Origin of the sequence: Polynucleobacter paneuropaeus (assembly GCF_003261235.1) — a bacterium.
In the GTDB taxonomy this organism is placed as follows: Bacteria; Pseudomonadota; Gammaproteobacteria; order Burkholderiales; family Burkholderiaceae; genus Polynucleobacter; species Polynucleobacter paneuropaeus.
Genome location: NZ_CP030085.1, coordinates 512,432 through 570,102, shown reverse-complemented (window position 1 = coordinate 570,102; position 57,671 = coordinate 512,432). Strand labels below are relative to the sequence as shown.

Here is a 57,671-nt window from a genome sequence, read left to right as displayed (position 1 = left end):
CCAATTGAAAACTCAGAAATGGTGTTTCCGTTATACCCTGAACCCGCATAAAGATAAGTGCCCGCCGGGTTAACTGTTATTGATGCAGAACCAGGAATATCAACGCTATTGGCAAGGCTAAGCGTTCCGTTAGCTCCAACTTTATACGACTTCACACCTTGCGAGGATCCCAATATATTGATATATAAGTAAGTATCTGACTGAGATTGTGAGGTCAAAATTAATGGCTTTAACAAATTTGATCCATTAACGGTAGCACTGTTAGCAATGTTGCTAACTTGCGTCTTTAAAGACTGAAATGTTGTATTTAAGGAGGTTAAGTCATCCACACTTAACCCAGCACTACTTGCTTGTGTTGCCAAACCTCGCATTTGTTGAATAATCGATGCAATGCTAGTTAGTCCAGTCTGAGCAACACCGACAATATTTTGTCCAAAAGCAATATTGTTTTGAACTGTGTTGTATCCCGCCACTTGAGCACTCAATCGTGTCACAACACCACGCTCTCCAGGATTTAAAGTGCGCAAGCCACTAGCCAGTTCAGTTTGTACTGAACTGATTTCAGACTGGAGATTTTGTACTCGAGTCGATAAGGTGGGAGCTAATGCCGATAAAGTGCTCACGATGTGTTACCCAGATTCCCTTTTCAATGCTTTACATGATGAAAGGCATAAGTCATCAAAATGATTAATGCCAAGCTCTCACCAAAAAATAGTGAGTAAATCAAATAAAAACATCGAAGTAGGTTCGTAGACCTGAGCTATCGAAGCAGTTCGCACGCTAACCCCTTCAAATAGAGGGTAGGCGCTATAAGTCTTTTATCGTCTTAATTTTTATAAACTTTAATTGCTTATGAAAATAATTGTTCAATAAAATCATATAGTTATGAAACTTTATGTATATACAAAACAATTATTAAAGTAATAAATGATAGTTACAACTCTTATAGTGTTTATATCGATGTTTTAATTCGTTCAGTTAAGTCGTCTGGGATGCGTTAATCAATCTATTTTTCAGTGATTGAAATTGCTGAATAAACCGTTCCAATACCGACTTTGCAGGATTTGGATATTTGACGAATACTCATGCCGTTTTTATGCATAACCTGAATCGCCGACCTCATGCCATCATTCATTTTGGTTGGGCGCCCTATATGAACCCCCGCTGCCTTTGCTCTTTGCTGACCTGCTACTACCCTCTCTCGAATTAGATTTCGTTCAAACTCCCCGATTGCTCCAAAAACTGAAAAAATCATCCGACCGCTAGGCGTTGTTGTATCCATACCCTGTTGCATGAAGAACAAATCAATCTTCATTGCCTGTAATTCATTGAGTATCTCGACTAAATGCTGAAGACTTCTACCCAGTCTATCTATTGACCAACACATGACCATCTCAAACTTTCTTTGAGTCGCCAATTTCATCATTTCATCAAGAGCAGGTCTATCTTTTCTTGATTTGGCACCCGAAATGCCGTTATCAATGAACTCTGAGACGATTTCATAACCCATTCGCTCTGCTACTGCTCGAAGTTCTATGAGTTGATTCTCAGACGTTTGATGTGTAGTTGAGACTCGACAATACAGACAGACTTTTTTCATCTCCAAACCCCTTCTAAATGCGTTCTAGAAGTGGTGGAAGGTAAAGGTTCTGGAGGGGATTACTAGCCTATTCGCAATTTTAGATTTATGCCTAATACCCAAAAAAAATTGAAGGGTTTAAGTGCATATTGATTATTTTTAATCTATTGAATACTACCTATTTTAAAAATTACTGTTTATGCCACTGCCGAATGAGTAATGGATGTTGTGGTGGCATTGTAATACCCGATTGCTTGTATATTTCGCAGAGTTAAAGCAACGTTCGAGTTTGATTTGGAGGTTGCCTGAGACAATCCAGTTAACGTCCAATCAGACGCACTACCGGGCAGCCAAACTTGGTTTGTTCCGCTACCTCCATCAATCGTAGCAGCATAATTGCTTGCATAAAAACTATCATTTGCAGAACCACCAATAACTTCAGAGTACTTACTGCCATAACTAAGTGCAAGATTATTCAAACCATCATATATAGGATTAATCGACGTTGCGTTTGGTACTATAGTTTTCATGATGCTAGTTGCAGCTGCCGCTGCATTCGCAGAATTTAAACCACTTTGTTGAAGCTGAGCTTGAATATTCGCCGTTTGAACAGTTTTTGACTTAATAGCTATAGAACTAAAAGATCCCGCACGAAGGTCAAAAACATCAGACGTAGTTGTTGCACTTGCGTCAACTTGGACGCCATTAGGCGCCCAAACTGTTTGAAAATCAGTGTAATTATTCGTTGCAGTAATTGTAGAGGCTGTTGAATTCGTGTTAGCGCCGTACAGAAACTGAAGGGCTGCTATATCAAAGAGCCCATAAGTTGATGGATTAACCGCCTCTGTTGAGTAACCATAAGAATATCTATTGGATGTTTGACTGCCTGATGCAGTTACTGACTTCGACGCCACAGGGTCGTTATAAGACATGCTTGAATAGCGGCGATTATCAGTCGCACTTGGAAGATAGGGGCCCACCGTTCCACCACCTCCAGCATTGTAGTTTCCAGGATGCTTAAGGCCGAGCGTATGACCAATTTCATGAATGATTGTTTCCCATCCATATGTTCCCAAATTAAATCCATTTGAAGAGGAGCCTTGTGGGTTGGTCGCTTGATTCTTAGCAAGGAATAGATAACTAGTAGGATTGGCACCATTCCCATTGGGGTAGTTAGCATACCCAGCACTAGAAGCTTGGGTATTTTGACCAAAACTAATATCTGCAGTAGTGGCGGTATTACTCACATCAGTAAAAGTAACGTTAATAAGGGTTGACAGGTAGTCGAGTGCTGCTCGTACTGCCGTCTTTTCTGGTTCTGTCATTGGCGCATAGCCAACTGCATTAGTTCCAGTTACAAGAGTAGGTTTTGTTACCCCCATAAAACTATAGTTGAGCGTATGTTTTGAACTGGCTGAATCCAGAGAATTTAAGCCTGTCGTAATATTATTTCCGCTAATAACAGCTGCACTTCCACCTTGCCACCAATATTTCGTTCCAATGTTGAGTATGGCATCAACATTCGCATTTCCACTACTGGCAATTACTTTAGTATCACTAAATTGAAGAAATTTAGCCGTTGTAAGTGCTAATGAAGTTGGCTCTACTCCGCTTCCACCCGCAATTGTGACTCCTCCAGAAGAACCAGGAGTTACTCTATACGCACTTAAAGACTTAGCAAATGTAACCGTCTCTACGGCAGACATAAGTTTTGCAAGTATGTCTTTATCGCTCTTAAATTTAGATGCGGCAACAGTCCACTTTGGGGTTCCATTACTAAAACTGATAGATGCAATCTTTCCAGCAGCAGCCAAGGTCTGAAGAGCATCTAGGTTTGTGAAAATATTTTGCGCGGTATCTGAGATAGTAAAAGCTGAAACAGTTTTTTTATTTGAGGCGCGAGCGTAGGTGCTGATTGCAGAAGCAGAATCTACTGTAGATGGTGCAGAAGCAGCGGGAATAGAGGCAATACGAAGACTTGCAGAGCTTGAAAGCTTTACAACCACCCCCGGAGATGCTTTCACTACTTTATTAGAGTCTTGCAAAGAGGGATTTACAGTGGAACTTATTTTGAGGTCTCTAGACGTCTTTGAGATGAGGTTTGACGTATTTTGAGTTGAGAAGATTGTGTTCACCCTACTTACCCTCAAGATAAGCAATAAAAATACTTAGAGATGAAATAAGCAACCTCAGCGGCAACACAACTCCCCAGCAATAGATAAGTCGAGACTTATCTGCTTTAACGGTTATTAAGCAAAAAACTATAGGAAGTTTTGGCTTATAACTTTTACAAGGGAGGGGCTAAAGGCAAAGGGATTAGTAGTTTGTTCTCAGCATGAACAACTACTTGCTAATATTGGTTGAAAATATGGGTTGAAACAATAAAAAAAATCCTCGTAAACCATTGATTTACAAGGATTTTATACTACTGGCGGAAGAGGCGGGATTCGAACCCGCGGTAGGCTATTAACCTACGCACGCTTTCCAGGCGTGTGACTTAAACCGCTCATCCACCCTTCCGGAACCCACGATTATACGGTTCCCGAAAGGGTGTGTCTTAGAAAGACTTATAAGGACTGCTTGAGTTGGTCCAGAATCGCTGGATTCTCAAGGGTGGAAGTGTCTTGAGTGACCTCCTCACCTTTAGCAATGACACGCAAGAGGCGTCGCATAATCTTGCCGGAACGGGTCTTAGGCAAGTTGTCACCAAAGCGAACATCTTTTGGTTTTGCGATTGGCCCAATCTCCTTACCAACCCAGTTACGCAATTCGGTTGCGATCTTCTTGGCTTCATCGCCAGTTGGTCTGCCCCCTTTGAGAACTACGAAAGCACAAATTGCTTCACCAGTCATATCATCAGGACGACCTACTACAGCGGCCTCAGCAACCAATGGATTGGCTACTAAGCAAGATTCGATTTCCATTGTACCCATGCGGTGTCCGGAAACGTTCAAGACATCATCGATACGACCAGTGATGGTGAAGTAGCCCGTATCTTTATTACGAATCGCACCGTCACCAGCGAGATACAGAGTGCCGCCCAGCTCTTCTGGGAAATACGACTTCACGAAACGGTCAGCATCATTCCAAATCGTTCGAATCATGGAGGGCCATGGGCGTTTGACTACCAAGATACCGCCACTGCCATTAGGCACGTCGTGACCTGCTTCATCAACAATCGCAGCCATGATGCCAGGCAATGGTAAGGTGCATGAACCAGGAATCATCGGCGTTGCACCAGGCATTGGAGAAATCATGTGGCCGCCAGTTTCGGTTTGCCAGAAAGTATCAGCAATCGGACAGCGTGATCCACCAACGTGTTCGTAGTACCACATCCATGCTTCAGGATTGATCGGCTCACCCACTGAGCCCAAGAGGCGTAGTGAAGAAAGATCATAATTCTTAGGATGAATAGACTCATCTCCGCTAGCGGCCTTGATTAAAGAACGAATCGCCGTCGGTGCTGTATAGAAAATCGTTGCTTGGTGTTTCGCAATCATGTCCCAGAAACGGCCTGCATTCGGATAAGTTGGTACACCCTCAAACACAATTTCAGTGCAGCCGACCGCTAAGGGGCCATAGGTAATATATGAGTGACCAGTAACCCAGCCAATATCCGCTGTACACCAGAAGATATCGCTTGGCTTGATGTCAAAAGTCCACTTCATGGTCAGAATCGCCCACAATAGGTAACCGCCAGTGGAATGTTGCACGCCTTTTGGTTTGCCGGTGGAGCCTGAGGTGTAGAGCACAAATAAAGGATGTTCTGCACTTACCCACTCTGGTTCACAAGTAGTGGACTCATTTGCGACCACATCGTGCATCCAAGAATCACGACCCGCAGTCATTGGAATATTGCCGCCAGTACGTTTATAAACAATCACGTTTTTGACTTTTTCACACTCGCCCAAGGCCAATGCTTCATCAACGATCACCTTGAGAGGCAGCGCTTTACCACCTCGTAACTGTTCATCAGCAGTGATGACTGCTACTGCGCCAACGTCAACAATTCGCTCTTGCAAGGATTTGGCAGAGAAACCGCCGAAGACAACGGAGTGGGTTGCGCCAATCCGTGCGCAGGCTTGCATAGCAACAATGCCTTCGATTGACATCGACATATAAATAATGACACGATCGCCAGACTTGATACCCATCTTGCGCAAAGCGTTGGCCATTTTGCAAACACGATCGAGTAAATCTTGATAAGTGGCCTCGGTTACAGTGCCATCGTCTGCTTCAAAAATGATCGCTTTTTTAGCGCCATTCCCTTTTTGAATATTGACATCCAAACAGTTATAAGAGGCATTGGTTAGCCCATCTTCAAACCACTTATAAAAAGGTGGTTTGGATTCATCTAAAACTTTGGTAAAGGGTTTTTTCCAATAGATATTCTCTTTAGCTAGGCGCCCCCAAAAACCTTCGTAATCTTTCTCGGCCTCGGCACAAAGCTTGTTATAAGCTTCCATGCCAGGAATGGCGGCACCCTTAACAAAATCCTCGGGTGGGTGAAAAACACGGTTTTCGTGCATTAATGGTTCCATGCTCAATGCCCTCTATGAATTAACTCTAATTAGCCTCTGGGGGGATGTATCCTCTAGACCCTAGAAGATAAGTGAAAAAACGGGGGATTTGCTCTATGGCAAACCCTTAAAATATGGCAAACCTGACAAATTTGAGTGAAAAACTATGACTAAGATCAAACAAAACGACCTCATCCAAAGCATTGCGGATGCCTTTCAGTTCATCTCCTACTACCACCCTAAGGACTTTATTCAGGCCATGGGTCGTGCTTATGAACTCGAGCAAGGGGCCGCCGCTAAAGACGCAATTGCTCAGATTTTGACGAATAGTCGGATGTGTGCTGAAGGTCATCGTCCGATGTGTCAGGACACCGGCATTGCCGTGGTCTTTCTAAAAATTGGCATGAATGTGCAATGGGCAGATGCCAGCATGAGTGTGAGCGATATGGTGAATGAAGGCGTGCGTCGCGCCTATCTCAACCCCGACAATACCTTGCGCGCTTCAGTGTTAGCAGATCCCGCTGGTAAACGTCGTAATACTGGCGACAACACACCTGCAGTCATCCATTATGAAATCGTACCCGGCGATGATGTCGAAGTAATTTGCGCAGCCAAAGGGGGCGGATCTGAGAACAAGGCCAAGATGGTGATGCTCAATCCTTCTGACTCAATCGTCGACTGGGTTTTGAAAACCGTTCCCACCATGGGTGCCGGTTGGTGCCCTCCGGGTATTTTAGGAATTGGTATTGGGGGCACTCCAGAAAAAGCAATGCTGCTTGCCAAAGAATCATTGATGGGACCCGTTGATATTCAAGAGCTGATCGCTAGTGGTCCAAAGAACCGCGTTGACGAACTCCGTCTTGAGCTCTATGAGAAGGTCAATAAACTGGGCATTGGTGCGCAAGGCCTAGGTGGTTTAGCCACCGTACTTGATGTGAAGATCCTGGACTATCCAACGCATGCTGCTTCATTACCCGTTGCCATGATTCCGAACTGTGCAGCGACTCGCCATATTCATTTCCACTTACATGGTGATGGCCCTGCAGTATTTGAGAAGCCATCTTTGTCTGATTGGCCTGCTGTCACCTGGACTCCAGATGCTCAAAAGTCCAAACGCGTTAATCTCGATACCCTTACGCCAGAAGAAGTGGCTAACTGGAAACTCGGTGACACACTGTTATTGAATGGCAAAATTTTGACAGGTCGTGATGCTGCTCACAAGCGCATTCAGGACATGCTCGCTAAAGGTGAAGAACTTCCTGTGAGTTTTAAGAACCGCGTAATCTATTACGTTGGCCCAGTTGATCCTGTCCGAGATGAAGTTGTTGGTCCAGCCGGCCCCACCACTTCGACGCGAATGGATAAATTTACTGAGATGATGCTTGCAAAGACTGGACTTATTGCCATGATTGGTAAAGCCGAACGAGGCCCAGTAGCGATTGAAGCCATTAAAAAACATCACTCCGCGTATCTGATGGCGGTTGGGGGCGCAGCTTATCTCGTCTCTAAAGCAATTCAAAAGTCACGCGTTCTGGCTTTTGCTGATCTAGGCATGGAAGCAATTTATGAGTTCGAAGTAAAAGATATGCCCGTCACAGTCGCAGTAGATTCTCAGGGCCTATCGATGCATATCGAAGGACCTAAAGAGTGGTCGGCAAAGATCGGTAATATCCCGGTCACGATCGCTTAAGCTTGTAATCTCTTTGGATCAATGACTTGGCACTCATCGGCGTATTTGATTCTGGTGTAGGGGGCTTATCCATTTTGGATGAAGCCCTTCATCAATTGCCAGAGCATGACTATATCTACCTAGCGGACTCTGCTAACGCGCCTTATGGTGAAAAATCCAGTGAGTGGATCAGCGCTAGAAGTCTTGCGCTATGTCGTCACTTAGTGCAAGAAGGCTGTGATGCGATTGTGGTGGCTTGCAATACCGCTACTGCGGAAGCGATTGCGAAGATTCGAACGGAATTGAGTGAGATCCCCATCATTGGGGTTGAGCCAGGTATCAAACCTGCGGCGATGCAAACTCAAAATGGAATTGTCGGCGTCTTAGCTACGGAAGCCACTCTCAATAGCGATAAGTTCAATGCCTTACTTGCCACCTTACCTGCTCACTGTCGAATCATTAAACAGGCTGGGGCTGGTTTAGTGCCCTTAATTGAAGCAGGCTCTGCAGATGATTCTAAAACGCTTGAGCTTTTAGCCACCCATTTACTACCGATTCAAGAAGCGGGTGCTGATACTCTGGTTTTAGGTTGTACGCACTACCCTTTTCTGCGGCAATCGATTCGAATGCTCTTGGGAGAGTCGATTACGCTGATAGATACCAGTGAAGCAGTAGTTCGCCAGCTTAAGCGGCAGCTTGAGGCAAAATATCCTCGAAAGCAGGATTGGGCTAATACGGATGCTGGCTCAGTCTGTTTTATAAGCAGTAAGGATGAAACAAAACTATTGAAAATGGCTGAAGAATTGATGTCAACTGATTTACAAGCCCATCGTCTTAGTGCTGCTCTCTTAAGCGATCTAAGGTCTTAATGGGAACTCTACTCAATCGCCTCGATGCACATCTGCCGTTTAACAAAACGGAACGTACGATCATTTTGATTGTGCTCTTGATGCATTGCTTGCCTTTGCTCAGTCTTCTGAAATTTCATTTCACTGCAGATACTCCAGACGAAGAACGTGTCGCAGTGAATCTAGTCTCACCAGCAGCGGCGCCTCCTGCTGCTTCAAAACCTGTAACGCCTCCCCCAAAACCCGCTAAGCCACCAACCCCGCCATCACCTAAGCCGCAGCCCAAAGAGAAAACGACTCAAGATAAATCCAGTCAAACTCCTAAGCCACCGCAAACTCAGCAACAAAGTTCTCCGCCGGCGCCTCAGAGCAGTCAACAGGCTCCAAGCAGCACCCCGCCCAATGCTGCTGTAGCACCTGCGTCTGCGCCAGGAGCAACTGGTACTCCGATTCAAACTGACATTGGTAAACTCGAAGTCGTTTATGAGCCTGATGCAGATGCCTACTACCCTTCCTTCTCTAAACGTTCAGGAGAGCAAGGCGCTGTGGTGGTTCGTCTCATTATTGATCAAGCAGGGAATGTAGAAGATGTCGCCCTACTTCGTTCTAGTAATTTTCCTCGCTTAGATCGTGCTGCAGAAGAGATCGGGCAACGTTATCGTTTCAAGCCGTATTTAGTCAATGGTGTACCTAGCAGAATTTCTACCAACCTTTTAATCAAATTCAATCTGAAAAATTAATCTTATGCATACTCCATTTGGCATCGCTAATCTTTGGATCACAGGTGACTTCGCTACGCGCTTTGTCGGCATCATTTTGTTGACATGCTCGATCGTGACCTGGGTCATTCTTTTTAATCACCTCTGGGATCTACGCAAACTCCGCAAGCTCATGCCTGAAGTAGAACGCTTTTGGCGTGCCACTTCGTATGAGGATGGTCTCCATAGCTTTAGTAATGGCAGCTTTAATCCCTATTACAAGATTGCTAAGGAAGCTTCATCGGCATCGATCCACCATCAAAGTCAATCCACCAATCATCGCGAGTTACTCCAAACTCTGAACTACTCTGAGTGGATGGCCCGCAGCATCAAAAATAGTATCGATGGTGTGGCGGCGCAATTTCAGAAGGGGTTAACTTTTTTGGGATCAACTGGCGCGATTGCTCCATTCGTAGGCTTATTTGGAACGGTATGGGGCATCTATCACGCCTTGATTTCAATCAGTAGCTCAGGTAGTGCGCAGATCGATCAAGTTGCCGGTCCGATCGGTGAAGCTTTGATCATGACTGCACTCGGCTTATCGGTAGCGATCCCAGCAGTTCTGAGCTTTAACGCGATCAATCGTGCCAATAAATTGCAAATTGCCGATCTAAATCGCTTTGGTAACGATCTATTGGCTTATTTCGTGACCGGTGCACGCGTGAAGTCCGGAGAATAAGCATGTCTTTTAACGTTCAGAACGATCAAAACGAAGATAGCATCATGTCGGAGATCAATATGACGCCGATGGTAGACGTCATGTTGGTACTCTTGATCATCTTCATCATTACGCTCCCCGTAATTCAGCAGGCAGTGAAAGTCGATTTGCCCAAAGCCAATAGCGTGCGCAATGAAGTCAAGCCTGAATCAGTTCAAGTATCGATTGATGCTAAGGGTCAAATCTATTGGAATAGCACTCCGGTTACCCTAAAAGCCTATAACGAAAATGCAGACAAAGCATCGCAAGAAGATCCACAACCTGAAATTAACTTGCGGGCTGATAAATCAGTGCAATACGATTATGTCGCTAAGGTATTGGCTGCCTCCAAAAGAGCGGGCCTTACAAAGTTGGGCTTTATTACTGAGCCGGATTAACTACTGGCCCACATTTTTCGGTATAGGTCTTTGTGCCCTCACCCATAGTTTTAGCCAGAATCCCGGCCTTAATCGTTTCAACTCTTTTTAGCTGACCAGTTTCCCGTTGGATCGTGGTGCTTGCCACGACTGTTCCAGGCGGATACTTCACACCATCAAATACTTCAGACTCAAAATAGGTATCTGTTAAAAAAGAGACCGTACTTTTGTTGACCTGGACGTTCTTGACTTCTTGATAGCCCTGCTCGTCACGCTGATCAAGATCGCGCTCATCTAAATAGACTTTGGCTTTTGCTTTGGGATTTTTGGGATCAGGCAGAACGATTTTCAGATCATACGCTTCGGAGTAAGCCCCCTCAGAACGAACGCAAGTAAATGCAATCGTTTCTGCTTTGGCGATTGCATAAGCGCCTGCGAAGCCAATCAGGCTGATTTGTAATGCGAAGTTAATTGTGCGCTTTTGTAAGCTCATATCCAACCGTGGTGCCCGAGGCCGGAATCGAACCGGCACGACTTTTTTGAGTCGGCAGATTTTAAATCTGCTGTGTCTACCGATTTCACCACTCGGGCTCGCACTAGCAGAAACTGCCGCGCTAATAAATCAAGACATGCGAATTTTAGCATGCGGAAGGGGTTTTCCTCTGTAGAGCCCCGTCTAGAGGGCTTCTTACAAGCAAGAGGAGTTTCAAAACCACTAAACTATCAACATGAAACGCTTTTTTGAATTCAAGGGTTTTACCCCCTTCTTGAGAGTCGCCCTGATGATTTTAGGTGCAACTCTTGCAATCGCTGCATTTGCCATCGTGTTTTATCTGCTCTCAGCACAATCTAATATTTCTGGCAAACGCAGCTTCAGAGGCATAGACGATAAAGTCCTCATTACTTTTGATGAGGCGGATATTCCCCATATCAAAGCTAACAATTCAGCTGATGCTTTATTTGCCCTTGGTTATTTACATGCTACTGAACGCTCCTGGCAAATGGAAATGAATCGCCGCATTGCGAGTGGTCGCCTCTCAGAAATTCTTGGGGGCGAAACCGTTCCAGTTGATCACTTTTTACGAACCCTGGGTATTAAACATGCTGCTGAGAGACAGTTCGATCGATACCCGGTTGAAGCTAAACGTTTATTGCAAGCTTATGCTGACGGCGTCAATACCGGCAATGCGCAATTGGGTTGGGCTTTACCCATTGAATACTTTCTAACAGCATCAAAACCAGGCTATTGGACTCCGAGTGATAGTCTAGCCTGGATGCTAATGATGGATTTGGATCTGGGTGGCAATTGGCAACGTGAGGTACAACGCTTTGAACTCTCACAATATCTCAGCACTAAACAGATCTGGGAAGTTATGCCGCCCTATGACTCTGGCGAGCAAGTCACAAAAATGGACTTTGCCAAGTTGTATCAAGACATGGGCATCTATAAGCAAAAACAGCAAGAGCAGCAAAGTAAAGCCCCAATCAGTCCGACCATGAAAATGGCTATGGAATATTTTCCAGGTGGCAAGGAAGGTATCGGCTCGAACAACTGGGCCATTGCCGGTAAACATACCGATACTGGCAAACCCCTCCTAGCAAATGATCCGCACCTTGGCTTATCCGCACCCTCTGTCTGGTACTTTGCTCATCTTGAGGCGCCTGGCCTCAATGTCATTGGTGGCACACTGCCCGGTATTCCAGCAGTGATTTTGGGCAGAACAGACAAGCTAGCGTGGAGCTTCACCAATACCAATCCCGATGTACAAGATCTTTACATCGAACAGATTGATGCAAAAAATCCCGTGATGTATCGTGGCCCAGATAAGCAACTCCCCTTTAAGGTCCGTCAAGAGATTATTGATGTCAAGGATGCTGAGCCAGTGCGCTTCTTGGTTAAAGAGACACGTCACGGTCCGGTGATTTCAGATAGTTTTTCAAAACTCAAGGACCTCATCAACACCGATAAGTTTGCAATTGCTTTGCGCTGGACTGCGCTCGATGATGAAAATCAATCCGTCGCTGGTCTGCTTGAAATGAATCGTGCTACCAGCATTGATGAGTTCAGAAAGGCCTTGCGACAAAACTATGCTCCGATGCAAAATGTGGTGTTAGCCGATCTCGACGGTAATATTGCATACCAGGCTGCGGGTATGGCTCCAAAGAGAATTTTGTATCAAGGTCTTTATGGTGTTGCGCCAGCACCAGGCTGGGACAAGCAATATGACTGGACTGGCTACGTACCGTTCGAGCAACTCCCTGCCAGCACCAATCCTGAGCAAGGTTGGATCGCCACAGCCAACCAAGAAATTATTGCAAGCAATAATCCCAACCCGCTTACTGCTGACTGGGACTTTCCGGCACGTTATGACCGCATCGTTCAGTTGATTAAAGCAAAAGATATTCACAATATGGAAAGTATGAAGACCATGCAGGCAGATACGCTTTCCCTGGGTAATACACCGATGCTTGGTCTATTTAAATCGATTCAATCTAAGCATCCACTGGCAGCGCAAGTACAACTCCTCACCAAAGACTTTGATGGTGATATGAAGAAGGATAGTGTTGGAGCGCTCGTCTTCAGTGCCTGGGCTGATCAACTGACGCGTCAACTCTTTGGGCGTTTGGGGGATTTGTTTACTCAATACTATGGTCCACGTAGCTTTAGACAAGCGCTGTTGTTACAACTCCAAAATCCAGATAGTTCTTGGTGTGACAACTCCAAGACCGATCAAAAGGAAAGCTGCGCAGATGCTGCCAATATTGCATTTGATAAGGCCCTAGATCAGCTCAGCAAACAATTTGGCAATGACCCCAAGAATTGGGTTTGGGGTAAAGCCCATATTGCCGTCTCCGAACACCGCCCCTTTAGCCAAGTCCCTTTCTTGGCTAAAATCTTTGATCTTGAAGCTCCTTTTCCGGGTGATAACTACACCATTAATGTTGGACGCTTAGAGTTGATTAAATCAGCAAATCCCTATGAAACCAAGCAAGCCCCCAGCTTGCGGGCAATATATGATTTATCGAATCTAGAAAAGTCCCTATTTATTTACCAGACCGGTCAATCGGGCTGGGTTCAAAGCCAGCGTTATCGCAATATGCAGGCGCTTTGGGCCAATGGGCAGTACCTGCCTTTGCAGATGAAACCTGAGAAGATCGATCGCCAGCTCGAATTAAACCACCGCTAAAAATGAGCTGAGCGTCATTGAGCCTGTTTAGAATAGGCATATTACTGTTCATCATTAGAAATCGCCATGAAAAAACTATCATTTATCACGATCTGTACCACCCTCTCACTCTTGCCCATGATGAGTGCTCTAGCTGCCTGGCAAGAACTTGGTTACAACGAACTCATGAGTGTCTCAGTAGACGTCGATACATTGCAACGTAGTGGTGACAAAGCCCAAATAATGTCAATGTTGAATTTCAAGAAGCCTGGAGAAAATCAACAAACCAAGGCGCCAGTAAGTTCAATCATTGGCTTAAATGAATTCAACTGCTCAAATGCAACTTATCGCCCAATTGAATTCAAAGAATTTGGTGGCAAAAATGGTGGTGGCACACTGGTTTCTACTAACCCAACGCCAGATAGTCCATATGAGCCAGTACCGCAAAACTCCTGGCAAGCTGGGGTATTTAATGTTGCGTGTCGCAACAAGTAATCCTCGTATCGATCAAACTCTGATCAGCAGAGTTTGCGCCTCTCTACTTTTAATTGCTCTACTGAATGCTTGCGCCGCTCCACTTGCGGCCATTGGCAGCTCTGCAGGAAGCACTGCGACTGCTACAGCAGCTACCTACCCCATAACCACTGCTAGCGTGGCAACTTCGGTAGCCACCGGTAAATCTCCACTGGAGCATGCTGCTTCTGCCGCAACTAAAAAAGAATGTAATTTTTTAAATGTGGTGGATTCAAAACCCATCTGCATCGATAAAGAGTTCCCACCCATCACGGACAAAAGTGAGTTTTACTTTGGCCCGGCGGATATTGCTCCAACTGAAAATCCTGCTAAGCCCAACTAAATTGATCTCTAGGGTCTAAAATCGTTCTATGACATCTGAAAACTACTACCTCACCCTCACCTGCCCCAATAAACCCGGTATTGTTGCTGCAGTCTCGACCTATATATTCCAAGCTGGCGGCGATATTGAAGAAGCTCAGCAATTTGACGATAAGGCTTCTAAACGATTCTTCATGCGGGTAAGCTTTAGCTGCCCAGTGGAAGCTGCCACACTGAGAGCTGGCTTTGTTGAGATTGCAAAACGCTTTGAGTTGATCTGGAACTTGCGGGCAGTTAAAGATCTCAAGCGGGTATTGATCATGGCTTCAAAGCTAGATCATTGTCTAGTTGATCTGCTGTATCGCTGGCGTATTGGTGAACTACCTATGATTATTTGTGGCATTGTTTCCAATCACCCTCGCGAGGTGTACTCGAGCATCGACTTCTTTGATATTCCTTTTTATCACCTGCCTGTCACACCAGAAAACAAGCCCGAACAAGAAGCGAAGTTGCTCGACATCATCGCCAAAGAAAAAGTAGATATGGTCATTTTGGCGCGCTATATGCAAATTCTGTCTGATCATCTTTCTAAAGAATTAACGGGGCGTTGCATTAATGTGCATCACTCATTCTTACCCAGCTTCAAAGGCGCTAAACCCTATCACCAAGCCCATGCGCGGGGCATTAAGCTGATTGGTGCTACTGCACACTTTGTGACTAGCGATTTAGATGAAGGCCCCATCATTGAGCAAGACGTCACTCGAGTCACTCATGGTGATACCCCAGATGATTTAGTACGTAAGGGTCGCGATCTGGAGCGCACAGTGCTCTCCCGCGCACTCCGCTATTACTTGCATGACCGCGTCTTGAATAACGGAGCTACTTCAGTCGTTTTCTCAGACTAAGGGCGAACTGCAGGCGTCTCGAGAGGCATACCTCTCGCGCGCCACATTAAATAGAGCTCTAACTGCGCCATCTCAGTAGAGCCATATTCAAAAGGCTGAGCGCGTACCCCACTCATACAGTTGCGTAGACGACGTTCTAATGAGCCCAAGCTTTGCCATTCAATACGATAGATTGGATACCCAGTAGGATGCGCTTGTGGAATGATGCTGCCTCCTAGCTTCAAACCGGCGCGTTCTTCATGACACTGAGCACACGAGAGATTGAGTTGACCCATACGTTGATAGAACCAGTCATGGCCCTTTTTCAGATCAGATTGATTATTTGCTGTTTTCTGAACATCTATAGGCAAACCTTTTGATTGGTTGGCTACAAAAGCGGTAAGCGCCAAGAGCTGCTTACTCTCATAGGCAAACTGAGGTAGACCTTGATTGAATGCACGACATTGATTGATTTGCCCCTCCAGGGTTTGCAATTTTCCGCTCATCACCTTCGGGTAGTGGGTTGCCACACCCTTCATGGATTGACCAGAATCACCATGACAGGAGGCGCAAGACTTTTGCTTAGGTCCAGCCGAATCTTTCCAAAGTGTTTGACCATCCATTAACCAAAATACAGCAGGATTGGCGCTGGGATCATCTTGTAAGGCTTGGTTTTCTGCAGACATCGATTGATAACCCGACTGTCTTGCAGAAGTTTGTGCCTCAGCAGTGACTAGATAGGTACTAGTTATACCGATACAACAGACAATGATTTGGACGATTCTCACGTAACCGTAATCTGAGCTTGGTTCAGAGCTTCGTAGCCATCATCACCAGTCCACTCAAACTGGAGGGTTCCACTCTCTGTCGCAATAGTGCTGAAGATCACCATGGGATTGGCACCAACCCCTGGATAAAAGTCGGCTTTGAAGACCTCAACACCACCATAAGAACAAGTGAAGCTTCTGATAATGTCGCGCGGTATACGTTTACCGTTTTGGTCATATCGAAAGCCGGTCTCCATATCGTGTTGGGCAATTGCCCGAATCTCGATAATTTCGCCCCGCTTGGCTTTATCTGGCATGGTGATGACAGTGCGAGAGGTTTTACTCATGGCTCCTCCGTACAAGCAGAAGTGGTCACCATGGTTTGAACAGAACTTTGCCAAAAACTACCATCGCTCAACTGGGCAATCGCCCAGACTTTTTGTGACTCTGCCAAGCGTACTCGAGTTGTGATGTTGGCAGTACCCGAACGTGGTGTTAAATAGGCGCTAAAGACATTGGGCAAAGGATTACCTTCTGCAATGATATGAATCGCTTTGACATAATTTTGTTCTGTCATTGGATTATCGACGCCCACTTTGAGAACAACCAGATTACCGTTCTCAATCAATGGGGGAAGAACGAGCTTGACCTTACCCTCATTTAAAGTATTTGAACCAACAATTTTTTGAATAGCCTCTAAAGCCTCAGGCTTTTTAGCCAGAGCCGATAAGGGATGAAGACAGACAGAAACCCCCAGTAGTAATACTCTAGTAAGCCAGGTGCGTCTTTCTGCTTTCTGCTTAGTGATGTACTTCATTTTGTGTTCTGACTTTTCATGGTCTCTAAAAAAGCAATGACATCTTCTATCTCTTGTCCAGATAGTATCGTCTGACCAGCATATTTAGGTGCGACGCGAGTCAGGCCTACTGTTTGATAATACGCAGGCATGATAGTATTAGGATTGAAATAAGCAGGATTCACTAGACGAGCTCTCAGTTGTGCGGCAGTGTAGTGGCTTACGCTTGCGCCTAATTCAGGCGCCAAGTTTCCCTGAAATTGCTCCTCCGGAAAAGGGCCGTTATGGCACAAGATACATAAGCCAGTTTGCCGACTCAATACAATAGCGCGCCCGCGAATGGGGTCACCCACTTGATCTGATAAAGGGTCGTTAATAGCGCCGTTGGTAATCGTGACGGCAGATACCAACTTCGAATGGCCTAAGAAAAAGAGCGTGACTAGTAAACAGATTACTAGTGCACGCCCTGTTCTCATACAAACTTCTAAAAAATGGCTGAGCTGAATTAAACCAACTTAATACCGCTATTTTTCAGAGGCACATCCCGATAGCGTTTGCCAGTAGCACGGTAAATTGCATTTAATACTGCTGGTGCAGCAACTGCAATCGTAGGTTCACCAACACCGCCCCACTCGCTTCCACCGCCCTGAATCAAGATGGTTTCCACCTTAGGCATTTGGCCTAAACGAATCGAGTTAAAGGTATCAAAGTTCTTCTGAACAACAGCACCATTCTCGATCGTGATTTCTTCTTCGAAGAGTGCAGACAGGCCATATACAAATGAACCGGCCACTTGGCGCTCGATCTGAGCAGGATTAACTACATAACTTGGATCAGTTGCTGCAACGATGCGATGAATCTTCACTTCGTTACCATTCTTGACCGAGAGTTCACAGGCTGCGGCAACATAGCTACCGTACGCTTTAATCTGTGCAATTCCCCGATGTACACCAGGAGCTGCAGGCTTAGTCCAACCAATTCCGTCAGCAGCTGCTTTGAGTACCGCCATATTGCGAGGATACTTTTGCATATGCTTGAGGCGGAACTGAACAGCATCCATACCGACTGCTTCTGCTAACTCATCCATAAAGGTTTCGATATAGATAGCGTTTTGGTTGACGTTCACACCACGCCAGAAGCCTGGGGGAACATGGGTATTGCGCATTGCGTGATCCACATTTAAATTATCGAAGCTATAGCCAAAGCCATGCTCACCTTGTGGGTCGTAGCCTTGAAATACTGCTGGGTCTTTTCCTTGGTTAGCCTCCAAAATAAATGGGCGAACTGCAGCCAGAATCGACTGGCCTGAGATACGGATATTGAGCGCAGTGACATTCTTCTTATCGTCGATCGCCGCTGTCAATTTAGCCATCGTCGCTGGGTGATAGCGACCCTGGGTCATATCTTCTTCACGGGTCCAGATCAATTTGATCGGAGTGCCAGGCATCTGCTTAGCAATCGTTACTGCTTGCACCGCATAGTCCTGGAAGGCGCCACGACGACCAAAGCCGCCACCGATATTGACCTTATAAACTTCGCATTTTTCAGCCGGCAAGCCAGATGCTGCAATCACAGCAGCCAATGAAGCTTCACCATCCTGGGTTGGAACCCAAGCCTCACAACGCTCAGGTGTCCACTTAGCAGTGGCATTCATGGGCTCAAGCGTGGCGTGATTCAAGAATGGGTAAGAGTAAGTGGCCTGAATCACTTTACTAGCGCTGGCAATAGCTGCCTTGGTATCACCATTACTGTTATGTTTAAAGGTGTCATCGGCATTCAGGCCCTCCTCAAACATCTTCCGAATCGAGGCGCTAGAGACTTTGGTATTGGAACCACTGTCCCAAACAATATCGACCTTATCCATCGCCGTTTTGGCTTGCCAAAAAGTATCGGCTACGACTGCTACAGCAGAATCTCCAACGGGAACGACTTTACGAACGCCCTTCATACTCATTGCTTTAGCAGCGTCATAGCTTTTCACCTTGCCACCAAATACTGGAGACTGACGAATATTGGCAACCAACATGCCGGGCATTGTTAAATCTATCGCGTAGATCTGGCGACCCGTAACTTTATCAGCCACACCATCGATGCGATTCATTGGCTTACCAATTAAGGTCCAGTCCTTTGGATCTTTTAATGGAATATCAGTAGGTACTGCCAGTTGTGAAGCCGCTACCGAGACCTTACCAAAAGTTGTCTTGCGACCAGATGGGGTGTGGGTAATTACGCTGTTCAAGGCCGCGCATTCAGAAACAGGAACGCCCCACTGATTTGCTGCTGCTTGCGTCAACATCATTCGGGCTGCTGCACCACCCTTACGAACATACTGCTCTGAGGTACGAATACCACGGCTTCCGCCGGTCGAGAAACTACCCCAAGCCTGTTTGCGACGCAGACTCTCGCTTGGTGATGGGTATTCATAGCTGACTTTTTTCCAGTCGCATTGCAATTCTTCTGCAACCATCTGGGCTAAACCGGTAATAGTGCCCTGACCCATTTCCGAGCGAACCACACGAACGACGACATCGTCATTGGGCTTGACTACCACCCAGACTCCAATCTCAGGTGCTGAGAGTGGCGCCATAGAGGTCATGCCAGAGCCCTCAGCAGCATTTGCTGAAGCCATGAAATCTAAGTCGAAACCAATAGCAATGCCGGTTGCAATCGCTGCTGAACCGACAATGAAACTTCTACGGGAAGGGTTTGTTGTATTGATAGTCATTTTTTTCCCTTAAGCCTTAATTACTGCGTGAATGGCATCACGAACTTGTTGGAAGGTACCGCAACGGCAAATATTCGATACCGATGCATTGATTTGTTCGTCGCTTGGGTTAGGATTATTACGCAGCAGTGCTGTAGTCGCCATCACCATACCGGACTGACAATATCCACACTGAGGAACTTGCTTTTCTACCCATGCTTTCTGAATCTTCGAAAGCTGGCCACTCTTCTCCAAGCTCTCAATCGTTTCGATCTTCTTGCCTTCAGCAGCAGAGACCGGTAAAGAGCAGCTGCGCATCGCCTGGCCTTCAAATAAAACTGTACAAGCGCCGCAGGCACCGATACCGCAACCGTATTTAGTACCGGTCAAACCCACTTGTTCACGAATGACCCATAGCAAGGGGGTATCTGGATCGACATCCACCGCATATTTTTTGCCGTTGATATTTAAATTAGCCATTCGTTATCTCCTGTGGATTGACCCTAATTGAATACTCTGTTTTTCTGAAAGTGCTTTTCGCAGAACTATATAGAAGCCCTACTTTAAGTGGTCTTATCTTAAACAATAAATATGATATTGCGGTGCAACAATCATCGACCTGTAAGATCTCATCATGATCTGGGGTCTAGTACAAATTCTGCTATTTCAAGGTATCGGTGAGCTGATTTCACAGTTCGCCTTACCCACTCTGCCTGGGCCGGTGATTGGTCTCGTTTTACTCATCCTTTGGCTGGTCTTGCGCAAGGGAATTAATGCGGATTTAGCAATGGTCGCCGATGGCTTTAGTCAATATTTTGGCATCCTATTTGTGCCAGCCGCAGTTGGAGTAGTCCTATTTTTGCCTCAATTGAAGGCAAATGCATTGGCGATTATTTGCGCTTTGGTGGGTAGCGTGATTCTGACGATTGCCTCTGCGGCTATTGTGGTTCGCTTTCTGAGTTTAGAGAAATCATCCCATGACTGAGAAACACTCCATCGTCGAGATTTGGGTCTACCTCTCGGGTAGTCCCCTCTTTGCTTTATTCATCACCTTGACCGCCTATCAAATTGGCCTATGGATTTATCACCACTTCAAAAATAATCCTTTAGCCAATCCCGTAGCAATTGCCATTCTCTTAGTGTGCTGCGTGATTCAGGCAATCGATATGCCCTACTCAAGTTACTTTGAGGGCGCCCAATTTATTCACTTCTTACTAGGGTCAGCAACCGTGTCTTTAGCAATACCGATTTACCGAGGGCTTCATAGTCTTAAGGGAAGGTCCCTGCCACTGATTGCCTCTTTGGTAACCGGCGGACTGGTCTCCATCATCAGCGGTGTTGGGATTGCAAAGCTACTCGGAGCTGGATCAGAGATCACGGGGGCGATGTACCCTAAGTCGGTCACTGCACCAATTGCAATGGGAATTGCTGAACGGATAGGCGTATCACCAACCTTAACGGCGATCTTCGCAGTTGCTACCGGAATTCTGGGGGCCATCTTGGCACCCTTTGTGCTCAATACCTTGGGCATGAAAGCCTGGTGGCAAAGAGGCTTTGCGATTGGCATTGGCGCCCACGGTATTGGCACCTCGCGCGCCTTTAGCATTCATCCAGAAGCAGGAACTTATGCCAGCCTAGCGATGGGCATGAATGGCGTGATCAGTGCAATAGCTATACCGGTTCTGTATCACCTACTCAATCGGTAAATTCAAATACCAGTATTTCTCTTAGAAATTAATCGTGGCAGAAAGTTGTGGACCCGCATTGGTGTAATTGGTATTACCGTTCGTCGCCTTCAAATGAAAACCCATCGCGCGATAAGCCAAGGTAATGTCGCCCCAAGAGAAGGCATCTCCAACACCAATTAAGGCTTGCCAGGTGCCATTGTTTGAACCGGGACCTTTACCAGCATCAGCGTAGTAAGGAATAAACCAAGAGCTATCCATAATTCTGGCGCGACCTTTGAAGCCAATCACTGGATCAGTTGTCTGATTAGTGTAAGAAGGATAGTTTGTTGCGGTAGCAGTTCTTCCGCCAGCACTATCCACAATGAAGTTTGAAGTTAAGGTCGTTGTGCTGGAAATATATCTGGCACCCAATAATCCATCCAAGTAGACACTAGGCGTACTTAATACTGTATATGTTCCAGCCATCGTAAGCATGGTTTGCGTCTGCTGAGCGTTATAACCACCATACAAACTACCGTCTCCAGGTCTACGAGTGTAATAAGTAGCTCCGCCACTTCCAGAAAATTGCCAATAGACTAAGTCACCCATTAAGCCCCAATTGCCTTTATGCGCTTCTAGGGTAAACATCCCTACCGAACCCGTATTGTTCAGATTTTGGTTCATGGATGTATCAGATGTAGCCGAGTATTTACCGACACTGGTTGTTACCCAAGATGCAGGCACCCATCCAGAAATGGTTCCTGCAAAACGCCAATTGTCATTCACAGTCGGCATCGGATTAACAGTTTGAGCTTGACCTACTGAGATCAAAGCAAGAGCCAAGGATGTAACTAAAAAAGATTGAATGTGAAATTTCATGGTGGAAAGATATGTTTGGGATTATTGCTACTTAGAATTTATCAATAATAAATTGTATCCCGCGGTCACAGCATTTGGGGCTAGAGGCTCTTTAATTTAAACAATTGAGGTAAAAGCGTTTGATTTCTGCATCACAGCTGACATCTTTTGGCTCAATGGGCCTTTGCAGGGTAATACCCTCAATCGATCTGCACCGACTTAGTGCTACATAAACTTGGCCTGAAGCAAAAGTACCTGAAGATAAATCGACTTTGACCTTATCCAGAGTCTTGCCTTGGCTCTTATGAATGGTGACTGCCCAAGCTAGCATGAGCGGAATTTGTTCATAGGTGCCAATGATTTGAGGTGAGATCTTTCCTAACATCATGTCGTGCTCGTAGCGATAAGATTCCCATTGATGGGTCGTGACTTCAACTGTATTGCTGTAGGGACCCTTCTGCACCAGCACCTTCACTTTATCGGGTAACAGCTCGCGTACCACACCAACAGTGCCGTTCACCCAGCGCTTCGGGAAATTGGGATCGGTAGCAGTGAACATCACTCGAGCACCAACCTTGAGTACTAAGTTTGCTGCTGAGGGCAGATTACGCTCATCGATGCTGAACTTGCCAGTTGATTTACTCGAATAGGTTTTGAGTTCTGTTTCTAGCGCTCGTAACCCTGCCCCATTAATTTGATCTGCCCTAGCATTGGTGGTTGTGAGCGTAATCGTTTGATCGTCAATCTCTTTAGCGGAGGTAAAGCACTCGTGATTGAGAATATCCAAGGCTTCATCAATGTTTTGATTAATACGAATGCGATTGAGTAACTCTGCGAAGCGTTCATCTTTTTGCCGAAAGATCTTGGTGAGCTCAATCATAGTGACATCTTTACGATGCAGGGCCATGGCATAGAAAAAATAAGGTCCTTCGTAACCGCGCTGGGCAAGCACTTCCATGTCGCTACTAGAGACTACTGGTGGCAATTGGAATAAGTCGCCTACGAATAGGACTTGAATGCCGCCAAAGGGTTTTCCTTTGTGGGGGCCGTTTTCTCGTAAGAAAAGATCCATCGCATCGACCACATCAGCGCGCACCATGGAGATCTCATCAATGATGAGCAAGCGAATATCTTTATAGAGTCGTTTATCGCGCAGTGGCTTGATGTCTTCTTCAGGAAAGATGAGACGTGGTGGCAACCTGAAGAAAGAATGAATCGTGACACCCTTGACCTGTAAGGCAGCGACACCCGTTGGGGCAACCACGACAACGTTGCCGGGGATATGTTCTCTGAGATAGCCAATCAAGGTAGTCTTGCCAGTTCCCGCCTTACCACTGACAAAGATATAAGGGTCTTGCCGCTCTATGGCGTTAATCACAGCCTGGTAATCAGGGGTGATCTCAATATCGGATGAATCAGGGGTGCTATGTAAGGACATGCCCTATTGTTTCATGCTCGGGCAAGACTAGAAGCTATTTCGAAACAACGCACTGATTTCTGCCTGCTGTTTTAGCCTGATACATGGCTTGATCGCAATCTTGATAAGATCGACTTAAGACATTTGCAGCCAATCCATCATGCCGATCTGAGGGATTAAATACGGCAATACCAATACTAATTGAGCAGAAAATGACATAGGGTCAGGAAAAATAAACTGCCCCAAGAAGCGATGAAGAAAGAAAATGATGCTAATGCGAGAAAGAAGAGGCCAGCAGGCCAATACCAAATCTTCTCAGTTTCTTTGTATTCATCGCGTTGAGAAACAAAGCCCAACATCAAACCCATCAAAATAATGAAGGCGGAATGGAGTAAATGGGGCGAACGACGGGGCTCGAACCCGCGACAACCAGAATCACAATCTGGGACTCTACCAACTGAGCTACGTCCGCCGTTGTAGAAATGAGATTATAGCTTTTTGCTTAAAGCCTGCCAAATACCCCAAATTAGGCGGTTTCGAGCTCAAATGCCGCCCAATCCCCTAGGGTCAAACTGGCGTCCAGGAAGAAATCCGCTATCGCTGCCTTGCTCTGGACTTTAGCTAAGGTATGGTGGTCTGAAAGTCTTTGGCGCCAATAGCGTGAACCTGCCCTGCCGTGGGCTAAACCTAAGATATGTCTTGTAAAAGCGCCGATATAGAAAGGCTTACCTTTAGCTTGGCATTCATCAAACCAGGCTTGTACTTGCTTGACCAAGGCAATCTGAATCCGGTGCCACTCCGTTTCACTAAACAGATAGCCTGCTGCTTCTCCATGCGTATTAATCAAATCATCCCAGCCCAATAGCATCGCCGGAAAATGATATGCCGCCCTACCGACCATGAAACCATCAAAGTCCTCCCAATGGCCAGCGATCTGATCATTGGTCTCAAGACCGCCATTGAGAAGTACTTTTAGTTTCGGAAATTGTTTTTGAGCATCGATGCGCAACTGTTTCGCTACTTCGTAATGTAAAGGCGGCTTGCTACGATTTTCTTTAGGAGATAAACCTTTCAGCACTGCATTACGCGCATGAATCGTCACTTGACTAGCACCTGCATCAGCCACGGCAAGAATAAAGTTGAGAGCAAATTGATAATCTGCTTTGGAACTAGATGCATCCATATGATCTAAGCCTAAGCGATGCTTAACAGAAATCGGAATATTGACCACACTCTTCATCGCCTTGACACAGTCAGCCACAAGCTCGGGCTCAGCCATCAGACAAGCGCCAAATGCACCACGCTGCACACGCTCTGAAGGGCAACCACAATTAAGATCAATCTCATCGTAGCCCCACTGTTGAGCAAGTTCTGCTGACTTAGCCAAATCACTGGGTTCTGATCCACCCAATTGCAATACCACTGGGTGTTGGTCTTGCGAATAATCCAAATGTCTTGGTACATCACCATGAAGTAAAGCGCCGGTGGTGACCATCTCGGTATAGAGTACCGCCTCTTTTGTGAGGGCGCGATGAAACGATCGGCAATGGCGATCGGTCCACTCCATCATAGGCGCGACTGCGAGACGTTTTTTATGAATATCTGTCATTAGTCAAAAGTGAAGCGATGCTTCAATGTACCCGCTGCTCCACCAGGTCTAGTATTGGTGCCGCTGCCACCATTGAGATTAAGAATATTACTATTGGGTGCTTTCTTTTGCTTATCGATATCATCCAGATTCACATCAGTTGTACTGGACTGATTCTGCACTGGTGGAGCGTAAGGACTCTTTTGCACTGGGAAGGCTTGATTAGAATTAGCTGCACTAGTTTGATCAGCATGCGTATTTATGCTGTAGCTAAAAACTATAGCAAAGAGAGCCGCGAGGAAGATCGGTATCAGGCGCATAGGGCTCCATTATAAAGGGGGCTATACAATGCAGCTTGGCATACCCATTCAAGCTAAGGCTGTAATTTCGTGATGCAATATGTTTGATCTTTCCCTATTTAATATTCTATTTTTAGTGCTCGCTGCATTACTGGCTGGTCTCATTGACTCGATTATGGGCGGCGGTGGAATGATTCAAGTGCCTGCCCTATTTGCTGTGTTTCCAGGGCTCACTCCCGCCACCTTATTATCGAGTAACAAGATCGCATCGGTTATTGGTACTACTGGGTCCGCCTTTCAGTACACGCGTGTCAATAAAACCCCTTGGCGTTTAGTCGCCCTCTCTTGTTCAGCAGCTTTTTTAGCTTCAGTTGCTGGCGCTTATTTAGTAACGCAGATACCTAATCAGTGGCTGCGGAGCGCGCTACCTTTTTTCTTAGCTGCACTTTTGATCTTTAATCTCAAGTCAAATGCTGGTCTAGTGCATGCGCCACGTCATCAAGACCATAAACAAAGTGCAATTGCCTCATTAGGCGCCAGCATCATTGGCTTCTATGATGGCTTCTTAGGGCCTGGAGCTGGATCCTTTTATAAATTACTCTATACCCGCATCTTAGGTTTTGATTTCATCAATACTGCGGCACCATCAAAGTTCCTCAATGTTGCCTCTAACCTAGGTGCACTTTGCGTCTTCTTCTATTTGGGATTTTTTGATCTGCGACTCGGTCTATTTATGGCCGTAGCTAACTTTATTGGTGGGCAGATTGGTAGTCGTATTGCGCTCAAGTATGGCAATGGCTTTATTCGTAAGGCCTTCTTTATTTCAGTATCAGCCTTAACGCTCAAAACCTTTTATGACGCTTTTTTAACCTAAACTTTGATCATGATCCAAGCTCACCCCCACCACTCTCCAGACTCACATCAATCCCATATGCCAGGCTGGATGGTCTTTCTCTTTGCCTGCGCATGCGGTCTGATGGTCGCTAATTTGTACTACTCTCAACCGCTGATTGGCTTGATTGCCCCTGAGATTGGTTTAAGTGATTCGGCTGCTAGCTTGATTGTGACATTAACTCAGATCGGTTATTGTGCTGGCCTTATTTTGCTGGTCCCGCTAGGCGATCTGGTTGAGAACCGCAAGCTGGTGATCTTCACAATTTGTGGCGCGATTTTGGCACTCTTTATTGCGATGCTTGCTCAGAATGCGACCTGGTTCTTAATGGGCTCCTTATTAGTCGGCATTGGTACCGTCGCTGTACAGATGCTCATTCCGATTGCTGCCCACATCTCCCCAGAAGAAACACGGGGTCGTACTGTCGGTAACATCATGAGTGGTTTGTTGCTCGGTATTATGTTGTCCCGCCCAATCTCCAGTTTGATTGCGCACTCATTTGGCTGGCGTCCTGTATTTGGAATTTCTGCCTGCTTACTGGTTTTGCTGGCCGTGATCTTGTGGCTACTCTTACCGATTCGTAAACCGAATTCTCATCATCACTATTTTTCTTTAATTGCTTCACTCTGGCCTTTATTGCGCGATACCCCCATCCTGCGTCGTCGCGCTATTTATCAAGCCTGTCTATTTGCTTCCTTCACTTTATTCTGGACCATCTCCCCCGTTCTGCTGGCGAGCCCAATGTATTCCTTAACCCAGCTTGGAATTGCCTTGTTTGCCTTAGCAGGAGCAGCGGGTGCCTTAGCAGCTCCGATTGGTGGTTGGCTGGCAGATCACGGCCAAACTAAGGTCGCAACTGCGGGCTCTCTATTGACTGTAGCGGGTGCATTTTTATTATCCCAATTGGGAGGTATGGGCTCTTTACCAGCCCTCGTACTCGCCAGCATCTTGCTCGACTTAGGCGTGCAATGTAATGTCGTCTTGGGTCAGCGTGCGATCTACTCGCTAGGCGCAGATATACGCAGCCGTTTGAATGCGCTTTATATGGCGATCTTCTTTGCGGGTGGTGCGATTGGCTCGGGTATTGCGAGCCTGGCTTATGTCACTGGCGGCTGGAGTCTCGTGGCTTGGATTGGCTTTGCCTTTCCGATCGGAGCCTTTATTTACTATATGACTGAATAGAAAATAGCAAAAAGATTAGGCCCACGGATCGAAAATTTTTACCCCTGACTGACTAAAATCTGAGACATTTCTAGTAACAATCGTCATGCGATGTTCAATTGCAGTTGCAGCAATCATAGCGTCGCGCTCTGACTTTGGATTGGGTACATGAAGGCTAGCGCAGCGCTGAGCAACAGCCGTATCAATGGGGAGAACTCTTTCAGAAAATGTTCCTAAAACATTTTTGTTTAGCCATTTTCTTAAGACCGAACCCTGCTTCTTGTCGCGTCTTTCAATTTGCAAGATCCCCATCTCTAATTCAAATATCGAGATAACTGAAATAAACATTGAATTTGCAGAAATTCCTTCAGCCCACTGCTCAACTCGCTTGCTAATTCTGCCGGTACCCGCTTTTCTAAATTCTGACACAACGTTTGTATCTAACAAATACATTACAAAGTATCTCCGGTTGGCTTAGACAAGCTGTGCATTTTCTCAGGCTCGAACTCAATATCGCCTGCACTCTTCATACCCACAAGATCTAGAATGCTTTTGCTTTTTCCTGTAACTCTTTCATACTCAGAAAATGTCATCAAGACATGTGCGGGTCTTCCGCGATCGGTGATTAAAACAGGTCCAGTTTTAGCTGCTTTTTTTGCCCTGCTGGTATCTTGATTAAATTCACGACTTGATAAGGTAGTAATCATCAGCGCAACCCCATGCTTTCTCTCTAATGTAGCAATGTTACTACAAAATTAAGACATCGCAAAACCCCTATTAATTAGGGGAAAAGGTTGAAAAAAAGCCACCCGAGGGTGGCTTTTCTGTTGGCGATTACTCGCGTGATGCTTTCTTACGATCATGCTCTTTCAGGTGACGCTTACGAACACGAACACTCTTTGGAGTTACTTCGACCAATTCATCATCGCTGATGAATTCAACTGCGTATTCCAAAGTCAAATCTACAGGGGTAACCAAGCGCACAGCCTCATCGGTACCTGATGAGCGAACGTTGGTTAATTGCTTACCTTTAATCGGGTTTACAACCAAATCGTTATCACGACTATGGATGCCGATGACCATGCCCTCATACACGGGGTCGCCATGCTTCACGAACATACGGCCACGATCTTGTAATTTCCAAATTGCGTAGGCCACTGCTTCACCGTCGTCTTGGCTGATCAACACGCCGTTATGGCGCTCGCCCAATACACCGTCTTTAGCAGGAGCATAAGCATCAAAGGTATGACTCATTAATCCATTACCGCGGGTCATGGTCATGAAGTCGCCCTGGAAACCGATCAAGCCACGTGCAGGGATGCGGTACTCTAAGCGGGTTCGACCTTTACCATCGCTGACCATATCAAGCAACTCACCTTTACGCTTACCTAAGTCTTCCATGACGGCACCTTGGGTAGCGTCTTCAACGTCCACAGTCAGGTTCTCAAATGGCTCCATCTTGACACCATTCTCTTCGTGGAACACCACACGTGGACGGGAAACTGCTAACTCGTAGCCTTCACGACGCATGGTCTCTACCAAAATCGTGAGATGCAATTCACCACGACCAGAAACTTCGAAGACGGTGTCGTCATCAGTCTCTTTAACGCGCAAAGCCATATTAGATTTAAGCTCGCGATCTAAACGCTCACGAATCTGGCGGCTCGTTACAAACTTGCCTTCACGACCAGCTAAGGGGCTCGTGTTGACCATAAAGTTCATGGTTAAAGTAGGTTCATCAATCTTGAGCATTGGCAATGCCTCTGGAGTGTCAGGCGCACAAACCGTAGTACCAATTGCCAGTTCTTCAATACCATTGATCAAAGCAATATCACCCGCAATCGCCTCATCCACTACTTCACGCTCTAGACCCTTAAACTTAAGTACTTGATTGACGCGACCTTTAAAGGGAACGCCATCTGGTCCATTCATGCAAATGACTTCCATGCCAGACTTCACGCGGCCACGGTTAACACGACCAATACCGATTTTTCCAACATAGCTGTTGTAGTCAATCGAAGAAATCTGAAATTGCAATGGGCCATCAGGATTGTCATCGCGAACAGGCACATACTTCAGAACCGCATCAAAGAGTGGGCGCATATCGCCTTCGCGGACATCTTCTGTCATCCCTGCATAGCCATTAAGGCCGGATGCGTAGATGATTGGAAAATCAAGCTGCTCTTCCGAAGCGCCTAATTTGTCAAATAACTCAAAAGTGGCATTGATCACATAATCACAACGGGCACCTGGACGATCCACTTTATTAATCACTACGATCGGTTTTAACCCGAGTGCCAAGGCCTTCTTGGTGACGAAACGGGTCTGAGGCATTGGACCTTCCACCGCATCAACCAAGAGCAATACACCATCAACCATCGAGAGCACGCGCTCTACTTCGCCACCGAAGTCAGCATGTCCTGGGGTATCTACAATATTAATGTGAGTGCCGTCGTATTCCACAGCACAGTTCTTCGAGAGAATGGTAATACCACGCTCTTTTTCAAGATCGTTTGAATCCATGACGCGTTCAGTCATTTTTTCATTGGAACGGAAAGTGCCGGATTGACGCAAGAGCTGGTCAACCAAGGTGGTTTTGCCATGGTCAACGTGGGCGATGATGGCGATATTACGGAGTGCGCGTTTAGTCATGTGAAGCTTCTAAAGTTAAGGTAAAAGTGAAATCAGGTTAATGAATAAATAAGTCAAAATGGTTTAATGGGCCTGAGAAATCAAGCGTTTGGGATGTAATACCCCAGATCGCCAATCCGCAGTTCCAATGAAATTATGGGGGGCCGCAGTAGCCCGATAAATACGCACTAGGGCTTCAATCGAAGGCAGATTCAAGGGCACTCTTTGCCCCATCTCTAAACGTTTTGCCTGCTGCTCATCCACTGTTAAGTGGGGCAAGGTTTGCAATAAGGCATCGACTGGAAGAATATAGGTCGAGCTCTCTTGCAAGCATTTTTGGATTGATTCCAAGGTAAAGGACTGCTCAAGATTGAGGTGCCCCACTTCGGTACGGCGTAGGCCAATTAAGTAAGCGCCACAGTTCAACGCTGTACCAATATCTTCTGCAAGGACGCGAATGTAAGTACCCTTGCTACAACTTACTTCCAAAGTGGCTTGCGGCCACTGTATATCTGTCCAACGAATACGATGAATGATGATCTCTCTAGGCGTACGCTCGAGCTCTACACCAGCGCGGGCATATTCATATAAAGGTTTGCCATCTCGCTTGAGCGCAGAATACATTGGTGGCACTTGTTTAATGGCGCCAGTAAATTGGTGAAGAACTTGGTCTAGCGCCTTCTGAATTGCTGTCTGATCTGCAAAGATTGGAAGATCAAAGGCTTCAACTACTTCACCTTCAGCATCACCAGTATCGGTTCTGCTTCCAAACTGAACCTGCGCAATATAAGTCTTGTCGGCATCGAGTAAGTCTTGCGAATATTTGGTAGCCTCACCCAGGCAAATTGGGAGTAAGCCTGTAGCCATTGGGTCTAGAGTCCCAGTATGACCAGCTTTTTCTGCATTGAAGGCGCGCTTGACAGCGGTGACAGCCCCCTGAGAACTCATTCCAGCAGGTTTATCTAACAACACGACACCATCGATCCGTACTGACATAGGATTACTTAGTTTCATCCCGATGATCACTATCCACTGCTTGATCAATCAGTTTGGACATCTCAATACCGTGCTCAACAGAATTATCGTAATGGAAATGCAAGGTTGGTACGGTATGAATATGCAAACGCTTAAACAATAAAGAATGTAAGTAACCTGCTTTTTCTTGCAAAGCCTGTAAGGCATGATCAGGCTCAGCGCCCAACACGGTAAAGAAAACCTTAGCGTGGGCTAAATCAGGAGAGAGCTCAATGCTTTGCAGTGTAATTAAACCTAAGCTTGGATTGCGCAACTCTCTTGGAATCAGCTCGGCCAGGTCTCGCTGAATTTGATCGGCAAGGCGCTGGTTACGATGGGGGCTAGCTTTATGCATAAGAACTTGGCGATTTGCTTAGAGGCTTCTAGCGACTTCAGTCACTTCGAATACCTCTAACTGATCGCCTTCCTTAATGTCGTTATAGCCTTTTAATGACAAGCCACACTCAACACCGGCACGCACTTCTTTAGCATCATCTTTGAAACGCTTGAGCGAATCCAATTCACCAGACCAAACAACCACGTTGTCACGTAAGAGGCGGACACTGGAAGTGCGTTTTACAACGCCGTCAACAACCAAGCAACCCGCGATCGCGCCGACTTTAGATACCAAGAAGACTTGACGAATCTCAACAAGACCTATGATTTCTTCTTTCTTATCTGGAGTCAACATACCACTCAAGGCTGCTTTGACTTCGTCTACTGCGTCATAAATGATGTTGTGATAACGAATATCTACGCCATTGTTCTCTGCCAGCTTACGAGCAGCAGCATCTGCGCGGGAGTTAAAGCCAATAATGACAGCCTTAGAAGCTACAGCCAAGTTCACGTCAGTTTCAGTGATACCACCTACGCCAGCGTGAACGATTTGAACCTTCACTTCAGGGGTAGAGAGTTTCTGCAAGGACTGTGAGAGTGCTTCTTGTGAACCTTGTACATCAGCCTTGATGATCAATGGCAAGAGCTTCGCTTCAACTGCGCCCTCTTCCATATTTTCCATCATGGTTTCGAGTTTGACTGCTTGCTGTTTAGCCAACTTCACGTCACGGAACTTACCTTGACGGAAGAGCGCAATCTCACGAGCCTTACGCTCATCTGGTACAACTTGCACTGACTCACCAGCTGCTGGAACCTCGGATAAACCTTGAATTTCTACTGGAATTGATGGGCCTGCCTCATTACAAGGTTTTCCATTCTCATCCAACATTGCACGAACGCGACCAAAACTTGAACCTGCCAAGAGCATATCGCCACGTTTGAGGGTGCCCGACTGAACCAAAATGGTTGCGACTGGTCCCTTACCTTTATCTAAGCGAGCTTCAATAACGAGGCCTTGTGCTGGAGCGTCTTTAGGTGCCTTGAGTTCCAGAACTTCTGCTTGGAGAAGAACGTTCTCGAGGAGTTCGTCGATACCAACACCAGTTTTTGCAGAGACTGGAATAAACGGTACATCGCCACCATACTCTTCTGGCACAACCTGCTCAGCGACCAATTCGGTTTTGACGCGCTCTGGATTGGCTTCAGGTTTATCAATCTTGTTAATCGCAACAACAATGGGTACACCTGCAGCAAGCGCATGGTGAATCGCTTCTTTAGTCTGTGGCATGACACCGTCATCAGCAGCCACTACCAGAATCACAATATCAGTCGCTTTTGCACCACGGGCTCGCATCGCCGTAAACGCTTCGTGACCTGGGGTATCTAAGAATGTAATCATGCCGCGTGGGGTTTCCACATGGTAGGCGCCAATGTGTTGAGTAATACCACCCGCTTCACCGGAGGCTACTTTTGCTAAACGAATTTTGTCGAGCAAAGAAGTTTTACCGTGGTCAACGTGACCCATCACCGTAACAACTGGTGGGCGTGGCAATAACTCAGCATCGTGGGGTTCGGCACCGATATCCAAATCAGGATCATCAAGCTTAGCAGCATGGGCTGTATGCCCCATCTCCTCAACGATGATCATTGCAGTATCTTGATCGAGCACTTGATTAATGGTGACCATCTGGCCCATACCCATTAATAGCTTGATTACTTCAGCACTCTTGACAGCCATTGCGTGCGCTAGTTCAGCAACGGTAATGGTTTCAGGAACATGTACATCACGAACCACTGGCTCAGTCGGAACCTGGAAATTGGTATCGACATTAGCCTCAGCAATTTGACGTTGTTTCTTGCGACCACCGCCTGAGCGCCAACCACCAACACCACCCGAAGAATCACCGCGAGTTTTCAGACCGCCAGGACGTTTAGCGCCCTCTTCTTGCCATGTGGATGAAGTCTCGGAGGACTTAATGGTCTTACCGCCAACCTTTACGGCTTTCTTCTTATCCTCAGCACCTTCAACTTTAGCGGGCTTATGGAGTGTTCCTTTTTTAGCCTCTTCCGCAGCAGTTTCGCTTGGCGCCTTCAAGACACGAGCAGGCGCACTCATCATGTCGCGAATCGCTAAGGCTTCTGCCTCAGCAGCAGCGCGACGAACCCGAATTTCAGCAAGTTCTTTTTCTTTAGAAGCGGCCACATCTTTTGCAGCTTTTTCCGTTGCGCGTTTCTTTTCAACTGCAGCTTCATCATCGGTTTTGGTAGCAGATTCAACTGAGGCGACTTCCTTCTGACGCGCCTCTTCAGCTGCATTCATCTCTGCCTCTTGACGAGCTAAGAGTTCGGCTTGGCGAGTTGCTTCAGCGGCGCGTTTTTCTAATTCTTCCTCTGACAGAATTGGCTTGGCGGCTACAGCCGCCTTAACAGGCTTAGCTACTTCTGCTTCGGGGGCAGCAGCAGCCTCACCACCCTTAACAAGAACGCGCTTTTTACGGACCTCAACTTGAACGGTACGAGTCCGCCCTGCAGAATCTGCCTGACGAATCTCAGAGTTCTCGCGCTTGATCAGAGTAATCTTTTTACGACTCCCCGCATCGGCATTACCGTGCTCTTTTTGCAAATGCTCAAGCAGGACTTTTTTATCCTTCTCGGTAATGCTGTCGTCTTCAGAACCCTTATCGATCCCCGCTGCCTTTAATTGCTCCAAAAGGTCAGTCGAGGTCCGTTTAAGTTCCTTAGCGAGTACTTTTACTGTTGTTGCCATTCACTGCTTCCTCTTATGAAGTAAACCAATGTTCACGCGCTTTCATGATGAGCGCTTTCGCAGTTTCTTCGTCAATTTGTGTCGCCTCAACCAGCTCATCAACAGCTAATTCAGCAAGGTCGTCACGGGTATGTACTTGATTATCTGCAAGCTTCGCAATCAACTCAGTAGTCATGCCATCTAAAGAACGCAAGTCTTGGGAAACCTCACCAATACGCTCTTCTTTAGCTAACTCCATAGTCAATAAAGAGTCGCGGGCACGAGTACGTAACTCGTTCACAGTATCTTCATCGAATGAGTCGATTTCCAACATCTCGGAAAGAGGAACATACGCAACCTCTTCCAAAGTATTAAAGCCTTCTTCAATCAAAATATCAGCCACTTCTTGGTCAACGTCTAATTTGTCCATAAACAATTGACGAACTGAAGAAGCTTCTTTTTCTGTTTTCTCAGCAGACTCTTCTGGAGTCATGATATTGATTTGCCAACCCGTCAAATCACTGGCTAAGCGCACGTTCTGTCCGCTACGGCCAATCGCAATTGCCAAGTTTTCTTCATCAACTACTACATCCATAGCGTGACGCTCTTCATCAACCACGATAGAGGAGACTTGAGCTGGTGCCAAGGCGCCAATCACAAACTGTGCTGGATCTTCTGACCACAACACGATATCTACGGCTTCACCAGCAACTTCATTACGTACGGCGGTGACGCGAGTACCACGGACACCAACGCAAGTACCGATAGGATCAATACGCTTGTCATAGGTGACAACGGCAATCTTGGCACGGATACCAGGATCACGAGCAGCGCCCTTAATCTCCAGTAAACCCTGTTCCATCTCAGGAACTTCATTCTCGAACAACTTGATCAAGAAATCAGGGCAAGTACGGGATAACTCGATCTGTGGACCCCGCGCTTCACGATCCACTTTGAGGATATAAGCACGAACCCGGTCGCCAGAGCGAAGGTTCTCTTTAGGAATCATTTGATCACGACGCAGCAATGCCTCTACTCGGCCAGATTCAATGATTAAGCCATTCTTATCTGCCCGCTTGACGGTACCGGTCATGACTTTTTCGCCACGCTCTAAGTAATCGTTCAAAATCTGCTCGCGCTCAGCATCACGAATACGCTGCAAGATTACTTGCTTAGCTGCTTGTGCTCCGATGCGTCCAAATGCCAAAGATTCAATTTGCTCTTCGATGTAATCGCCGACTTCCATGTCAGCCAATTGCTCTTGGGCTTCGAATTGCAGAATCTCTTTATCTGGCTCTTGTAGACCAGCCTCATTAGGGACGACTAACCAACGACGGAAGGTTTCGTATTCACCAGACTCACGGTCGATGGAAACACGAATATCTACATCCTCGTTTGGATAGCGCTTCTTAGTGGCCGATGCCAACGCCATTTCTAGCGCCTCGAACACAATAGCTTGATCAACGTTCTTTTCACGCGCTAGGGCGTCTGCCAACATGAGAACTTCTCGGCTCATGACTTTCTTCCTTTGAAATCAATTACAGGGACCAACCGAGTCTTATCGACCTCGGCTAATGAAAACTCCAATTGCGACTCAGCACCGTCGGTGCCTTCAAACATCAAACCAAATTTGGCATCAGGCGAATGAATATCACCACTCAGCAAACCTTGCAACACACCACGAAAATTCTTACGACTACCTACGGCAATACGCAACTTCAAATCCACTTCCAGACCAGCAAAGCGAACAAAATCTTCAGCCGACTTTACGGGACGATCAAGACCTGGAGAAGAAATCTCCAGACGCTCATAAGGAATGTTTTCAACCGGCAATGCATAGCTCAGCTGATGACTTACCTTTTCGCAATCCTCGACCGTAATCAAACGTTCGTAATCCGGGTTTTCAATCGTGACGCGAAGCAAACCCCCAGCTTCGCGCTCAATATCGACTAGCGCGTAACCTAGGTTTTGCAACTCTGCAGAAATAATCTGCTGATCTCTCACATCACTCCTTCATACCGAATCGGCAAAAAAAATGGGCTTCAAAGCCCATATTCTCGAATTCAGAACAGGCCGGCCTACGTTGATCGCAACATCAGCCGGGAAATACACACTGCTTAGATCCAACTAAAAACAGCGGTAATCCGCTGTCAGACTAAGATTATAGCCGAATTAACAGAAAATCGATAGAAATCAGAAGCTTTCGCTTGGATTACGGGGCTTTCTGGGGCCTTTATTAAAGGGCTTACGACCCTTAGGGGCACTACGTTTCGGTCCATTTCCAGGACTTTGAGGAGTACCAGTCACAAATGCAGACTGCCCGTGATGGACTTTTTTAGCCTTATTGCGATTTTGGCCCTGACCGCCTTGGCCTGGCCTACCGCCCTGCGTTCTGCCACGGAACGGGCCGCGACCTTCGCCACCGCCGCTGGGTTGTCCATTTTTACCTTGATGTGTTAGGCCATGATGGCCACTGGCTAATGTCAGTGCATCGCGCGAACCCCAATATGAGACTGAAGTTTGCATCGGATCTGGCTGGTGATCACCACCCGCTTGAGTATTCCGGTGATGGCCATTGCCATTACCGTTGGGGTTGCGACTTTTATCTTGAGCTTGAGGAACTTTCAACCCAGCGGAACGCATGAGTGAAGCAACACCTTCAGCAGGAACCTCTTCCCATTTGCCGCGTCTTAATCGTGGGGGCAACAAGAACATGCCATAACGGGTTCGCAGCAAACGAGACACAGTGTGACCAACCGCTTCAAACATGCGACGCACTTCACGATTACGGCCTTCGGTTAAAGCAACGTGATACCAACGATTGGCGCCGTCACCACCACCCATAGTTAAGCGCAAGAAGCGGGCTTGACCATCATCTAGTTGAATACCAGTTTTTAGTTGCGTCATCGACTCTTGACCGAGCTCACCCAAAATGCGCACAGCGTACTCACGCTCGATACCGTAGCGTGGATGCATTAAACGATTGGCTAGCTCACCGGAAGTCGTGAAGAGAAGTAAGCCTTCAGTATTAAAGTCTAGGCGACCAACTGCAATCCAGCGGCCTTGGCGTGGCTTTGGTAAACGATCAAATACAGTTGGACGTCCTTCGGGATCGGATTGACTTACGATTTCGCCAGAAGGCTTGTGATACAAAATCACGCGCGGTGGTTTGGTCTGAATCTTGCGATGGACTTGTTTACCATTAATGCGAACTTGATCAGTAGGTCCAATGCGTTGACCGATATGTGCAGGCAAGCCATTTACCGAAACACGACCCTGAATAATCAAGTCCTCCATGTCGCGGCGTGAACCCATACCCACGTCAGCCAAAACTTTGTGTAGCTTAACAGTATCTTCATCGTCAGCTTCGTCATCTAGACCATCTAAATCAGACCAGACCTCGTCACGCAAACTTAAAGGTAATTCATCGACGTTTGCAAACTGCAAACTACTCATTTCTTCATCGGTGGGAGCATCAGCATCTTCATCATGGCGAACACGTTGTGCACGACGCTCAGCACCGGTCTGATGCGAAATCTCGCTCTCATTAAAGCCATCAGGATTTTTTGCTTCGACTACTTCTGGAGCATCTAGAGCAGCATCAAACTCACCTGAAACTACAGAAGCAAACAAGGCTTCGCTCTCAGCGGGATTAGGGGCTAATTTAGCAAGCTGACCGCCGCCTTCACGAGGACCTCTTGAGTCACCACCTTCTCGACGTGGCTTGTCTTTATTGAAGGGACGCTTCTTATTAAAGGGATGTTTACCAGGTCTACGAGGACGACGCTCGCCACCCTCATGTACTTCGGCAGATGCACCTTCCGCTGGGGATGGGGCTGCATCAGTCTGAGGTGGGTGCACTACTGGTGGTGAATCGTTTTCGTTGGAGCTAGTCATTAATAATTATTTTTGCTCGCCAGGATTGTCTGACGGATCGCTTTCTTCGGTTATTTCGATGGTGATCTCTTCCACCATTTCAATCGTGGTTTCTTCTGTAACAATTTCAGTAATAGTTTCAGTGGCACTATCGACATTGAAGTCAATCACCGCTTGACCTACTGCCTCGGCTGCTGGCGCTACATCTTCCAACATCGGCAGACTTTGTAAATTGCTTAAGCTCAGATCATCTAAGAACTGTTTGGTTGTGGCATACAAGCCAGGACGGCCAATAGTTTCTTTATGGCCAATCACTTCAACCCAACCACGGTCTTCTAATTGCTTCATGACGTTACTGCTCACAGCAACGCCACGAATCTCTTCAATCTCGCCACGTGTCACCGGTTGACGATAGGCGATGATGGCTAAAGTTTCCATAACAGCCCGAGAATACTTAGGAGGCTTCTCTGGAGTCAGGCGATCTAAATACTCGCGCATTGACAAGCGACTCTGAAAACGCCAGCCGGTTGCAATATGCACTAATTCCATACCCTTGTCTTGCCATTCGGCTTGAATGATTTCCAAGACTTCTTTAATTTCAGTAGTGGAAACATCCTCTACAAATAGGCGCGTGAGATCAGCAACACTGAGTGGCTCTTGCGCGCACAAGAGAGCAGTTTCAATTACGCGTTTATTGTGATCATCCATAAAGTCGGGCTACCAGGCAAAACCTGAGTAGGCTTAAAAAAGTAATTCAGTAATGGGCTTGAGATGTTCTCTCGGTATAACAGGCAATCAATCTCTGGATTTCTCGTTAGAAGAGACGCCGGGGCTGCTAAAGAGTATTTTAGGTATCTTTTTTAGCAGTCAGGCCATTATAAGGTAGGCTCAATACAATAGCCATATGCAAGAAGCTTCCCCCAAATTACCCCCATCAACTCCCCGCCGCCAGCTTTTAGGCTGGGGGCTGGCGCTGGCTGGCGGTTTGAGCCTTGAAGCCTGCAGCCTTTTCACGCCTCGTAAGCCTGTATTGGGCCTAGTCCTAGGTGCGGGTGCAGCAAGGGGATTTGCCCATATCGGCGTTATTAAGGCTCTAGAAGCCCAAGGCATCCGCCCCAATTTGGTAGTGGGTAGTAGTGCTGGAAGCGTGATTGCTGCCCTACTCGCTTCGGGCGCAACAGGCAATGATCTCAATCGCTTAGCTCTGAATTTAGATGAGGCCACTATCGCAGATTGGGGGTTACCCTTTGCTGGGCGTTTTGGAGGCTTGATTAAAGGTGAAGCTTTGCAAGCAATGGTCAATCGTGAAGTGCGTAACAAAATGATTGAGCAGATGAATCTGCCGCTCGGCATTGTTGCCACTGAATTACAAACTGGCAAAGGTGTGCTCTTTCGTTCGGGTAATACCGGCTTAGCAGTCCGTGCATCATGCAGTGTGCCCGGAGTTTTCCAACCAGCAACAATTAATGGCAAAGAATATGTGGATGGTGGTTTAGTAGCCCCCGTACCGGTGAGTTATGCCAGACAGATGGGCGCCACTGTTGTGATCGCAGTCAATATCTCTTCCGAGCCATTGCATCAGGATGCTAGCGGTACCTTCGGAGTCTTACAACAAACGATTTCGATCATGCAGAACAGCATCAATCAATACGAATTAAAAAGTGCTGACATTGCGATACAGCCCCAACTCAAGCAAATGAGCGGGAGTGATTTCAAGTCCAGAAATGCAGCTATCTTGGCTGGTGAGATCGCCACGCAAGAGCAAATGGCGCTCATCAAAGAAAAACTTAAGCTGTAATTGCTTGGGTTTTAACTATAGACTTTGAGGTTTGCGTTTGATATTGTTCACTTGATTGAGCAGTTCACGACGCTCAGAGTCATCTAAAGAATCAGAACCATCCAGACGACGAGCGCCATCAAAGCGACGATCCCAATACACACTACTTAAATCATCGACACGAACACTCGCACCTTTAGAAGGTGAATGAATAAATTTATTGTCGCCAACATAAATACCGACGTGCGAGAAAGTCAGACGCATCGTGTTAAAGAATACTAAATCGCCAGGCTGAAGATCATCGCGATTAATTGGCTTACCAACCCGACTCATTTGGGTCGACTTGTTCGGAAGCAAAAATCCCAACTTATCTTTAAAGACGTAGGCCACAAAACTACTGCCGTCCAAACCGGACTGAGGCAACTCTGTGTTCCAGCGATAACGCACGCCAATCACTACCATTGCTTGATTAATTAAGGACTCAGATTTTTCCGAGACGGAATCGACCAAACGATCCGATGCCCGAGAGAAGTAGGATTTACCAGCCTGAAACATGCTTTCTTTTGGAGCCTCACCAGCTTCCTCAGCATGCGCAAGTCCAGTGCAGGCAAAAAGCACAGCAATCCCCAAAGACATCAAAATGCCTTGGTGGAGTTGAGGGGCTACTTTTTTTAGGGACATCCGCCGAGTGTAACAAAGAAGCTTGGCGATACCAAGACCAGGACTTATCAATAACTCTATGTTTACAAACAGTTTTTTTGAAATTTATGAAGAAAATGCACCAATTTAGCCCATTAAACTAGAGTGCCTAGGTAATTTCAGCTGCCTCGAATAGCTCTTTCGTATAGGTCTGCTTAGGGTGCTTAATGAGGGTTTCGGTCTCCCCAAACTCGACCATTTTGCCACCTTTGAGCACCATGATTTCATGAGACATCGCTCGAATGACAGCCAAATCATGGCTAATCATCAGGTAAGCCAGATTGTATTTTTTCTGTAGCTCAGTGAGCAAGGCTAATACTTGTTTCTGGATCGAAACATCTAAAGCCGAAGTGGGCTCATCCAGTACGAGGATCTGGGGTCGCAAAATGAGTGCGCGTGCAATTGCGATGCGCTGTCGTTGTCCACCAGAAAATTCGTGGGGATAACGGGTCAAGGCAGAACGGTCGATACCAACCTCTCGCAAAATATCCAACACCCTTTGCTCTCGCTCAGCGCTACTGAGTTTTGGGAAATGGATATCTAATCCTTCAACAATAATTTGCATTACCGTCATGCGTGGCGAAAGAGAACCAAAGGGGTCCTGAAAAATGACCTGCAAGCTTGCGCGTAATTTTCTGCGTTCGGCTGATGTGAGTTTTTGCCAATCATGTCCGAGTACATCGACTGAACCAGTCACTTCTGCAGCAGAATCACTCAAGAGTCCCAGTATTGCCATTCCTAAAGTGGTTTTACCAGAGCCAGACTCACCGATCACCCCAATGGTCTGACCTTGCCTCAAGCCAAAACCAATTTTCTTTAATACCGAATGCCGAGGTGCCTTCTTAAACCATGATTCTGAATCCAGGCTGGGATACGAGACCGATAAATTATCGGTTTGCAGCAAGACTGGGGCAAGCGGCATCACCGGCGCGAGATCCCGCACCGGCTCACTATTCACCAAAGTTTGGGTATACGGATTTTCTGGGTGCTCAAAAACTCGCTTGGTCGCTCCAACCTCAACTAAGTTACCTTGATTTAAGACTGCGACCCGATGCGCAAAGTGCTTCACAAGATTAAGATCATGCGTAATCAACAGAATACCCATGCCGCCATGGTCTTTAGATTCCTCCTGCAGCGCTTTAAGTAAATCTAGAATCTGCAAACGCAAACTCACGTCCAATGCTGTTGTAGGCTCATCCGCAATCAACAGACGAGGCTTGCATGCCAAAGCCATGGCAATCATCGCACGCTGTCTTTGTCCGCCCGATAGCTGATGCGGATAAGAATGAAAACGTTTTTCTGGTTCAGGAATACCAGTCTTACGCAAAAGATCGACAGCTGCTGCAAAGCAATCTGCTTTAGAAATGAGTGGCTCGTAAATCTGGACCGCTTCAACAATTTGATTACCAACAGTGAATAAAGGATTCAGAGCGGTCATCGGCTCTTGAAACACCATAGCAATTTCACGTCCGCGTATCCTACGAATTCTCTCGATCGGCAATGACAATAAATCGACTGGTTGGGTCGCACTCTGTTGCTGTGCATCTTCCTGGCCACTCCACCAAATTCTGCCTGTCATCTTGGCGCCCTCGGGCTCAAGCCTTAAAGGGGCGAGTGCCGTTAAGGTTTTACCAGAACCGGATTCACCAACTAAAGCCACTCGTTCGCCGACCCCAATCTCCAGATCAAGATGGCTAACGGCAAACTTCTCACGACGTCCTGTTCCAAAAGAAATACTCAGATCTTCGTAGCGCAATAAGGCATTCATGATCGTACCCCACCAATCGATCCTGACTGACGTGAGTCAAAAGCATTACGCAATGCCTCCCCCATGAAGGTTAAGAGAAGAAGTGTTGCTACTAAGACTATAAAAGTGGAAAGCGAAATCCACCAGGCATCTAAATTACCTTTACCCTGCGAGAGCAACTCGCCAAGACTGGGTGTCCCTGGTGGCACACCCAAGCCCAAGAAGTCCAAACTCGTAAGAGACAAAATGGCAGCACTCATTCGAAAGGGCAGAAAGGTGATGACTGGTGTCAAACTATTCGGCAGAATATGGCGCAACATGATTTGAAAATTGGTCAGGCCTAAAGCTTTAGCAGCGCGCACATACTCGAGGGCACGATTGCGATAAAACTCGGCCCGCACATAATCAGATAAACCCATCCAACCAAAAGCGGCTAGCAACACAATCAACAGTAAAACGCTCGGATTAAAGATTGAGGCAAAAATAATCAATAGGTATAGCTCTGGCATGGAGCCCCAGATCTCAATGAGACGCTGAGAGATTAAGTCAAATTTGCCGCCAAAGAAACCCATTAGTGAGCCCGTGATGATGCCTACTCCAACTCCCACAATCGTGAGCGCAAGACCAAACAGAATCGATAGCCGAAAACCATAGATCAAGCGTGACAGAACATCGCGCCCACGATCGTCGGTTCCGAACCAATTCTCCGCGGATGGTGGCGCGGGATTGGGAACTCGAGAAAAGTAATTGAGGGTTTCATAGCTGTAAGGAATCAGTGGATAGATTGCCCAATTACCATCGCTCGTAATGTTATGACGAATATCAGGATCTAAAAAATCAGTAGGTGTAGCAAAGTCTCCGCCAAAAACGGTTTCAGGTTGATTGCGCACAATTGGAAAATAAAAGTGTCCGTCATAACGAACAATCAATGGTTTGTCATTGGCAATAAAATCAGCACCCATACTGATGCCGAATAGCAGCATAAAAATCCACAGGCTGATGTAGCCAGTGCGATTGCGCTTGAAGCGTTGCCAGTGGCTCACGAGCCCCCTCCTGCGCCAAACTGAATCCGTGGATCAATATAGACATAGCAAAGATCGGAGATCAACTTAGTGAACAAACCAATCAGCGTGAATAAATACAAAGTACCAAACACCACTGGGTAGTCACGTCTCATCACAGACTCATATGACAGAAGACCAAGCCCATCTAAAGAAAACAAGGTCTCAATTAGCAACGATCCAGTAAAGAAAGCACCGATAAAGGCTGCCGGGAATCCCGTTACTAGGGGTAAGAGTGCATTCCGAAAGACATGCTTCCACAAGACTTGATGCTCACTCAGACCTTTAGCTCTTGCCGTCAACACGTACTGTTTACGAATCTCTTCTAAGAAAGAGTTTTTGGTGAGCATGGTGACTACTGCAAAACTACCCAGCACCATTGCTGTAATCGGCAAGACTAAATGCCAGAGGTAATCCAAAATCTTGCCGATTAAGCTGAGGTCCGACCAGTTGTCTGACGTCAAGCCGCGCAGGGGAAAGAGTTGTAAGAAACTCCCTCCGCCGAAAAGTACTAGCAATAAAACCCCCAAGACAAAACCTGGAATGGCATAACCTACCAAGATGATGGTACTTGTCACCGTGTCAAAGCGAGAGCCTTCTCGAACAGCTTTAGCAATCCCCAGAGGAATGGAGATCAGGTAGGTGATGAAGAAAGTCCATAAACCAATACTGATCGAGACCGGCAATTTAGATACCACTAAATGCCACACACTTTGATGCTGGTAGTAGCTTTGTCCCAAATCAAATCTGGCAAAGCGCCCTAACATCATGAAGTAACGCTCGAGTGGTGGCTTATCAAAACCATATAGTGCTTTAACCTCGGCTAAGCGCTGCTCATCAATCCCCTGTCGGCCACGATAGGTCGCACCAGCACCCGAGGATTCTGAACCACCTACAGATCCATTGCCTTTACCTTTGAGCTCCAACACCATTTGCTCCACAGGACCACCAGGAACAAATTGCACTACCGCAAAGGTCAGCGTTAGGACCCCCAATAAGGTAGGAATCATTAATAGCAAACGCTTAGCAATATAAGCACGCATCTGGACTTGCATTAAGGGGCCTCTGCTTTCCACCAGTTCTGCAAGATCCAAGTTTCAGCCATGTAATACAAAGGAGGATCTGGATAGTGCATTTCTTTTCTGAAAGCAATTCGATGTGTTGGGTTATACCATTGGGGTACGACAAAATAACTATTCCACAAGACTCGATCAAGCGCTCGACTCGCCGCTCTGAGCTGCTCTCGGTTCTGCGCCCTAGTAATTTCTCCAACTAAAGCATCTACTACTGGCGACTGGATCCCAATAACATTGTCTGAACCTTTTTCTTTGGCAGCTTGACTTCCAAAGCGATCCCACAATTCATTTCCTGGACTTTGCGAATCCGGGAAACGAATTGTTGTCATATCAAAATCGTATTCATTCATCCGCTTTTGATGAAGCGCAAAGTCACTGGTTCTCACATCCACCTGAATACCCAGCTTCTCTAAGTTGCGGGTATAGGCAGAAATGACTCTCAAAAAGAAGCCGCCATCTTCAACCATTTCAAAGCGGAAGGGTTCACCTTGAATATTTCTGAGTGCGCCATCGCGATAGGTCCAGCCAGCATCTGCCAATAGCTCACGTGCCTTGCGCAGATTCTGGCGTAAGCTGCCTGGTGCTGCAGTAGAAGGTGCGGGCGGCATAGGGCCAAATACTGCATCGGGCACCCAGCGAGGATATTTCTCTTTGAGGGGCCTGAGTAACTTCAGCTCTGCTTCAGTCGGTTTGCGAGGCCCATCAAAGTTTGCACTCAAATCGCTGTTCGTGAAATAGCTATTAATACGGCTGTATTGATCAAAAAAGAGTTGGCGATTAAGCCATTCAAAGTCGAGCGCGTAACCCAAGGCCTGACGCACACGCACATCCTGAAAGATTGGGCGGCGTAAATTCATTGCAAAACCCTGCATCCCAGCGCCATTGTGATTTAAGAAGGCTTTCTTCAATAGGCTGCCATCATTAAATTTAGAACCGACATAACCTTTGGCCCAGATCTTGGCGCGGTACTCTACTAACGCATCAAACTCGCCCGCCTTGAATGCTTCGAGGCGGACTGCATCATCGCTATATAACTTATACACAATGCGATCGAAGTTATAAAAGCCGACACGCACATTGATGGGTTTATTTAAATGATCTGCCCAGTAATCTGGATTGCGCCTAAAGATGATCGACTTCCCAGTTTTATAGGATTCAATTTGATAAGGGCCGCTGCCAATAGGCGCTTCGAAAGCCAGTTGATCGAAGGCAATCATGGTGCCATCCGGCCTCTTGCCCCAATTACGAGAAAAGATAGGCATCGTTCCAGCTAAGAGTGGCAGCTCTGGATTTTGATTCTTAAAATCAAAGCGCACTTCTCGAGGCGATACAACTACTGCTTGTTTGATATCGCCATATGTCGTCTTGTAGCGTGGATGGGCTTGCTCTCCCATCAAAGTATCAAAACTGTATTTGACGTCTGCTGCCATCACTGGGCTGCCGTCTGAGAAACGAGCCTCTGGTCGAATTCGGAAACTGACTGACTTACGATCAGCCGCTACTGAAATATCTTCTGCTAACAAACCATAGATGCTGGCTACCTCATCTGCACTTCCTTCAGCTAAAGACTCAAACATTAATTCAATTCCGGGAGCAGTCACACCTCTGAGGGTGAAGGGATTGAACTTGTCAAAACTACTTCTAGACCCAGGGTTAGGCAAGGTTAGCGTTCCGCCTTTAGGCGCATTGGGATTAACGTAATCGAAGTGACTAAAGCCATCCGCATATTTTGGTTTGCCGTACTGCGCGATCCCCTGTGATCCATAACTTGAAATACTGATTAGGCTGAGGAGGCAAGCCAGCACCCAAAGGGGGTAGTAAAAGCGGAATGGGCGAAGGGATGAGTAAATCGGCATATATGTGACAATTGTAGATAGCAAACCACATTTGAAGCAAAGGACACTATATGGGCTTTCTGACCGGCAAAAAAATCCTCATTACCGGCCTTCTCTCTAACCGCTCGATTGCCTATGGCATTGCCAAGGCCTGCCATCGTGAAGGGGCTGAATTGGCCTTCACCTATGTAGGTGAGCGCTTTAAAGACCGTATTGTCGATTTTGCTAAAGAATTTAACACTGAGCTCATTTTTGATTGTGACGTCGGCAGTGACGAACAAATTACTGCCCTCTTTAAAGATTTAGCTAAAACCTGGCCCCAGTTTGATGGTTTCGTCCATGCCATTGGCTTTGCCCCTCGCGAAGCAATTGCCGGCGACTTCTTGGATGGTTTAAGCCGTGAAGGATTCAAAATCGCACACGATATTTCTGCCTACAGCTTTCCAGCAATGGCTAAAGAAGCGCTGCCCATGCTGCGTGAGAAATCTGCTTTATTAACACTGACGTATTTAGGCTCCATGCGAAATGTACCCAACTACAACACCATGGGATTAGCCAAGGCTTCCTTAGAGGCATCAGTGCGTTATCTCGCTGGTTCACTAGGCCCTAAGGGTATTCGTGTGAACGGCATCTCCGCAGGCCCAATTAAAACGCTTGCCGCTTCTGGTATCAAAGGCTTTGGCAAGATCTTGGAAGCCGTTGAAGCAACTGCACCTTTGCGTCGCAATGTGACGATTGATGACGTTGGTAACAGCGCTGCCTTTCTCTTATCTGATTTAGCAAACGGTATTACCGCTGAAATCATTTACGTTGATAACGGCTTTAGCCAAGTGGTTGGCGGAATGGAAGACGCTTGAGTGTCCCATTTCGCGAAGCGCTCAAGTTCTGGGCTAAGTTAGGCTTTACTAGCTTTGGTGGTCCCGCAGGACAGATTGCGGTTCTGCATCAAGAGTTGGTTGAAAAGCGTCGCTGGATTTCTGAGCGGCGCTTTTTACATGCCTTGAACTACTGCATGCTTCTACCAGGTCCAGAAGCACAGCAACTAGTCACCTATATTGGTTGGCTGATGCACCGAGGCTGGGGTGGTTTATTAGCAGGCAGCTTATTTATTCTGCCCTCACTCTTTATTTTGATTGCCCTATCTTGGATCTATCTGACTTTTGGACAGATACCGTGGATAGCGGCTATTTTCTTTGGTATTAAACCCGCCGTTACTGCAATTGTTATCTTTGCTGCATTTCGCATTGGCAAGCGCACAATTCATAATCGTGCCCTACAAGCAGTTGCGCTCGGATCTTTTCTGGCGATATTTCTTCTGAATATTTCCTTTCCGATCATCGTGGTCATTGCCGCATTGATTGGTTGGTGGGGTAGTAAACGTTACCCGGAATATTTTCAAGCTCGGCAATCACACAGTAGTAACTCAGAAAACTTTGGGCCAGCCATCATTGATGACAACACCCCTACTCCTGAGCATGCAAAATTTTCTTCTAGCAAAGTCATTCGTCACAGCCTGATTGCGCTTTGCTTTTGGCTGCTGCCTATTGGGCTACTTTGCGTTATGGGTGGATGGGAAAGTCTCTACCCACAACTGGCTTGGTTCTTTACCAAGGCTGCCTTCTTAACCTTTGGCGGGGCTTATGCTGTCCTGCCTTACGTCTATCAAGGAGCAGTTGAACATTATCAGTGGCTTAGCGCCGGGCAAATGATTGATGGTCTCGCTTTAGGAGAAACAACTCCAGGTCCATTAATCATGGTGGTCGCATTTGTGGGTTATCTTGCGGGACATCTCGCACATCTTTCGAATAAGCTCAATCCTTTTTGGTTTGGCGCCCTAGGTGCAGTGGTTGCTACTTGGTTTACTTTTTTACCCTCTTTCTTTTTCATCATGGTAGGTGGCCCCCTCATTGAATCGACTCATGGCAAGTTAGGATTTACCGCTCCTTTAACTGCCATCACCGCTGCAGTTGTTGGTGTGATTGTTAATCTGGGAATATTTTTTGCGTATCACGTCTTTTTCCCTTCAGGCTTAAGTGGATCCATCTCCTGGGTTTCAATCCTCATTTGCCTGCTGTCTGTCATCGCCCTCTTTAAATACCAGCGTGGCGTTATAACGGTGATTGCTGGCGCTGCTTTTGCAGGCTTATTGAGCTTTTGGGGCTCTATTCTGATATCCTAATATCAACCAATACAATAGCTTAGGAACGGAGACCCGCATGAAGCCACATCAGAAACTACACACATCACTATTGGCAGGGCTAATTGCAATTGCTGCCAGTAGCTATTTATCGATAGCACCTGCAATGGCTGCAGATGCCTATCCCAACAAACCCATTACTTTGGTGGTGCCATTTTCAGCAGGCGGGCCTACTGATGCAGTTGCCCGTTTAATCGCAGTGCCTATGGGTAAAGATCTTGGCCAGACAGTCATTGTCGAAAATACTGTAGGTGCTGGCGGCACAATTGCCACAACCCGTGTAGCCCGAGCAGCTCCTGATGGCTATATTCTGTATCTGCACCATATGGGGATGGCGACTGCGCCAGCTTTGTATAAAAAGCTCCCCTTTGACCCCATGAAAGATTTTGAATACATTGGTCAAGTTGTTGACGTACCGATGGTACTTCTTGGTCGCAAAAACTTTCCAGCCAACAACTTTAAAGAGCTTGAGGCATATATCAAGGTCAATAAAGAAAAGGTGACCATTGCGAACGCAGGACCTGGTTCAGTGTCTCAGTTATGCGGTCTTTTACTGATGTCTCGTGAAGGCGTAGAACTTACAACCGTTCCATATAAGGGAACAGGCCCAGCCTTAACTGATCTGCTTGGTGGCCAAGTTGATTTATTGTGCGACCAGACAACCCAAACCGTTCCTTACATCAAAGATAATCTCGTCAAAGCCTATGGTGTTACAACGCTCAAACGTCTTCCAGGTCTATCTAATATTCCCACTCTCGATGAGCAAGGTCTTAAAGGTTTTGAAGTCAAAGCCTGGCATGGTCTTTACGCACCAAAAGGTACCCCCCCAGAAGTGCTAGCCAAAATCAATAAGGCATTGAGGGTGGCGTTGAATAATCCTGAGGTTAAAGCACGCTTAGGAGAATCCAATATCGAAGTGGTGCCTATGAGTAAAGTGACTTCTGAATCTCTTAAGAACCAGCTCGACTCTGAAATTAATAAATGGGGTCCCGTGATTCGTAAAGCAGGAGCTTATGCAGATTAAGTCTGACTAAACTCCATTAGTTAAAAAGCCAGCATCGCGCTGGCTTTTTTCTTGTGGTGATGAATTAACCCGCTCTAAATAAGAAACCGGACTGTAAGCGCTCCCGTCTTTTACGTCTCACTGAGCTAATGCAGGCTAACAGAGCCCAGAGCATTAGAAAGGGATCCAGCAGGTAATCCCATAAATTCGCAGACTCGTGCCAATGAATTGACCAGGCCAAAATAGCCAAGGCAATAATGAAAGTACCCTTGCTCCAGTTCGCTATTGCCAGAATGGCCGCAAATATCGATACAGCAATCAAGAACCCAATGCTCGCATAGCCCCATCCGTAAGGATCAAGCATTCCCAGGCCAAGGGCAAAGGGATAAAAACTGAATGCGATGAGGACAATCGCCACCTTAAATCCCATGGGTACAAAGTGTGCCTCAGTATTTCGGGGATCAATGCGATCGAGAAGAACGCTCGACCAGAGCAGAAGCAGCGAGACCACACTCAGATCACCTGTGACACCTCGGATATAAGCCGCTAGCGGTAACTGCATAAACAAACCGAGCGGCCAATAAAAGAGATTGGTCAACAGTAAAGCCAAGATGATTCGAGCTGCAACTGGCATTTGTGCCTCGAAGTTTCTTTGGAGTAGCCAAACCAAGAGAGTTGCACAAGTGAGGGCCATCTCTAACAAGCCGATAGTTTGCATGATATTTTTCATTGCTTACTCTCCTCACTACTTACTGACTTCGCCTGAGCATTGCTATAAGCCTGCTTAATCCAATTGGCGTCAAACCGAATATGCCGAATCTTTTTCCGATCCCAGGTGTAAACCAAATCCACTTGAGCGCCATCTGCAATCATGTACGGATAGGAAAATTCACGACGTTGCTCTGCTGCTAAGGCTTCATCATCTTCGAGCACCTCAATGGTTTGCCATTGCGTAGCTGAAATATCTTTAGCGAGCATCACCAAACGACTGCGCCCTGCTTCTAGATCATTTGCTACAAGAACACGTAAGCCATTAGGTAGCAGAACGCCAGTGATGGCGGCGTTGGGATTGGAAATAGGAAGATCGGCTTGAGCCTGCCAAGACTGGCCGGCATTTTGCGTTTCACTAACGGGAATTTGATGTGGCTTTGAACTGCCCCGGGTCTGACGGAAGTAGGCTTGGGCTTTTTCTGGAGCATCGACCAATACCAGGGGTTGAATCGCGCTTTGACCTGAACTCATTCTGCGCTTATCAATCACTTGGTCACCATCAATGCGAAGCAGCTCACCAAACTTGCCAATCCACTCATGGTATGCGGGTAAGCCTAGTCGACTATCTGCAAAAGAAATTGCAGGTGTTTTTACCAAGGTGCTTAAATTAGTAAACGGCGACGTAATAAGGCGCTGTGGCTTGCTCCAAGTGAGACCTTCATCACCTGAACTCATTGTAGAAATAGAACTACCCGCCCATCCTCCGATGGATACCGTCACAAAAAAGAGTTGCAGACGTCCATCAGTCGCCCTAGCTGGAACGGGGTTACCCAATTTGGCGATATAGCGAGCAAGGGATTTTTCAGTGGCTACTCGATCAATGACTACGGTCGGCTCACTCCAGGTATTGTTGTGGGGGTTGAATACAGCGCTATTGATTACTACATCTGCAGCGCCCTCTCGGCTGCCTGCAAACCAAAAGGCTCGCAATGAATCATCTTTCAAGGCAATCAAAGAGGCCGCATGAACTGAGGCTGCGCCAGTGTCTGGTAACCAGTCTGACTTTGGTTGAATCAATGCCGCTTTGGCATTATGGATTGACTCAGACTCAGCACTCACCATTTCTGGAGCCTGAAACGGAGCCCATGCTGGATGACTATCAAGATGCAAAAAGCCTAAGACTGTTGCTAATAATAAAAAGCATAGTGCTACAACTCGAATCATCTACAGGCATCCTTACGCAGTTCGCTACTCAACTGATTATTGAGTTCTGGGCTTGGCGCTATGGCAGGACCCGCGATTAAATATTCATTCACAAAAAGATACTCTCCAATATGACCCCTAAGTATCGCCTCAATCTCTTGAGGTGTTTGTCTTGCTCGCATTTCCATACGGTGGCCAATGATATTGCAAGAAGGGCAAGCTACTAACTTCTCGTCGATGGATGAGCCTAATGGCGTCTGGACTGCTACCAAAGGATATTGACCAAGTAAGCCGGTGATATCACTTGCCTGCTGAGATGGATAGCCATTTAACTGTGTGCTCGGCAATAGCAAGCGATACTCTTCGTCTTTAGCACGATAGTCACAAGGAATCCATACTGCTTTTCCTTGAACAGCTTCAATAGTCTGAGCGTCATAACGTCCCAGCGCCCCCTCTAATGGGGCAAGGCTGCTATTTAAAGCGCAGTAAGAGAGGAAGCAGACAGCCAATGTGAGTGACTTACTCCATTGTATTTTGATCAGACCTAGCAATGCACATGTCACACTCATGGCCATCAAGATCCAATGCCAAGCTGAGTAATGCCAGATCGGGTTTTCGGCTTGGAGATTGAATCCCACCCAGATCAAGGCGGTCAGAATGATGAGCTGGAGAACCAAGGCAAACCGAAAGCCCCAAAGAGATAAGCGCTGCCAATGCATTGCGATCAATGCAGCAAAGGCTGGCATAACAGGCAACAGATACCGTCCAGAACGCTGACTTGGCAAACTAAAGACAATAAAAAAGGCTGCAATCAAGAGTAGCAAGAGACTTTCTTCAATCGATAGAAAGCGCCGCTCACGCCAACATTGCCAGAGCGTATTGATCAACACTGCAATCAATAGCCCAACATTTGCTAGGGTTGTGAGAACTAGCATCCAGATACTATCGCCACCTCGTAAGAGATCGAATACGTAGTTAGAACTTCTTGCCTGAAACTTACCCGCGTTCTCACCTAAGACAAATTCCCTCCAGATCGCCTCTGGTGCCGGATCTAGCAAGAACCAAATAGAAAATACGCCCAGCGCCGCAATCAGAATCAAGACTAACTTCAAAAGATCGCGTGTCATCAGTTTGGACAAACTCCACTCACGCCAACGCCAGTAATAGAGTGTTAAGGCAAATATGGCTGGCACGATATAGGCAAAGGATTTAGCAAGTAATGCCAAACCAAAACACAGGGCTGTAAATAATGGAAATAGTAATCTGGAATCAAAGGCTGCTTTACCCCAGTACAACAATCCCATAAAGGGAAGACTCAAGAAAAAGACTTCAGCGGGATCTGTTAGGAAGGGCCGGCCATAACGATAGGTCGAGAAAAAAGATAGCCAGACTAGAGCAGCCAATGCTCCCGTCTTTGTTTTAGTGCTGAAACGTCGTACCGCCAAAAACAAGCAAAAAGCAGTCAAGCCGGTATACAGAAGATTGGGCCAGCGAAGATTCCACAAGGTCCACTGACTTGCCCAAGAGGAGCTGGCTATCCCCTGCCAAAATAATAATGGGGGCTTGGTGTTCTTCAATCCATCCATCTCAGACTGCAAAGGTAGCCAATGGCCAGAGTCCGCAGTCAGGCGCACGATATGCATATAGGGATACTCATCCCCATTCTTGGGGGCAAAGCGACTATCTAATCCATAAAAATAGCTGGTGATGGCCAACAAAAGGATGAGAAACGCGGTGCGAAGAGTGAAAGTGCCATGCATCACCATAGTTTATCGGTTTTGCATGGGAGGGATAAAATGAACCCATGTATCAGAAAGACTTCAAGTGAAACCCCTAGCACCTCGCTTTTTGCTAATCCTTAGCCTCAGCGGCTCTTGCTGGGCACAAGTATCTCCAGTCGATCAACTATATCAACAAAGTTTGGCTGCTACTTGTGCTAATTGTCATGGTACGAATGGCAAGGGCCTGCCCAACCAAAGCATTCCTCTAATAAGTCAACTTAGTAGTGAAGAATTGCTAGCCCAACTCTTAGCCTATAAATCAGGAACTCGGCCTGGCACGCTAATGCCCCAGTTAGCAAAAGGCTATACCGATGCTCAGCTTGAAAGCATTGCAAATCAGTTAGGGAAAAAGCCGTAATGAATCGCCGTCACTTTCTGGCTCATAGCGCTGCTGGCTTAAGCTTGCTGGGTGGTTTCTCTAGCTATGCGCAAGCAAACCTAGATAAAGCCCGTATCTTGGTGATTGGTGGCGGCTTTGGTGGTGCTACGGCTGCAAAATATCTGCGCCTGTTTTCTAACAATACGGCCAACGTCACATTGATTGAGCCCAATGCCAGTTTCTTGTCTTGCCCCATGTCCAATTTGGTTGTGGCAGGTATGCGCACCATGGCAGATATCACATCACCCTATGAAAGTCTGACTAAGCATCATGGCATTAAACTGATTCGCGATAGCGTAAGTGCCATCGATCCTGATAAGAAGATTGTGACTCTGGCCTCGGGCACTACTCTTAGCTATGACAAAGTTGTTCTATCACCCGGCATCAGTCTGATGATGAATTCCATTGAAGGGCTTACCAAAGCCAATCAAGCAGGGGTCACATTACAAGCCTGGAAGGCTGGTCCTGAAACGCTGATGCTCTATAAGCAATTGGCTGCAATGCGGGATGGTGGTGTGTTTGCGATTAGTATTCCTGAGGCGCCCTATCGCTGCCCTCCTGGGCCATATGAACGCGCCAGCTTAGTAGCCAATTATCTAAAGCAACATAAACCCAAATCCAAAGTATTGATTCTGGATGCCAATCAAGATCTCACCTCAAAAGGCGCACTCTTTAAAAAAGCTTGGGCTGAGCAATATTCAGGCTTGATTGAATATCTCCCATCGCACAATGTTGCTAGTGTAGATGCTAAAACCAAAACACTACGCTTCGAAGTGCAAGATGATGTAAGAGCCGATGTACTAAATGTTTTACCAGCAATGAGTGCTGGCGAGATTGCCATCAAGACTGGGCTCGCGAATGCGAATGGACGCTGGGTCAATGTTGACTTCCTCAATTTTGAAGCCACAGCCACAAAAGATATTCATGTGCTCGGAGATGCGATTCAGACAGCACCTCTCATGCCTAAGTCAGGCCATATGGCCAATCAGCATGCCAAGGTCGCAGCAGCAGCCATCATTGCGCAACTCAATGACTGGCCGGTCAATCCAGCACCGGTCGTCAATAACACTTGCTATAGCTTTGTAAATGAGCAAGCTGCAGTTCATATCGCTAGCGTTCACCAATATGATGCCCAAGCAAAAACCTTTAAATCCGTTTCTGGAGCTGGCGGCCTCTCTACCGAGTCTTCCACCAAAGAGGGAAGTTATGCTTGGGGCTGGGCTCACAATATTTGGGCCGATACCTTAGCCTAATTGAAATACGAAGGGCTGTAGAATCTACCTTGTTGAGGTAAATATTCAATTGGGATCACGCTAGACTCATGAAATTTCGGGACTACTACGAAACACTCGGTGTTGCACGCGGTGCAACTGAAGCAGAAATTAAAACTGCTTATCGCAAGCTTGCTCGCAAATACCATCCAGATGTGAATAAAGAAAAGGATGCGGAAGATCGCTTCAAAGAAATCGGTGAGGCATACTCCGTTCTCAAAGATACAGAGAAACGCGCAGCCTACGATCAAATGGGCAGCAATTGGAAGCAAGGTCAAGACTTTAGCCCCCCTCCTAACTGGAATACCGGTTTTGAATTTGCTGATGATCCTAATGCCGGCTTTGGTGGATATGGTGGTAGCTACGATGGCGATCAAAGCGAATTCTTTGAGTCTTTATTTGGTCGAGGCAGACATCGTCAAGGCGGACGAAGCTCTAATGCCCGTCAAGGCATGCACTTTAAAGGTCAAGATCATCACGCCAAGATCCTGATTGATTTAGCTGATGCCTATAACGGCGCTAAGCGCACGATCTCTTTACACATGCCAACACAAGATCCTGAAGGACATGTGATGACGCAAGAGCGTAAATTAGATGTCAATATTCCGAAGGGGATTAAGGCTGGGCAGAACCTTCGTCTCAGCGGCCAAGGCGGCCCCGGCATGGGTGATGGTGGCGCAGGCGATCTCTATCTTGAAATTGATTTTCACCCTAGCCCACTGTACAAAGTAGATGGAAAAGATGTTTATCTGGATTTACCAATGGCTCCCTGGGAGGCTGCGCTGGGTACGAGCTTGAACATTCCGACTCCGGCAGGTAGCACCCTCGAATTAACGATACCTCCCAACACCAAATCAGGCCGCAAAATGCGCCTCAAAGGCAAAGGCATACCGAGTAAAGAGCCCGGTGATTTTTATGTCGTACCCAATATTGTTTTACCTGAAGCACAAAGCGCTGCACAAAAAGCTGCGTATCAAGAGTTAGAAAAGGCTTTTGATTTCAAGCCTAGATCTCATTTGAAGGGATAAGCACATGAGCCAAACCAATATCACTTGGATTGAAAGCGCTATCGTTGAAGATGAAGTCCATATGACGATCGTTGAGCTTTCTCATGCGGCCAGTACTCCTGAGCAACTCATCATGGATTGGGTCTCAGAGGGCGTTCTGAGTCCAGCAGGAAGCAGTCCTGAAGATTGGCGCTTTAGTGGTGACTCTTTAAAGCGAGCTAAAACAGCAGCACGCCTGACTCGAGATTTTGAAATCAATACTTCGGGTCTTGCGCTTGCTCTAGATCTCATAGATCAAATCAGCCGTTTGCGCGCAGAAGTGTTACGCTTAAATGGACCAGCCTAAGATTCTGACTTGGCGAGTAGCAATTCCCAGCGCTGCATTTTTTGATCTAACTCGGTATTGATCTCACTCAAGCGCACTTGCAGGCTTGCTAACAGCTCGGGTTCATTCTGATACAACTTGGGCTGACTCATCGTGACACCAATTTCAGCCTGCTCTGCTTCAAGCGCTTCAATTTGTGCGGGTAATAACTCAAGCTCTTGACGTTCTTTGCCATTGAGTTTTTGAACCCCGCTTTTCGCAACTGGCTTGGGTTCTGACTTCGTCTCCACTTTAACTGGCGTTTTAATTTCTCCTTTTTCTGGAGATTTTGAATTCGAAGCACGAATCTTATCTGAGCGCGCCTTCTGAATTTTCCAATCCTCATAGCCGCCTTCGTACTCGCGCCAGAAACCATCACCCTCATTAGCAATAATGCTCGTCACGACGTTATCCAGAAAATAACGGTCATGACTTACTAAAAATACCGTGCCTTTGTAATCTTGCAGGAGTTGCTCTAGCAAATCTAGAGTATCGATATCTAAGTCATTGGTTGGCTCATCGAGCACCAAGACATTGGCAGGTCTTGCAAATAAGCGGGCTAAGAGCAATCGATTACGTTCACCGCCCGATAAAGTACTCACTGGAGAATTCGTGCGTTCAGGTGCAAATAGAAAATCACTCAAATAACTCTTCACGTGTTTTTTATTACCATTGATCTCGACCCATTCACTACCAGGACTAATGTAATCTTCTAGAGAAGCATTTAGATCAAGGCCTTCGCGCATTTGATCAAAGTAAGCCACTTCAATACGGGTGCCCATCGTAGCCGTACCTGCGTCAGGCTGAATAGACCCCAAGATCAACTTGAGCAAAGTAGTCTTACCTGCCCCATTAGGTCCCAATAAGCCGACCTTATCGCCACGCAGAATCGTTGCCGTGAAATCTTTCACGATTGGGCGATCATAGGCTTTAGAAACATTCTGGAGATCAGCGACGATCTTGCCACTGCGATCACCAGCAGAGACGGCCAATTTAACTTGACCAATGGCATCACGACGCTCACTGCGACTAGTGCATAGTTTTTCTAGTCGAGCGATGCGGGCCACGCTACGAGTTCTTCTAGCCTCAACGCCCTTACGAATCCATACTTCTTCTTGCGCAAGCAGTTTATCCGCCCGTGCATTAGCCAAAGACTCTGCATTTAACTCTTGATCTTTAAGTACTTCGTAAGCAGAAAAATTACCGGGATAGGATCTGAGAATGCCGCGATCCAGCTCCACAATTTGAGTGCAGACATTATCTAAGAAGGCGCGATCATGGGTAATCAGAATCACTGAGCCTTGATACTCTTTGAGCAACTCCTCAAGCCAGGAAATCGAATCCAAATCTAAATGATTGGTGGGCTCATCTAATAACAAGACATCAGGCACTTCCACTAATGCCCTAGCCAGTGCGACCCTCTTTTTAGTGCCGCCAGAAAGGGTATTAATTTTGGCTTCGGCATCGAGATGTAA

55 protein-coding genes and 3 tRNA genes (2 of these 58 running past the window's edge) are annotated in these 57,671 nt (G+C 46.6%); 21 read left to right on the top strand and 37 right to left on the bottom strand.

All coding sequences use genetic code 11. The features are described 5' to 3' along the window. From Pas1_RS03075 to acs, 5 genes are all read right to left on the bottom strand, one after another. Positions 1–623, bottom strand: the beginning of a protein-coding gene (locus tag Pas1_RS03075) for a flagellin N-terminal helical domain-containing protein (RefSeq protein ID WP_112294455.1). It extends 1,222 nt beyond the left edge of the window; 623 of the gene's 1,845 nt are visible here — the first part of the coding sequence; the start codon lies at positions 621–623; the stop codon falls past the left edge of the window. 383 nt (positions 624–1,006) lie between these two features. Then, complete coding sequence (locus Pas1_RS03070) at positions 1,007–1,600, bottom strand: recombinase family protein (RefSeq protein WP_112294454.1); 594 nt, start codon at positions 1,598–1,600, stop codon at positions 1,007–1,009. Positions 1,601–1,776: 176 nt separating this feature from the next. Continuing rightward, positions 1,777–3,714, bottom strand: a complete 1,938-nt coding sequence (locus Pas1_RS03065; RefSeq protein WP_136625599.1) for a reprolysin-like metallopeptidase — start codon at positions 3,712–3,714, stop codon at positions 1,777–1,779. Between the two features lie 294 nt (positions 3,715–4,008). Next, positions 4,009–4,099 (bottom strand) — tRNA-Ser (locus Pas1_RS03060). Between the two features lie 47 nt (positions 4,100–4,146). Beyond that, positions 4,147–6,120 carry an acetate--CoA ligase gene (acs, locus tag Pas1_RS03055; RefSeq protein WP_112204516.1) on the bottom strand — a complete coding sequence of 658 codons (1,974 nt, stop codon included), beginning with the start codon at positions 6,118–6,120 and terminating at the stop codon, positions 4,147–4,149. Positions 6,121–6,265: 145 nt separating this feature from the next. Here acs and Pas1_RS03050 point away from each other — a divergent pair, with 145 nt between their 5' ends. Genes Pas1_RS03050 through Pas1_RS03030 form a run of 5 tightly spaced genes read left to right on the top strand, consistent with a single transcriptional unit; the run spans position 6,266 to position 10,469 of the window. Beyond that, complete coding sequence (locus Pas1_RS03050; protein ID WP_112204518.1) at positions 6,266–7,789, top strand: fumarate hydratase; 1,524 nt, start codon at positions 6,266–6,268, stop codon at positions 7,787–7,789. Positions 7,790–7,815: 26 nt separating this feature from the next. Further along, a complete protein-coding gene (gene murI / locus Pas1_RS03045) occupies positions 7,816–8,637 on the top strand; it encodes a glutamate racemase (protein ID WP_112294452.1) in 822 nt (273 codons plus the stop codon). Further along, the gene (locus Pas1_RS03040) at positions 8,637–9,356 is read left to right on the top strand and encodes an energy transducer TonB (protein WP_112294451.1); all 720 of its coding nucleotides are present in this window, start codon (positions 8,637–8,639) and stop codon (positions 9,354–9,356) included. Before murI ends, Pas1_RS03040 begins: the two co-directional genes overlap by 1 nt. Before the next feature lie 4 nt (positions 9,357–9,360). Continuing rightward, positions 9,361–10,053, top strand: coding sequence for a MotA/TolQ/ExbB proton channel family protein (locus Pas1_RS03035; RefSeq protein WP_112204524.1), 693 nt, complete (start codon positions 9,361–9,363; stop codon positions 10,051–10,053). 2 nt (positions 10,054–10,055) lie between these two features. Next, on the top strand, positions 10,056–10,469 hold the full coding sequence (locus tag Pas1_RS03030; protein WP_112204526.1) for an ExbD/TolR family protein: 414 nt from the start codon (positions 10,056–10,058) through the stop codon (positions 10,467–10,469). Here Pas1_RS03030 and Pas1_RS03025 read toward each other — a convergent pair. Together Pas1_RS03025 and Pas1_RS03020 are read right to left on the bottom strand one after the other, a co-directional pair. Next, positions 10,453–10,941, bottom strand: coding sequence for a hypothetical protein (locus Pas1_RS03025; protein ID WP_215271658.1), 489 nt, complete (start codon positions 10,939–10,941; stop codon positions 10,453–10,455). The two genes, Pas1_RS03030 and Pas1_RS03025, sit on opposite strands and share 17 nt — an antisense overlap. 9 nt (positions 10,942–10,950) lie before the next feature. Continuing rightward, positions 10,951–11,039, bottom strand: a tRNA-Leu gene (locus Pas1_RS03020). A gap of 137 nt (positions 11,040–11,176) precedes the next feature. Here Pas1_RS03020 and Pas1_RS03015 point away from each other — a divergent pair. The 4 genes from Pas1_RS03015 to purU all read left to right on the top strand — a co-directional run bounded on the left by Pas1_RS03015 (position 11,177) and on the right by purU (position 15,354). Next, on the top strand, positions 11,177–13,636 hold the full coding sequence (locus Pas1_RS03015) for a penicillin acylase family protein (protein WP_112294450.1): 2,460 nt from the start codon (positions 11,177–11,179) through the stop codon (positions 13,634–13,636). A gap of 66 nt (positions 13,637–13,702) precedes the next feature. After that, positions 13,703–14,110 carry a surface-adhesin E family protein gene (locus tag Pas1_RS03010; protein ID WP_112294449.1) on the top strand — a complete coding sequence of 136 codons (408 nt, stop codon included), beginning with the start codon at positions 13,703–13,705 and terminating at the stop codon, positions 14,108–14,110. Next, a complete protein-coding gene (locus Pas1_RS03005) occupies positions 14,046–14,471 on the top strand; it encodes a hypothetical protein (RefSeq protein ID WP_146610769.1) in 426 nt (141 codons plus the stop codon). Before Pas1_RS03010 ends, Pas1_RS03005 begins: the two co-directional genes overlap by 65 nt. Positions 14,472–14,499: 28 nt before the next feature. Then, positions 14,500–15,354 carry a formyltetrahydrofolate deformylase gene (gene purU, locus Pas1_RS03000; RefSeq protein WP_112294447.1) on the top strand — a complete coding sequence of 285 codons (855 nt, stop codon included), beginning with the start codon at positions 14,500–14,502 and terminating at the stop codon, positions 15,352–15,354. Here the strand turns inward: purU and soxA are convergent. The 6 genes from soxA to Pas1_RS02970 are packed head-to-tail and all read right to left on the bottom strand — an operon-like array spanning position 15,351 to position 20,080. Next, a complete protein-coding gene (gene soxA, locus Pas1_RS02995; protein WP_112204536.1) occupies positions 15,351–16,121 on the bottom strand; it encodes a sulfur oxidation c-type cytochrome SoxA in 771 nt (256 codons plus the stop codon). The genes purU and soxA overlap by 4 nt on opposite strands. Beyond that, entirely contained in the window at positions 16,118–16,447 is a 330-nt protein-coding gene (locus Pas1_RS02990; protein ID WP_112204538.1) for a thiosulfate oxidation carrier complex protein SoxZ, read from the bottom strand. The genes soxA and Pas1_RS02990 overlap by 4 nt, the downstream gene beginning before the upstream one ends. Continuing rightward, entirely contained in the window at positions 16,444–16,917 is a 474-nt protein-coding gene (locus Pas1_RS02985) for a SoxY-related AACIE arm protein (RefSeq protein ID WP_112204540.1), read from the bottom strand. Before Pas1_RS02985 ends, Pas1_RS02990 begins: the two co-directional genes overlap by 4 nt. After that, positions 16,914–17,372 carry a sulfur oxidation c-type cytochrome SoxX gene (gene soxX / locus Pas1_RS02980; RefSeq protein ID WP_112237576.1) on the bottom strand — a complete coding sequence of 153 codons (459 nt, stop codon included), beginning with the start codon at positions 17,370–17,372 and terminating at the stop codon, positions 16,914–16,916. The genes Pas1_RS02985 and soxX overlap by 4 nt, the downstream gene beginning before the upstream one ends. 29 nt (positions 17,373–17,401) lie before the next feature. Continuing rightward, entirely contained in the window at positions 17,402–19,621 is a 2,220-nt protein-coding gene (locus tag Pas1_RS02975) for a xanthine dehydrogenase family protein molybdopterin-binding subunit (protein ID WP_112294446.1), read from the bottom strand. Positions 19,622–19,630: 9 nt separating this feature from the next. Continuing rightward, entirely contained in the window at positions 19,631–20,080 is a 450-nt protein-coding gene (locus Pas1_RS02970; RefSeq protein ID WP_112294445.1) for a (2Fe-2S)-binding protein, read from the bottom strand. Positions 20,081–20,234: 154 nt separating this feature from the next. Between Pas1_RS02970 and Pas1_RS02965 the strand changes: the two genes are divergently transcribed. Continuing rightward, a complete protein-coding gene (locus Pas1_RS02965; protein ID WP_112294444.1) occupies positions 20,235–20,585 on the top strand; it encodes a CidA/LrgA family protein in 351 nt (116 codons plus the stop codon). Then, positions 20,578–21,306, top strand: a complete 729-nt coding sequence (locus Pas1_RS02960) for an LrgB family protein (protein ID WP_112294443.1) — start codon at positions 20,578–20,580, stop codon at positions 21,304–21,306. The genes Pas1_RS02965 and Pas1_RS02960 overlap by 8 nt, the downstream gene beginning before the upstream one ends. 21 nt (positions 21,307–21,327) lie before the next feature. Here the strand turns inward: Pas1_RS02960 and Pas1_RS02955 are convergent, their stop codons facing one another. The 5 genes from Pas1_RS02955 to Pas1_RS02930 form a co-directional block, all read right to left on the bottom strand. Next, complete coding sequence (locus Pas1_RS02955) at positions 21,328–22,146, bottom strand: hypothetical protein (RefSeq protein ID WP_112294442.1); 819 nt, start codon at positions 22,144–22,146, stop codon at positions 21,328–21,330. Between the two features lie 91 nt (positions 22,147–22,237). Next, a complete protein-coding gene (locus tag Pas1_RS09835) occupies positions 22,238–23,563 on the bottom strand; it encodes an ATP-dependent DNA helicase (protein WP_112294441.1) in 1,326 nt (441 codons plus the stop codon). A gap of 375 nt (positions 23,564–23,938) precedes the next feature. Then, positions 23,939–24,014: transfer RNA gene (locus Pas1_RS02940), tRNA-His, on the bottom strand. Positions 24,015–24,068: 54 nt separating this feature from the next. Further along, a complete protein-coding gene (gene dusA, locus Pas1_RS02935) occupies positions 24,069–25,151 on the bottom strand; it encodes a tRNA dihydrouridine(20/20a) synthase DusA (RefSeq protein WP_112294439.1) in 1,083 nt (360 codons plus the stop codon). Then, entirely contained in the window at positions 25,151–25,450 is a 300-nt protein-coding gene (locus Pas1_RS02930) for a hypothetical protein (protein ID WP_112204557.1), read from the bottom strand. Before Pas1_RS02930 ends, dusA begins: the two co-directional genes overlap by 1 nt. 79 nt (positions 25,451–25,529) lie before the next feature. Between Pas1_RS02930 and Pas1_RS02925 the strand changes: the two genes are divergently transcribed. Continuing rightward, positions 25,530–26,303 (top strand): sulfite exporter TauE/SafE family protein, encoded by a 774-nt coding sequence (locus Pas1_RS02925; protein ID WP_112204558.1) that lies wholly within the window; start codon positions 25,530–25,532, stop codon positions 26,301–26,303. Between the two features lie 9 nt (positions 26,304–26,312). Continuing rightward, positions 26,313–27,503: an MFS transporter gene (locus tag Pas1_RS02920; RefSeq protein ID WP_192874760.1), complete on the top strand. Its 1,191-nt coding sequence runs from the start codon at positions 26,313–26,315 to the stop codon at positions 27,501–27,503. Between the two features lie 15 nt (positions 27,504–27,518). Here Pas1_RS02920 and Pas1_RS02915 read toward each other — a convergent pair whose 3' ends face one another. The 10 genes from Pas1_RS02915 to scpB form a co-directional block, all read right to left on the bottom strand. After that, the gene (locus Pas1_RS02915; protein WP_112204560.1) at positions 27,519–27,935 is read right to left on the bottom strand and encodes a type II toxin-antitoxin system VapC family toxin; all 417 of its coding nucleotides are present in this window, start codon (positions 27,933–27,935) and stop codon (positions 27,519–27,521) included. Further along, positions 27,935–28,192: a type II toxin-antitoxin system Phd/YefM family antitoxin gene (locus Pas1_RS02910; protein WP_215274674.1), complete on the bottom strand. Its 258-nt coding sequence runs from the start codon at positions 28,190–28,192 to the stop codon at positions 27,935–27,937. The genes Pas1_RS02915 and Pas1_RS02910 overlap by 1 nt, the downstream gene beginning before the upstream one ends. A gap of 124 nt (positions 28,193–28,316) precedes the next feature. Beyond that, positions 28,317–30,134, bottom strand: a complete 1,818-nt coding sequence (typA, locus tag Pas1_RS02905; RefSeq protein ID WP_112209488.1) for a translational GTPase TypA — start codon at positions 30,132–30,134, stop codon at positions 28,317–28,319. Between the two features lie 63 nt (positions 30,135–30,197). After that, a complete protein-coding gene (gene truB, locus Pas1_RS02900; RefSeq protein ID WP_225971641.1) occupies positions 30,198–31,127 on the bottom strand; it encodes a tRNA pseudouridine(55) synthase TruB in 930 nt (309 codons plus the stop codon). Beyond that, positions 31,114–31,482, bottom strand: coding sequence for a 30S ribosome-binding factor RbfA (gene rbfA, locus Pas1_RS02895; RefSeq protein WP_112204566.1), 369 nt, complete (start codon positions 31,480–31,482; stop codon positions 31,114–31,116). Before rbfA ends, truB begins: the two co-directional genes overlap by 14 nt. Positions 31,483–31,500: 18 nt before the next feature. Next, positions 31,501–34,230, bottom strand: coding sequence for a translation initiation factor IF-2 (gene infB, locus Pas1_RS02890; protein WP_112294437.1), 2,730 nt, complete (start codon positions 34,228–34,230; stop codon positions 31,501–31,503). A gap of 13 nt (positions 34,231–34,243) precedes the next feature. Continuing rightward, entirely contained in the window at positions 34,244–35,725 is a 1,482-nt protein-coding gene (nusA, locus tag Pas1_RS02885) for a transcription termination factor NusA (protein WP_112204570.1), read from the bottom strand. Further along, a complete protein-coding gene (gene rimP / locus Pas1_RS02880; protein WP_112204572.1) occupies positions 35,722–36,213 on the bottom strand; it encodes a ribosome maturation factor RimP in 492 nt (163 codons plus the stop codon). The genes nusA and rimP overlap by 4 nt, the downstream gene beginning before the upstream one ends. Positions 36,214–36,402: 189 nt before the next feature. Then, positions 36,403–38,106 carry a 23S rRNA pseudouridine(2605) synthase RluB gene (rluB, locus tag Pas1_RS02875; protein WP_112204574.1) on the bottom strand — a complete coding sequence of 568 codons (1,704 nt, stop codon included), beginning with the start codon at positions 38,104–38,106 and terminating at the stop codon, positions 36,403–36,405. 6 nt (positions 38,107–38,112) lie between these two features. Further along, positions 38,113–38,793 carry an SMC-Scp complex subunit ScpB gene (gene scpB, locus Pas1_RS02870; protein WP_112204576.1) on the bottom strand — a complete coding sequence of 227 codons (681 nt, stop codon included), beginning with the start codon at positions 38,791–38,793 and terminating at the stop codon, positions 38,113–38,115. A gap of 196 nt (positions 38,794–38,989) precedes the next feature. Between scpB and Pas1_RS02865 the strand changes: the two genes are divergently transcribed. Beyond that, positions 38,990–39,883 (top strand): patatin-like phospholipase family protein, encoded by an 894-nt coding sequence (locus tag Pas1_RS02865; RefSeq protein WP_112204578.1) that lies wholly within the window; start codon positions 38,990–38,992, stop codon positions 39,881–39,883. Positions 39,884–39,898: 15 nt separating this feature from the next. Here the strand turns inward: Pas1_RS02865 and Pas1_RS02860 are convergent, their stop codons facing one another. The 5 genes from Pas1_RS02860 to Pas1_RS02840 all read right to left on the bottom strand — a co-directional run bounded on the left by Pas1_RS02860 (position 39,899) and on the right by Pas1_RS02840 (position 46,301). Next, the gene (locus Pas1_RS02860; RefSeq protein WP_112294436.1) at positions 39,899–40,543 is read right to left on the bottom strand and encodes a C40 family peptidase; all 645 of its coding nucleotides are present in this window, start codon (positions 40,541–40,543) and stop codon (positions 39,899–39,901) included. A gap of 127 nt (positions 40,544–40,670) precedes the next feature. Next, positions 40,671–42,329, bottom strand: a complete 1,659-nt coding sequence (locus Pas1_RS02855; RefSeq protein WP_112294435.1) for an ABC transporter ATP-binding protein — start codon at positions 42,327–42,329, stop codon at positions 40,671–40,673. Then, positions 42,326–43,351: an ABC transporter permease gene (locus Pas1_RS02850; protein WP_112237545.1), complete on the bottom strand. Its 1,026-nt coding sequence runs from the start codon at positions 43,349–43,351 to the stop codon at positions 42,326–42,328. Before Pas1_RS02850 ends, Pas1_RS02855 begins: the two co-directional genes overlap by 4 nt. Next, complete coding sequence (locus Pas1_RS02845; protein ID WP_174683303.1) at positions 43,348–44,412, bottom strand: microcin C ABC transporter permease YejB; 1,065 nt, start codon at positions 44,410–44,412, stop codon at positions 43,348–43,350. Before Pas1_RS02845 ends, Pas1_RS02850 begins: the two co-directional genes overlap by 4 nt. Before the next feature lie 11 nt (positions 44,413–44,423). After that, complete coding sequence (locus tag Pas1_RS02840) at positions 44,424–46,301, bottom strand: extracellular solute-binding protein (protein ID WP_112294434.1); 1,878 nt, start codon at positions 46,299–46,301, stop codon at positions 44,424–44,426. A 50-nt stretch (positions 46,302–46,351) separates the two neighbouring features. On the opposite strand from Pas1_RS02840, the gene fabI reads away from it, so the two are divergent. Genes fabI through Pas1_RS02825 form a run of 3 tightly spaced genes read left to right on the top strand, consistent with a single transcriptional unit; the run spans position 46,352 to position 49,501 of the window. Then, positions 46,352–47,137: an enoyl-ACP reductase FabI gene (fabI, locus tag Pas1_RS02835; RefSeq protein ID WP_112204590.1), complete on the top strand. Its 786-nt coding sequence runs from the start codon at positions 46,352–46,354 to the stop codon at positions 47,135–47,137. After that, complete coding sequence (chrA, locus tag Pas1_RS02830; protein WP_112294433.1) at positions 47,134–48,459, top strand: chromate efflux transporter; 1,326 nt, start codon at positions 47,134–47,136, stop codon at positions 48,457–48,459. Before fabI ends, chrA begins: the two co-directional genes overlap by 4 nt. A gap of 37 nt (positions 48,460–48,496) precedes the next feature. Further along, positions 48,497–49,501, top strand: coding sequence for a tripartite tricarboxylate transporter substrate-binding protein (locus Pas1_RS02825; RefSeq protein WP_112237537.1), 1,005 nt, complete (start codon positions 48,497–48,499; stop codon positions 49,499–49,501). A 64-nt stretch (positions 49,502–49,565) separates the two neighbouring features. Here the strand turns inward: Pas1_RS02825 and Pas1_RS02820 are convergent, their stop codons facing one another. The 3 genes from Pas1_RS02820 to Pas1_RS02810 are packed head-to-tail and all read right to left on the bottom strand — an operon-like array spanning position 49,566 to position 53,154. Beyond that, positions 49,566–50,210, bottom strand: a complete 645-nt coding sequence (locus tag Pas1_RS02820) for a hypothetical protein (protein ID WP_112294432.1) — start codon at positions 50,208–50,210, stop codon at positions 49,566–49,568. Continuing rightward, on the bottom strand, positions 50,207–51,415 hold the full coding sequence (locus Pas1_RS02815; protein ID WP_112294431.1) for a sialidase family protein: 1,209 nt from the start codon (positions 51,413–51,415) through the stop codon (positions 50,207–50,209). The genes Pas1_RS02820 and Pas1_RS02815 overlap by 4 nt, the downstream gene beginning before the upstream one ends. Beyond that, on the bottom strand, positions 51,412–53,154 hold the full coding sequence (locus Pas1_RS02810; RefSeq protein WP_112295153.1) for an ArnT family glycosyltransferase: 1,743 nt from the start codon (positions 53,152–53,154) through the stop codon (positions 51,412–51,414). Before Pas1_RS02810 ends, Pas1_RS02815 begins: the two co-directional genes overlap by 4 nt. Before the next feature lie 64 nt (positions 53,155–53,218). On the opposite strand from Pas1_RS02810, the gene Pas1_RS02805 reads away from it, so the two are divergent. From Pas1_RS02805 to Pas1_RS02790, 4 genes are all read left to right on the top strand, one after another. Continuing rightward, the gene (locus Pas1_RS02805; protein WP_112204600.1) at positions 53,219–53,533 is read left to right on the top strand and encodes a c-type cytochrome; all 315 of its coding nucleotides are present in this window, start codon (positions 53,219–53,221) and stop codon (positions 53,531–53,533) included. Next, complete coding sequence (locus Pas1_RS02800) at positions 53,533–54,807, top strand: NAD(P)/FAD-dependent oxidoreductase (protein WP_112294430.1); 1,275 nt, start codon at positions 53,533–53,535, stop codon at positions 54,805–54,807. The genes Pas1_RS02805 and Pas1_RS02800 overlap by 1 nt, the downstream gene beginning before the upstream one ends. A gap of 68 nt (positions 54,808–54,875) precedes the next feature. Then, positions 54,876–55,853: a DnaJ C-terminal domain-containing protein gene (locus Pas1_RS02795; RefSeq protein WP_112294429.1), complete on the top strand. Its 978-nt coding sequence runs from the start codon at positions 54,876–54,878 to the stop codon at positions 55,851–55,853. Positions 55,854–55,857: 4 nt separating this feature from the next. Next, positions 55,858–56,178: a chaperone modulator CbpM gene (locus tag Pas1_RS02790; RefSeq protein ID WP_112204606.1), complete on the top strand. Its 321-nt coding sequence runs from the start codon at positions 55,858–55,860 to the stop codon at positions 56,176–56,178. On the opposite strand, the gene Pas1_RS02785 is transcribed toward Pas1_RS02790, so the two are convergent. Continuing rightward, on the bottom strand, positions 56,175–57,671 hold the 3' portion of the coding sequence (locus Pas1_RS02785; protein ID WP_112294428.1) for an ATP-binding cassette domain-containing protein. 426 nt of this gene lie beyond the right edge of the window; the window shows 1,497 of its 1,923 coding nt (coding positions 427–1,923); the start codon falls outside the window, past its right edge; its stop codon occupies positions 56,175–56,177. The two genes, Pas1_RS02790 and Pas1_RS02785, sit on opposite strands and share 4 nt — an antisense overlap.

Excerpts from the sequence above, each read along its gene's own strand:
- Pas1_RS03070 (WP_112294454.1), bottom strand. The coding sequence starts at position 1,600 with ATGAAAAAAGTCTGTCTGTATTGTCGAGTCTCAACTACACATCAAACG.
- acs (WP_112204516.1), bottom strand. The coding sequence starts at position 6,120 with ATGGAACCATTAATGCACGAAAACCGTGTTTTTCACCCACCCGAGGAT.
- Pas1_RS03050 (WP_112204518.1), top strand. The coding sequence starts at position 6,266 with ATGACTAAGATCAAACAAAACGACCTCATCCAAAGCATTGCGGATGCC.
- Pas1_RS03040 (WP_112294451.1), top strand. The coding sequence starts at position 8,637 with ATGGGAACTCTACTCAATCGCCTCGATGCACATCTGCCGTTTAACAAA.
- Pas1_RS03035 (WP_112204524.1), top strand. The coding sequence starts at position 9,361 with ATGCATACTCCATTTGGCATCGCTAATCTTTGGATCACAGGTGACTTC.
- Pas1_RS03030 (WP_112204526.1), top strand. The coding sequence starts at position 10,056 with ATGTCTTTTAACGTTCAGAACGATCAAAACGAAGATAGCATCATGTCG.
- Pas1_RS03025 (WP_215271658.1), bottom strand. The coding sequence starts at position 10,941 with ATGAGCTTACAAAAGCGCACAATTAACTTCGCATTACAAATCAGCCTG.
- Pas1_RS03015 (WP_112294450.1), top strand. The coding sequence starts at position 11,177 with ATGAAACGCTTTTTTGAATTCAAGGGTTTTACCCCCTTCTTGAGAGTC.
- Pas1_RS03010 (WP_112294449.1), top strand. The coding sequence starts at position 13,703 with ATGAAAAAACTATCATTTATCACGATCTGTACCACCCTCTCACTCTTG.
- Pas1_RS03005 (WP_146610769.1), top strand. The coding sequence starts at position 14,046 with ATGAGCCAGTACCGCAAAACTCCTGGCAAGCTGGGGTATTTAATGTTG.
- purU (WP_112294447.1), top strand. The coding sequence starts at position 14,500 with ATGACATCTGAAAACTACTACCTCACCCTCACCTGCCCCAATAAACCC.
- Pas1_RS02990 (WP_112204538.1), bottom strand. The coding sequence starts at position 16,447 with ATGAGTAAAACCTCTCGCACTGTCATCACCATGCCAGATAAAGCCAAG.
- Pas1_RS02985 (WP_112204540.1), bottom strand. The coding sequence starts at position 16,917 with ATGAAGTACATCACTAAGCAGAAAGCAGAAAGACGCACCTGGCTTACT.
- soxX (WP_112237576.1), bottom strand. The coding sequence starts at position 17,372 with ATGAGAACAGGGCGTGCACTAGTAATCTGTTTACTAGTCACGCTCTTT.
- Pas1_RS02975 (WP_112294446.1), bottom strand. The coding sequence starts at position 19,621 with ATGACTATCAATACAACAAACCCTTCCCGTAGAAGTTTCATTGTCGGT.
- Pas1_RS02970 (WP_112294445.1), bottom strand. The coding sequence starts at position 20,080 with ATGGCTAATTTAAATATCAACGGCAAAAAATATGCGGTGGATGTCGAT.
- Pas1_RS02965 (WP_112294444.1), top strand. The coding sequence starts at position 20,235 with ATGATCTGGGGTCTAGTACAAATTCTGCTATTTCAAGGTATCGGTGAG.
- Pas1_RS02960 (WP_112294443.1), top strand. The coding sequence starts at position 20,578 with ATGACTGAGAAACACTCCATCGTCGAGATTTGGGTCTACCTCTCGGGT.
- Pas1_RS02955 (WP_112294442.1), bottom strand. The coding sequence starts at position 22,146 with ATGAAATTTCACATTCAATCTTTTTTAGTTACATCCTTGGCTCTTGCT.
- Pas1_RS09835 (WP_112294441.1), bottom strand. The coding sequence starts at position 23,563 with ATGTCCTTACATAGCACCCCTGATTCATCCGATATTGAGATCACCCCT.
- dusA (WP_112294439.1), bottom strand. The coding sequence starts at position 25,151 with ATGACAGATATTCATAAAAAACGTCTCGCAGTCGCGCCTATGATGGAG.
- Pas1_RS02930 (WP_112204557.1), bottom strand. The coding sequence starts at position 25,450 with ATGCGCCTGATACCGATCTTCCTCGCGGCTCTCTTTGCTATAGTTTTT.
- Pas1_RS02925 (WP_112204558.1), top strand. The coding sequence starts at position 25,530 with ATGTTTGATCTTTCCCTATTTAATATTCTATTTTTAGTGCTCGCTGCA.
- Pas1_RS02920 (WP_192874760.1), top strand. The coding sequence starts at position 26,313 with ATGATCCAAGCTCACCCCCACCACTCTCCAGACTCACATCAATCCCAT.
- Pas1_RS02915 (WP_112204560.1), bottom strand. The coding sequence starts at position 27,935 with ATGTATTTGTTAGATACAAACGTTGTGTCAGAATTTAGAAAAGCGGGT.
- typA (WP_112209488.1), bottom strand. The coding sequence starts at position 30,134 with ATGACTAAACGCGCACTCCGTAATATCGCCATCATCGCCCACGTTGAC.
- truB (WP_225971641.1), bottom strand. The coding sequence starts at position 31,127 with ATGAAACTAAGTAATCCTATGTCAGTACGGATCGATGGTGTCGTGTTG.
- rbfA (WP_112204566.1), bottom strand. The coding sequence starts at position 31,482 with ATGCATAAAGCTAGCCCCCATCGTAACCAGCGCCTTGCCGATCAAATT.
- infB (WP_112294437.1), bottom strand. The coding sequence starts at position 34,230 with ATGGCAACAACAGTAAAAGTACTCGCTAAGGAACTTAAACGGACCTCG.
- nusA (WP_112204570.1), bottom strand. The coding sequence starts at position 35,725 with ATGAGCCGAGAAGTTCTCATGTTGGCAGACGCCCTAGCGCGTGAAAAG.
- rluB (WP_112204574.1), bottom strand. The coding sequence starts at position 38,106 with ATGACTAGCTCCAACGAAAACGATTCACCACCAGTAGTGCACCCACCT.
- scpB (WP_112204576.1), bottom strand. The coding sequence starts at position 38,793 with ATGGATGATCACAATAAACGCGTAATTGAAACTGCTCTCTTGTGCGCG.
- Pas1_RS02865 (WP_112204578.1), top strand. The coding sequence starts at position 38,990 with ATGCAAGAAGCTTCCCCCAAATTACCCCCATCAACTCCCCGCCGCCAG.
- Pas1_RS02860 (WP_112294436.1), bottom strand. The coding sequence starts at position 40,543 with ATGTCCCTAAAAAAAGTAGCCCCTCAACTCCACCAAGGCATTTTGATG.
- Pas1_RS02855 (WP_112294435.1), bottom strand. The coding sequence starts at position 42,329 with ATGAATGCCTTATTGCGCTACGAAGATCTGAGTATTTCTTTTGGAACA.
- Pas1_RS02845 (WP_174683303.1), bottom strand. The coding sequence starts at position 44,412 with ATGCGTGCTTATATTGCTAAGCGTTTGCTATTAATGATTCCTACCTTA.
- Pas1_RS02840 (WP_112294434.1), bottom strand. The coding sequence starts at position 46,301 with ATGCCGATTTACTCATCCCTTCGCCCATTCCGCTTTTACTACCCCCTT.
- fabI (WP_112204590.1), top strand. The coding sequence starts at position 46,352 with ATGGGCTTTCTGACCGGCAAAAAAATCCTCATTACCGGCCTTCTCTCT.
- Pas1_RS02825 (WP_112237537.1), top strand. The coding sequence starts at position 48,497 with ATGAAGCCACATCAGAAACTACACACATCACTATTGGCAGGGCTAATT.
- Pas1_RS02820 (WP_112294432.1), bottom strand. The coding sequence starts at position 50,210 with ATGAAAAATATCATGCAAACTATCGGCTTGTTAGAGATGGCCCTCACT.
- Pas1_RS02815 (WP_112294431.1), bottom strand. The coding sequence starts at position 51,415 with ATGATTCGAGTTGTAGCACTATGCTTTTTATTATTAGCAACAGTCTTA.
- Pas1_RS02810 (WP_112295153.1), bottom strand. The coding sequence starts at position 53,154 with ATGCATGGCACTTTCACTCTTCGCACCGCGTTTCTCATCCTTTTGTTG.
- Pas1_RS02800 (WP_112294430.1), top strand. The coding sequence starts at position 53,533 with ATGAATCGCCGTCACTTTCTGGCTCATAGCGCTGCTGGCTTAAGCTTG.
- Pas1_RS02795 (WP_112294429.1), top strand. The coding sequence starts at position 54,876 with ATGAAATTTCGGGACTACTACGAAACACTCGGTGTTGCACGCGGTGCA.
- Pas1_RS02790 (WP_112204606.1), top strand. The coding sequence starts at position 55,858 with ATGAGCCAAACCAATATCACTTGGATTGAAAGCGCTATCGTTGAAGAT.